Source organism: Leucobacter sp. NPDC077196 (genome assembly GCF_040687075.1).
Classification (GTDB): domain Bacteria; phylum Actinomycetota; class Actinomycetes; order Actinomycetales; family Microbacteriaceae; genus Leucobacter.
Window position 1 is genome coordinate 58,575 of sequence record NZ_JBFBML010000010.1, and the last position, 41,702, is coordinate 100,276.

The 41,702-nt window shown below is 64.6% G+C and carries 39 protein-coding genes and 1 other RNA gene; 17 read left to right on the plus strand and 23 right to left on the minus strand.

Translation table 11 applies throughout. The features are described 5' to 3' along the window. Positions 1–33: 33 nt before the first annotated feature. Complete coding sequence (locus tag AB0O71_RS10930; protein WP_363745164.1) at positions 34–324, minus strand: DUF4193 domain-containing protein; 291 nt, start codon at positions 322–324, stop codon at positions 34–36. 212 nt (positions 325–536) lie between these two features. Between AB0O71_RS10930 and sepH the strand changes: the two genes are divergently transcribed. Further along, positions 537–1,790 carry a septation protein SepH gene (gene sepH, locus AB0O71_RS10935; RefSeq protein WP_363745166.1) on the plus strand — a complete coding sequence of 418 codons (1,254 nt, stop codon included), beginning with the start codon at positions 537–539 and terminating at the stop codon, positions 1,788–1,790. Between the two features lie 56 nt (positions 1,791–1,846). Here the strand turns inward: sepH and AB0O71_RS10940 are convergent, their stop codons facing one another. Continuing rightward, positions 1,847–3,046 (minus strand): nucleotide pyrophosphatase/phosphodiesterase family protein, encoded by a 1,200-nt coding sequence (locus AB0O71_RS10940; RefSeq protein WP_363745168.1) that lies wholly within the window; start codon positions 3,044–3,046, stop codon positions 1,847–1,849. 10 nt (positions 3,047–3,056) lie between these two features. Here AB0O71_RS10940 and AB0O71_RS10945 point away from each other — a divergent pair, with 10 nt between their 5' ends. Then, a complete protein-coding gene (locus AB0O71_RS10945) occupies positions 3,057–5,528 on the plus strand; it encodes a DNA topoisomerase IV subunit A (protein ID WP_363745170.1) in 2,472 nt (823 codons plus the stop codon). A gap of 100 nt (positions 5,529–5,628) precedes the next feature. On the opposite strand, the gene AB0O71_RS10950 is transcribed toward AB0O71_RS10945, so the two are convergent. Beyond that, positions 5,629–7,722, minus strand: coding sequence for a DNA topoisomerase IV subunit B (locus AB0O71_RS10950; RefSeq protein ID WP_363745172.1), 2,094 nt, complete (start codon positions 7,720–7,722; stop codon positions 5,629–5,631). 195 nt (positions 7,723–7,917) lie between these two features. On the opposite strand from AB0O71_RS10950, the gene AB0O71_RS10955 reads away from it, so the two are divergent. After that, entirely contained in the window at positions 7,918–8,139 is a 222-nt protein-coding gene (locus tag AB0O71_RS10955) for a hypothetical protein (RefSeq protein WP_363745174.1), read from the plus strand. A gap of 69 nt (positions 8,140–8,208) precedes the next feature. Here AB0O71_RS10955 and AB0O71_RS10960 read toward each other — a convergent pair whose 3' ends face one another. Beyond that, positions 8,209–9,510 (minus strand): RNA polymerase sigma factor, encoded by a 1,302-nt coding sequence (locus AB0O71_RS10960; protein ID WP_363745176.1) that lies wholly within the window; start codon positions 9,508–9,510, stop codon positions 8,209–8,211. Positions 9,511–9,721: 211 nt separating this feature from the next. Next, positions 9,722–10,651 (minus strand): PAC2 family protein, encoded by a 930-nt coding sequence (locus AB0O71_RS10965; protein WP_363745178.1) that lies wholly within the window; start codon positions 10,649–10,651, stop codon positions 9,722–9,724. Between the two features lie 163 nt (positions 10,652–10,814). Here AB0O71_RS10965 and lpdA point away from each other — a divergent pair, with 163 nt between their 5' ends. Both lpdA and sucB read left to right on the plus strand, forming a co-directional pair. After that, entirely contained in the window at positions 10,815–12,188 is a 1,374-nt protein-coding gene (gene lpdA, locus AB0O71_RS10970; RefSeq protein WP_363745180.1) for a dihydrolipoyl dehydrogenase, read from the plus strand. Positions 12,189–12,228: 40 nt separating this feature from the next. Beyond that, positions 12,229–14,049: a 2-oxoglutarate dehydrogenase, E2 component, dihydrolipoamide succinyltransferase gene (gene sucB, locus AB0O71_RS10975; protein ID WP_363745182.1), complete on the plus strand. Its 1,821-nt coding sequence runs from the start codon at positions 12,229–12,231 to the stop codon at positions 14,047–14,049. On the opposite strand, the gene AB0O71_RS10980 is transcribed toward sucB, so the two are convergent. After that, on the minus strand, positions 14,046–14,525 hold the full coding sequence (locus AB0O71_RS10980; protein ID WP_363745184.1) for a hypothetical protein: 480 nt from the start codon (positions 14,523–14,525) through the stop codon (positions 14,046–14,048). The two genes, sucB and AB0O71_RS10980, sit on opposite strands and share 4 nt — an antisense overlap. Before the next feature lie 206 nt (positions 14,526–14,731). Between AB0O71_RS10980 and AB0O71_RS10985 the strand changes: the two genes are divergently transcribed. The 3 genes from AB0O71_RS10985 to glnA (AB0O71_RS10995) all read left to right on the plus strand — a co-directional run bounded on the left by AB0O71_RS10985 (position 14,732) and on the right by glnA (AB0O71_RS10995) (position 17,434). Beyond that, complete coding sequence (locus tag AB0O71_RS10985; RefSeq protein WP_363745186.1) at positions 14,732–15,421, plus strand: DUF4191 domain-containing protein; 690 nt, start codon at positions 14,732–14,734, stop codon at positions 15,419–15,421. Positions 15,422–15,424: 3 nt separating this feature from the next. Continuing rightward, positions 15,425–15,853 (plus strand): RDD family protein, encoded by a 429-nt coding sequence (locus AB0O71_RS10990; protein WP_363745188.1) that lies wholly within the window; start codon positions 15,425–15,427, stop codon positions 15,851–15,853. Between the two features lie 156 nt (positions 15,854–16,009). Further along, positions 16,010–17,434 carry a type I glutamate--ammonia ligase gene (gene glnA, locus AB0O71_RS10995; RefSeq protein ID WP_363745190.1) on the plus strand — a complete coding sequence of 475 codons (1,425 nt, stop codon included), beginning with the start codon at positions 16,010–16,012 and terminating at the stop codon, positions 17,432–17,434. Positions 17,435–17,580: 146 nt separating this feature from the next. Here the strand turns inward: glnA (AB0O71_RS10995) and AB0O71_RS11000 are convergent, their stop codons facing one another. Then, positions 17,581–18,312, minus strand: a complete 732-nt coding sequence (locus tag AB0O71_RS11000; protein WP_363745192.1) for an alpha/beta hydrolase — start codon at positions 18,310–18,312, stop codon at positions 17,581–17,583. A 73-nt stretch (positions 18,313–18,385) separates the two neighbouring features. Between AB0O71_RS11000 and AB0O71_RS11005 the strand changes: the two genes are divergently transcribed. Then, entirely contained in the window at positions 18,386–19,084 is a 699-nt protein-coding gene (locus tag AB0O71_RS11005) for a YafY family protein (RefSeq protein ID WP_363745194.1), read from the plus strand. A 443-nt stretch (positions 19,085–19,527) separates the two neighbouring features. On the opposite strand, the gene AB0O71_RS11010 is transcribed toward AB0O71_RS11005, so the two are convergent. The 3 genes from AB0O71_RS11010 to AB0O71_RS11020 all read right to left on the minus strand — a co-directional run bounded on the left by AB0O71_RS11010 (position 19,528) and on the right by AB0O71_RS11020 (position 24,267). Continuing rightward, positions 19,528–22,593, minus strand: a complete 3,066-nt coding sequence (locus AB0O71_RS11010; RefSeq protein ID WP_363745196.1) for a bifunctional [glutamine synthetase] adenylyltransferase/[glutamine synthetase]-adenylyl-L-tyrosine phosphorylase — start codon at positions 22,591–22,593, stop codon at positions 19,528–19,530. 18 nt (positions 22,594–22,611) lie between these two features. After that, positions 22,612–23,949 carry a type I glutamate--ammonia ligase gene (gene glnA / locus AB0O71_RS11015; RefSeq protein ID WP_363745198.1) on the minus strand — a complete coding sequence of 446 codons (1,338 nt, stop codon included), beginning with the start codon at positions 23,947–23,949 and terminating at the stop codon, positions 22,612–22,614. A 114-nt stretch (positions 23,950–24,063) separates the two neighbouring features. Further along, the gene (locus tag AB0O71_RS11020; protein ID WP_363745200.1) at positions 24,064–24,267 is read right to left on the minus strand and encodes a methionine aminopeptidase; all 204 of its coding nucleotides are present in this window, start codon (positions 24,265–24,267) and stop codon (positions 24,064–24,066) included. A gap of 80 nt (positions 24,268–24,347) precedes the next feature. Between AB0O71_RS11020 and map the strand changes: the two genes are divergently transcribed. Next, complete coding sequence (gene map / locus AB0O71_RS11025) at positions 24,348–25,217, plus strand: type I methionyl aminopeptidase (RefSeq protein WP_363745202.1); 870 nt, start codon at positions 24,348–24,350, stop codon at positions 25,215–25,217. Between the two features lie 60 nt (positions 25,218–25,277). Here the strand turns inward: map and rnpB are convergent. From rnpB to AB0O71_RS11055, 6 genes are all read right to left on the minus strand, one after another. Further along, an RNA gene (gene rnpB / locus AB0O71_RS11030) (RNase P RNA component class A) lies at positions 25,278–25,661 on the minus strand. Positions 25,662–25,689: 28 nt separating this feature from the next. Continuing rightward, the gene (locus AB0O71_RS11035; RefSeq protein ID WP_363745204.1) at positions 25,690–26,418 is read right to left on the minus strand and encodes a hypothetical protein; all 729 of its coding nucleotides are present in this window, start codon (positions 26,416–26,418) and stop codon (positions 25,690–25,692) included. Positions 26,419–26,454: 36 nt separating this feature from the next. Further along, complete coding sequence (locus AB0O71_RS11040) at positions 26,455–27,300, minus strand: Nif3-like dinuclear metal center hexameric protein (RefSeq protein ID WP_363745206.1); 846 nt, start codon at positions 27,298–27,300, stop codon at positions 26,455–26,457. 4 nt (positions 27,301–27,304) lie between these two features. Beyond that, on the minus strand, positions 27,305–27,970 hold the full coding sequence (locus tag AB0O71_RS11045; protein ID WP_363745208.1) for an ABC transporter permease subunit: 666 nt from the start codon (positions 27,968–27,970) through the stop codon (positions 27,305–27,307). Then, complete coding sequence (locus tag AB0O71_RS11050) at positions 27,970–28,998, minus strand: methionine ABC transporter ATP-binding protein (RefSeq protein ID WP_363745210.1); 1,029 nt, start codon at positions 28,996–28,998, stop codon at positions 27,970–27,972. Before AB0O71_RS11050 ends, AB0O71_RS11045 begins: the two co-directional genes overlap by 1 nt. Before the next feature lie 81 nt (positions 28,999–29,079). Further along, positions 29,080–29,997 (minus strand): MetQ/NlpA family ABC transporter substrate-binding protein, encoded by a 918-nt coding sequence (locus AB0O71_RS11055; protein WP_363745212.1) that lies wholly within the window; start codon positions 29,995–29,997, stop codon positions 29,080–29,082. 228 nt (positions 29,998–30,225) lie between these two features. On the opposite strand from AB0O71_RS11055, the gene AB0O71_RS11060 reads away from it, so the two are divergent. The 4 genes from AB0O71_RS11060 (at position 30,226) to AB0O71_RS11075 (ending at position 34,567) form a co-directional block, all read left to right on the plus strand. Further along, a complete protein-coding gene (locus AB0O71_RS11060) occupies positions 30,226–31,665 on the plus strand; it encodes a glyceraldehyde-3-phosphate dehydrogenase (RefSeq protein WP_363745214.1) in 1,440 nt (479 codons plus the stop codon). A gap of 51 nt (positions 31,666–31,716) precedes the next feature. Continuing rightward, positions 31,717–32,562 carry a universal stress protein gene (locus AB0O71_RS11065; protein WP_363745216.1) on the plus strand — a complete coding sequence of 282 codons (846 nt, stop codon included), beginning with the start codon at positions 31,717–31,719 and terminating at the stop codon, positions 32,560–32,562. Positions 32,563–32,589: 27 nt separating this feature from the next. Further along, positions 32,590–33,237: an MBL fold metallo-hydrolase gene (locus AB0O71_RS11070; protein WP_363745218.1), complete on the plus strand. Its 648-nt coding sequence runs from the start codon at positions 32,590–32,592 to the stop codon at positions 33,235–33,237. A gap of 94 nt (positions 33,238–33,331) precedes the next feature. Then, the gene (locus tag AB0O71_RS11075; RefSeq protein ID WP_363745220.1) at positions 33,332–34,567 is read left to right on the plus strand and encodes an MFS transporter; all 1,236 of its coding nucleotides are present in this window, start codon (positions 33,332–33,334) and stop codon (positions 34,565–34,567) included. Here the strand turns inward: AB0O71_RS11075 and AB0O71_RS11080 are convergent. After that, on the minus strand, positions 34,564–35,604 hold the full coding sequence (locus tag AB0O71_RS11080; protein WP_363745246.1) for a glutathione S-transferase C-terminal domain-containing protein: 1,041 nt from the start codon (positions 35,602–35,604) through the stop codon (positions 34,564–34,566). The genes AB0O71_RS11075 and AB0O71_RS11080 overlap by 4 nt on opposite strands. Before the next feature lie 61 nt (positions 35,605–35,665). Beyond that, positions 35,666–36,202: a flavin reductase family protein gene (locus AB0O71_RS11085; RefSeq protein ID WP_363745222.1), complete on the minus strand. Its 537-nt coding sequence runs from the start codon at positions 36,200–36,202 to the stop codon at positions 35,666–35,668. 109 nt (positions 36,203–36,311) lie between these two features. Between AB0O71_RS11085 and AB0O71_RS11090 the strand changes: the two genes are divergently transcribed. The 3 genes from AB0O71_RS11090 (at position 36,312) to AB0O71_RS11100 (ending at position 38,415) form a co-directional block, all read left to right on the plus strand. Further along, complete coding sequence (locus AB0O71_RS11090) at positions 36,312–36,797, plus strand: glutathione peroxidase (protein WP_363745224.1); 486 nt, start codon at positions 36,312–36,314, stop codon at positions 36,795–36,797. A gap of 171 nt (positions 36,798–36,968) precedes the next feature. Further along, positions 36,969–37,832, plus strand: coding sequence for a tyrosine-type recombinase/integrase (locus tag AB0O71_RS11095; protein WP_363745226.1), 864 nt, complete (start codon positions 36,969–36,971; stop codon positions 37,830–37,832). A gap of 112 nt (positions 37,833–37,944) precedes the next feature. Continuing rightward, positions 37,945–38,415, plus strand: a complete 471-nt coding sequence (locus AB0O71_RS11100; RefSeq protein ID WP_363745228.1) for a hypothetical protein — start codon at positions 37,945–37,947, stop codon at positions 38,413–38,415. 5 nt (positions 38,416–38,420) lie between these two features. Here AB0O71_RS11100 and AB0O71_RS11105 read toward each other — a convergent pair whose 3' ends face one another. From AB0O71_RS11105 to AB0O71_RS11125, 5 genes are all read right to left on the minus strand, one after another. After that, the gene (locus AB0O71_RS11105; RefSeq protein ID WP_363745230.1) at positions 38,421–38,654 is read right to left on the minus strand and encodes a holin; all 234 of its coding nucleotides are present in this window, start codon (positions 38,652–38,654) and stop codon (positions 38,421–38,423) included. Then, positions 38,644–38,979: a hypothetical protein gene (locus AB0O71_RS11110; RefSeq protein ID WP_363745232.1), complete on the minus strand. Its 336-nt coding sequence runs from the start codon at positions 38,977–38,979 to the stop codon at positions 38,644–38,646. The genes AB0O71_RS11105 and AB0O71_RS11110 overlap by 11 nt, the downstream gene beginning before the upstream one ends. 192 nt (positions 38,980–39,171) lie before the next feature. Further along, positions 39,172–39,501 carry a hypothetical protein gene (locus AB0O71_RS11115; RefSeq protein ID WP_363745234.1) on the minus strand — a complete coding sequence of 110 codons (330 nt, stop codon included), beginning with the start codon at positions 39,499–39,501 and terminating at the stop codon, positions 39,172–39,174. A gap of 106 nt (positions 39,502–39,607) precedes the next feature. Then, on the minus strand, positions 39,608–40,324 hold the full coding sequence (locus AB0O71_RS11120) for a peptidoglycan DD-metalloendopeptidase family protein (protein ID WP_363745236.1): 717 nt from the start codon (positions 40,322–40,324) through the stop codon (positions 39,608–39,610). 330 nt (positions 40,325–40,654) lie between these two features. Then, positions 40,655–41,431, minus strand: a complete 777-nt coding sequence (locus tag AB0O71_RS11125; protein WP_363745238.1) for a hypothetical protein — start codon at positions 41,429–41,431, stop codon at positions 40,655–40,657. Positions 41,432–41,702: the final 271 nt, after the last annotated feature.

Sequence of the window (41,702 nt, forward strand, 5' to 3'; positions counted from 1 at the left end):
CGTCAGCCGCGAATGCCAGAGTCGCGATGCGACTCAGTTTGAGCATTCGCGGCAAATCGGCCCGAGGTCGGTCTCGTGGTCGATCTGCGAGCGGTGGCGGACCAGGAAGCAGCTCACGCACGTGAACTCGTCGTCCTGCTGAGGCAGCACGATGACGTCGAGTTCGACGTCGGAGAGGTCATTTCCGCCGAGGTCGAAACTCGGGTTGTCGGCGTCATCGGAGTCGAGGCCTGACGCGCCCTTTGCCGGTCCACGCTCCTTCAACGCCTCGATCGACTCGGCGTCTTCTTCAGTCTTGCGCGGGGCGTCGTAATCCGTGGCCATTCTCTCCTGCATTCCCGGGCCGGTCTGCCGGCACCTTATCCTTCGAGCGGCCATAGTCTGCCGCACGATGCACTCCCTGCGCAAACCCTTGCTCGGAAAGTTCTCTGAGCGCGAAGTTTTGCGGGTTCGCGTTTCGCCACGCGCCGCATCAATGCTGCGTCACCGGGTCTCCGTGTGACACTCTGGGTCGCGACTCACGAAGGGATGCGCCGATGGACGAACTGCGCTTTGTGCGCCGAGATGACCGGTCGCTGATCGTCGCGAACGATGCAGGTGACGAGTTCCGCTTCGTCGTGGACGACGCTGCGTTGAGCGAGCTCCGACACCTCGGTCGTCGAGAACGACTGCCCGGAAAGGTCGGCCCGCGTGAGATCCAGGCGCTCATCCGAGCAGGCAAGACGCGCGCTCAGGTCGCCTCGGAGACCGGTCTCGACGATGTCGATATCGAGCGCTATGAAGAGCCGGTGCTCGCCGAGCGCCGGTACATTCTTGAGCGCGCGCACGCAGTGCCCGTCCGCACGGAGGCGCAGGATGACGGTAACCAGCAATTCGGCGCAGTGATCTCAGAACGACTTTCCACCCTCGGCTCTGACACCAACGAATGGTCTTCGTGGCGCGACGAAGAGCGCGGTTGGATGGTGAGCCTCGAGTTCATTTCCCGCGACGTCGCCCACCGCGCCGTGTGGACCTTCGATCACCGCAAGGGCGTGCTCTCGCCCATCAATCCCGACGCCGTCAATCTCTCCAAGCAGGGTGACGTGGGCGACCGCTTGATTCCGAAATTGCGAGCGGTCGATACGGCCGAACGGTCGGGGCGGTTCGATTCGGGAGCGTTCGATGCCGACGGATTGCCCAGTGGCGTCTCCGAAGATGAGCGGGCCGACGCGGATCCGGCACTGGAACCCGCAGAAGATCCGAACGCGCCGCTCAGCGACCCCAACGCGGAGTTCGCTCGTCGACGCGAGATCGATCAGCGCGCCATTTCTTCGGATGCGGAGGCCCCTGCAGACCTGAGCCAAACCGCCGACCTGCTCGACGCCCTGCGTAAGCGGCGTGGAGAGCGAGATCAGGGAAAGCGTCACGACGGCGGCACCGGTTCAGAGCTGCAGCCGCAGGAACTCGATCTTGCGGCGCTCGAGATCGACGATGCAGACGATGCCGCGGAATCGGGATCCGCCCGTGAAGCGCCATCGCCCGAACGCGCCGGTCGGGCACCGCAGCCGCAGAACGCGGCACCAGAAGCACCGCCCGCTCCGCGAAGCATCTGGAGTACCGCAGGCGTCTCGGGCGCAGCTCGCGGTTCGGGATCTCCAGCCGCCGAGCGCCAGGAACCGGCGCAGGGCCCGCCCGAGCCGACTGGCGTTGCGCCCGATTCCGAACGCAGCTCGAAGAAGGGTCGCGCCTCGATCCCGAGCTGGGACGACATCTTGTTCGGTACGCGCAGCGACGAGGACCCCTCGAACTGAGCATTCGGCGCGACCCTCGTCGTTTCGACGAGCTCCGGACCTCGTAGGCTTCCTGATCAGTGCGGTGAACGGCTGTTCGCTGTGGCCTGAACGGCCGCCGCGAACCGTGTTCCGACGAGCGCGCCCCCGAGCGCGAGCGGCACGCCGCGCTCCTCATCCGTGAACGACCCGTGCTGGCCGACCATGGTGAGCACTCGGGGATCCTCGGTGCTCGTGTAATAGGCGACCTGCTTGCGCGCAGCGATGAGTACGTCGCCCAGGCGCTCTTCGACGCCGGGGCGAACCGGGCCGAAGCTGCCGTTCGCTATCAGCTCGGCACGCGTGCCCACCCACGCACGGCTTCCCTCTGCCTCCTGCCACGCACGGGAGATCGCCTCCGCGTCGACTCCCTCGTGCAGGTACAGCGATCGGAATCGCGGTTCGCCCCCGATCGCTGCAACCCCGTCGAGCAGGGCGGGATCCGCCTCGAGCATGATCTGCTGATGCGGCGCGACATCCACCATCCCGTGATCAGCGGTGATTGCGATCCCGACGTCTCCCGGCAGTGAGCGCAGGAAGCCCTCGAGCGACGCGTCGAACTGCTCGAGTCGCCGCCCCCACTGCTCCCCCTGCCATCCATGCTCATGTCCGGCTTTGTCGAGCTCGTCGATGTAGAGGTAGACGATCGCGGGGGTCTGTTCACGCAGCACCCGGGAGGCGAGCGCGAATCGATCCTCAATCCGCTGGCCCCCGAGATATTCGGCGCCGGCGAGAATGGCTTCGGTGAGGCCGCCGGTGGCATGCGCGGGGCGCCCGATCGCGACGGCTCGCGCTCCGATCGACGACGCATGCGTGAGCAGCGGAGTGGCGTGCTGCCAGGCTCGCGGATCGCCGATGCCCTGCCAATCGCGAAGCGTGGTGACGAGACCGAGCTCAGGGTGCCTGATGCGATAGCCGATCAGCCCGTGCTCCCCCGGAAGTCGGCCGGTGAGGAGCGTCGTCAACGCAGCCCCCGTGGTTGAAGGAGCAACGGTCTCGATTCGCTTGCGCGGGAGGCGTGCCAGCGCGGGTGCATGGCCGGCTCGCGCTGCCAGATTCGCACTCCCGAGGCCATCGACCACGATCATCACGAATGAGCGGAGGGCGGGAAGCGAGTCGGCATCGGCGTACCGGAGTTCTTCGGGGAGCGTCGTTGCGAGCCCGCGCGCGACCGCGGCGATGCCGCTTGGCAGAATCGCGGCAAGCCTCGCGCCGTTGTCGGCGGTCGTCGGTAGCATGAAATCCATTATGACCGACCCCCGCAGTACGTCCGCCGGTACCCCGGACGCGTCCCACGAACTCGCCGGCGAACGCATCGAAGACATCGACATCCTTCAAGAGATGGAGGGTTCGTTCCTCGAGTACGCCTACTCCGTGATCTACTCGCGCGCGCTTCCCGACGCACGCGATGGTCTCAAGCCGGTGCAGCGACGCATCCTCTACATGATGCAAGACATGGGTCTGCGCCCCGAGAAGGGGCACGTCAAGTCGGCTCGTGTGGTCGGCGAGGTGATGGGCAAGCTGCACCCGCACGGCGACTCGTCGATTTACGATGCACTCGTGCGCCTCGCGCAGAGCTTCGCGATGCGCCTACCGCTCGTCGACGGCCACGGCAACTTCGGGTCGCTCGACGACGGCCCGGCGGCTTCCCGCTACACCGAGGCCCGACTCGCCGGGGCAGCGCTCGCCATGACGGAGTCACTCGACGAGAACGTCGTGGACTTCGTGCCGAACTACGACAGCCAGCTGCTGCAGCCCGAGGTGCTGCCCTCTGCAGTGCCGAACCTGCTCGTCAATGGCGCGAGCGGTATCGCTGTGGGAATGGCCACGAACCTCGCGCCGCACAATCTCATCGAGGTCGTCGACGGAGCGAAGCACCTGCTGCGCAATCCCGACGCGACGGTCGACGAGCTCATGGAGTACATCCCGGGCCCTGACCTGCCCGGAGGCGGCACCATCGTCGGTCTGGAGGGCGTGAAAGACGCGTACCGCACGGGACGCGGCGCTTTCCGCACACGAGCGAAAGTCTCTGTCGAGCAGCTCGCGCCGCGACGCACCGGCCTCGTCGTCACCGAGCTGCCGTATCTCGTCGGTCCCGAGCGCGTGATCGAGAAGATCAAGCAGGGCGTCGAAGCCAAGAAGCTCTCCGGTATATCCGACGTTGCCGACCTGACTGACCGTAAGAACGGGCTCCGCCTCGTCATCACGCTGAAGACCGGCTTCTCGCCCGAGGCCGTGCTCGAACAGCTGTTCCGCTATACGCCGCTCGAAGACTCCTTCAGCATCAACTCGGTCGCACTCGTGCAGGGGCAACCGCAGACGCTGGGGCTGCGCGAGATGCTGCGAGTGTTCCTCGATCACCGCATCTCGGTGGTCACCCGGCGCTCAGAGCACCGGCTGATGAAGCGGCGCGAGCGCTTGCACCTCGTCGAGGGCATGCTCATCGCGATCGTCGACATCGACGAGGTCATCCAGGTCATCCGCACCAGTGACGATGCTGACGCAGCGCGGAGTCGCTTGATGCAGGTCTTCGAGCTCTCCGAGGCACAGGCCGAGTACATCCTCGAACTGCGCCTGCGTCGGCTCACCAAGTTCTCTCGGGTCGAGCTCGAAGCGGAGCGAGACGAACTCCAGGCAGAAATCGATCGACTACTCGCGATTCTCGGTGATGACCACCGCCTGCGCGAAGTGGTCGCGCACGAGATGGACGAAGCCGCCGAGGCGTTCGGTACTCCGCGACGCACGGTACTCACTGGGGCCGTGGTGCGCCCGACGCGTTCTGCATCGTCGGCGACATCGCTCGAGGTCGCCGATACGCCCTGCACCGTGCTGCTCTCCGTGACCGGCCGTGCCCTTCGCATCGATCGCGACCCTGATGCGCCGAGCAACGTGCGCCCTGCCCCCCGGGCAACCAAGCACGGCGCTGTGCTCACCACGATCGACGGCACGGTGCGCGGCGAGCTCGGAGCGATCCTGTCCGACGGCACGCTGCAGCGCTTCACCCCGGTCGATCTCCCGCTCGTACCCGCTGCGAGCATCGCATTCTCAGCGGGCGCAAAGCTGCTCGACTACATCGGTGTCACGCACAAGAGCCTGCGCGTCGTCGGCGTGGTGCCTCTCGACACGGAGACGCCCGTGGGGCTCTTCACGAGGCTGGGCACCGTCAAGCGCGTGCTGCTCACGGATCTGCCCGCGAAACCCGCGTTCGAAGTCATCAGCTTGAAGCCGGGCGACGCCGTGGTGGGAGCGTTCGCCGCTCCCGACGGCACCGAGATCGCCGCGGTCTCCAGCGACGCTCAGCTCCTGCGCTTCCCCGCTGCTGCCGTGCGACCGCAGGGTCGACCTGCCGCGGGCATGACGGGAATGCGCCTCTCCCCCGAGGCGCGCGTCGTTTTCGCGGGCGCCGTTCCCGAGGGAGTAGACGCACGCGTGGTGACCGTCGCCGACAGCTCGATCACGCTCCCAGGAACCGATGTGGCGACCGCGAAGGTCTCGGACTGGAGCGAGTTCCCCCCGAAGGGCCGAGCGACCGGCGGAGTGCGGGCCCAGCGCTTCCTCAAATGGGAGGATCAGATCGCCTGCGCCTGGGTCGGCACGGGCGAGCCTCGCGCGCTCGCATCCGATGGCACGGCCCGCAAGCTTCCGACTGAGCTCGGCAAACGCGACGGATCGGGCCAGCCCATCGACGGATCAGCCGCGTACGTCGGGGTCGCGCCGTAACCTTCGCCTCGGCGGGAGCGCGTTTGGGGCTCCTCGATCTTCGGAAGGGAGCCCCAGACGCACTCTCATCGCAGCGCACCAGGGGTCGATGAAACGGTGCTTATGCGTCGATGCGCTCGCGGTCCAGGTCGTCGGCATTCTCAATGATGAACTCCTTGCGCGGAGCGACATCATTCCCCATGAGCAGCTCGAAGATCTGAGATGCGGCGTGCGCATCTTCGACGCGCACCCGACGGAGCGCACGTTGATCTCGATCCATCGTCGTCTCGGCGAGCTGGTCGGCGTCCATCTCACCGAGTCCCTTGTATCGCTGAATGGGTTCGAGGTATTTCTTTCCCCGCTTCTTCAGGTCGGCGAGCAGCGTATTCAGCTCGCGCTCGCTGTACGTGTAGATGACGTCGTTCGCCTTGCGACCGGCGTTCTGCACGATGACGCGATGCAGTGGCGGCACTGCGGCGTACACGCGTCCAGCTTCGAGCATGGGTCGCATGTAACGGAAGAAGAGCGTCAGCAGAAGCGTGCGAATGTGCGCACCGTCGACGTCGGCATCGCTCATCAGAATGACTTTGCCGTACCTGGCAGACTCGAGTTCGAAATCGCGGCCGGACCCCGCACCGATCACCTTGATGATCGCACCGCACTCGGTGTTGTTGAGCATCTCGGCGACCGAAGCTTTCTGCACGTTGAGGATCTTGCCGCGAATCGGGAGGAGCGCCTGAAACTCGCTATCGCGCGCCGGGCGCGCGGTACCGAGAGCGCTGTCGCCCTCGACGATGAACAGCTCGGTCTCCGCGACCGTTTTCGACCGGCAGTCGATGAGCTTCGCCGGGAGCGACGAGCTCTCGAGCGAGCTCTTCCGACGCGCGGTGTCGCGCTGCGCGCGCAGCGCGATCCGCGCTTTCATCTCCGAGACCATCTTCTCAAGCAGCGCATTCGTCTGCGTCTTGTCCGGCTTCTTCGTCGATTCGTATCGGGCAGTCATGCCCTGCACGATCGCCTTCGAGACGATAGCGCGCACGGCTGCCGTGCCCAGCACTTCCTTGGTCTGCCCCTCAAACTGCGGCTCGGGCACGCGCACGGTTACGACGGCGGTGAGCCCGGTGAGAATGTCGTCCTTGTCCGGCTTATCGCTGCCCGCCTTGAGTTTGCGCGCGTTGATCTCGATCTGCTTGCGGAAGAATCGCGTGAGCCCCTGTTCGAAGCCGGCCAGGTGCGTACCGCCCTTCGGCGTGGCGATGATGTTGACGAAGCTCTGAATCTCGGTGTCGTAGCCGGTACCCCAGCGCAGCGCGATATCTACCTCGCACTCGCGCTCGACTTCGCGCGAGACCAGATGCCCGCTCTGCTCGTCCATTACGGGAACCGTCTCGGTGAACTTACCGGTGTCGGTGACGCGCCACGTGTCGGTCAGCGGAGCATCCACTGCCAAGAACTCGACGAACTCCGAGATGCCACCCTCGTAAGCGAAACGATGCACTGGTGCCGTGCCATCGTCGCCCGCGGACTCGGAGCGCTCATCAGTGATCTCGATGGCCAAACCCGGCACTAGAAAAGCGGTCTGACGCGCGCGTGCAACGAGCGATTCCGGCTCGAATCGCGCTGAGGAGAGAAAGATCTGCGGATCGGCCCAGTACCGCACACGAGTACCCGTCACCCCGCGCTTGACCTTACCGGCGATCCTCAGCTCGGACGAGTCCTCGAACGGGGTGAACGGGCTGTCGGGTCCCTCACCGGCGAACACACCGGGCTCGCCATGGCGGAAGGACATCGCCCATGTCTTCCCATCTCGGTCCACCTCGACATCGAGACGCGACGACAGTGCGTTCACGACGGATGCGCCCACGCCATGCAAGCCACCCGACGATGCATATCCGCCGCCGCCGAACTTGCCGCCGGCGTGCAGCTTCGTGAAGACGAGCTCCACACCGCTCAAGCCGCTCTTCGGCTCGATATCGACCGGCACGCCACGGCCGTCGTCGGTAACGGTCACACTGCCGTCATCGTGCAGGGTGATACCGATCTCGTTCCCGTGACCAGCCAGAGCTTCGTCGACAGAATTGTCGATGATCTCCCACAGGCAGTGCATGAGGCCGCGCGAATCAGTCGTGCCGATGTACATGCCCGGACGCTTGCGCACTGCTTCAAGGCCTTCGAGTACCGTCAGGTGCCGCGCGGAATAATTGGAATCTGCCACTGCTCAGATCTCCTCAGGTTGATGACGGGTCAACACTAGGGCACACCACCCGCACTGACGCGGAAGGACCGCGGCGAGTGCGTTCGCGGCCGACTTCGATACGCGGTCAGCGAACCCGCGCTCTCGAATGGGGGGATTCCGAGCCGAGCGTGCTTGGATGGTGACGAAGTGAACGAAGATGAAGAGGAGGTTGCCATGACGACACTCGAGCAGGAACGCACCGATGAGGTCGAGTCCGCGGATCGTCCCCTGAGCGCACTGGATCGCTGCGACAGCTGCGGTGCGCAGGCATACGTCCGAGTGCTGCTGGGCGGAAGCGAACTGCTGTTCTGTGCGCACCACGCGAACAAGCACGAGCAGAAGCTGCGCCCCATGGCGGAGGTCTGGCACGACGAGACCCATAAGCTCAACGCATAAGCTGCGTGATCAGAAGAAGGCCCCCGGCGATGATTTCCATCGCCGGGGGCCTTCGCCGTTGTGTCCTGCTCAGTCCAGGTAGTCCCGCAGCTGCTGGCTGCGCGATGGGTGTCGCAGCTTCGCCATGGTCTTCGACTCGATCTGACGGATGCGCTCGCGTGTCACGCCGAACGTGTCACCGATCTGATCCAGCGTCTTGGGCATCCCATCGCCCAGACCGAATCGCATGCGGATCACGCCGGCTTCGCGCTCTGAGAGCGAATCGAGGAGCTGCTCGAGCTGCTGCTGCAGCATCGTAAAGCCCACGGCGTCCGCCGGAACCACAGCCTCGGTGTCCTCGATCAGGTCGCCGAACTCGCTGTCGCCATCCTCACCCAAAGGGGTGTGCAACGAAATGGGCTCACGGCCGTACTTCTGCACCTCCACGACCTTCTCAGGGGTCATGTCGAGTTCGCGGCTCAGCTCTTCGGGCGTGGGTTCCCGCCCGAGATCCTGCAGCATTTGACGCTGCACACGAGCCAGCTTGTTGATGACCTCGACCATGTGCACCGGAATACGAATGGTACGTGCCTGATCGGCCATCGCTCGGGTGATGGCCTGGCGGATCCACCAGGTCGCATACGTGGAGAACTTGAAGCCCTTGGTGTAGTCGAACTTCTCGACGGCGCGGATCAGGCCGAGGTTGCCCTCCTGAATGAGGTCGAGAAACTGCATGCCGCGACCGGTGTACCGCTTCGCGAGCGAGACGACGAGACGTAGGTTCGCGCCGAGCAGGTGACTCTTCGCACGCTGCCCGTCTCGGGCAACCCACTTCAATTCACGCTCGAGCTTCTTCGGCAGCCCCTTCTCGGAGGAGAGCTTCTCCTCTGCGAAGAGTCCCGCCTCGATGCGCATCGCCAGTTCGACCTCTTCAGCCGCGTTCAGCAGTGCGACCTTGCCGATCTGCTTGAGGTAATCCTTGACCGGGTCGGCCGTTGCTCCGGGAATCGCCGTCGTGATGGTCGGCACGTCCTCCTCGTCGCGCGCCTTCAACACGATGGCGCCCGTCGGGAGCGGCTCGATTACTGCGGGAGCCGGCTTCTCTTCTTCAGCGGCCTCGGCCTCTTCGTCGACGTCAGGGGCGTCCAAGTCGATCTCGTCTTCAGCGCTCTTCTTCGTGGCGCGCTTCGCCTTGACCGCCCCGGGCTTCTTCGCCGCTGCAGGCTTCTTCGCCGCAACGGTCTTCTTCTCTGCCACTGTCTTCTTCGCAGCTGCCTTCTTGCGCGGAGCCGCCGCGGTCTCGGTCATCTCACCGGCCTCCTCGGTCTCAACAGCCTTCTTCTTGGCGCCCGTAGCGGACGCCCGAGTTGTGGTCGTGGTTGCAGTTGCCACGCAGCCGCCTCTCTCATCTCAGATTTCGGCCTGTGCCGCCGGCGAAAATCACCGACGAGTGCTCACAGCATGAAAACCCATGTCAAGCCCGGTGTATTCCCGCGGAACGGAAAGTGCGACCGGATTGCATGGGCAGCACCTCAATTATTGCACGTCTGCACGAGAGTTCTTGCCAGCCGCGTCATGAAGTGATATTTACCGTGAGTTCGCGTCACTTGGACGACGCATCTTCGTCGCCGCGGCGCCGGTGCTCGGCCAGATAGCGCTCGAGCTCGCTCGCGAGTTGGTCGGCAGTCGGGATCGAGCCGTCTTCGGACACGAGCGGTGAGCGCGGGCTCTGATCCTCCATGTATGCGTCGTACCGCTGCTCGAGCGTGCGCACCATCTCCGTCGACTCCTCATTCTCAGCGATCTGCGTGTCTACCTGAGCGTTGAATTGCCGAGCCAGGCGACGCACATCATCAGTCGGGAGGATCAGCCCGGTCGCTGCCATGATGCCGTCGAGCGCGGCGAAGAGCGCGTCGGGGTACTCCGTGTTGGCGAGATAGTGAGGAATCAAGAGTGCGAATCCCGCTACCTCCTCCCCCAGGCTGTGCAGTCGGTACTCGAGTACGTGAGAGGCCGATGCCGAGAGCTTGGTCGTCGGCTTCCACACCGATCGCCCCTCGATGAGATCGTCGCGGGATCCGCTCACCGTGGTGGAAATGGGTCGCGTATGCGGCACCGGCATGGGAATCGCGTGCGACCAAACGGTGATGGATACCTCGAACTCGTGCACCAGCAGCAAGACCGTGTCGATGAACTGTTCCCAGCGGAAATCGGGCTCGTATCCGCTGAGCAGCAGAAACGGCGCACCGAGCTCGTCGTGCAGCAGTGAGAGCGTCAGCTCTTCGGGGGCGTAGTCGACGAAGTGGTCTTCGTCGAACGTGATCACGGGTCGCCGGGCCCGATAGTCGAGCAGGAGGTCGGCGTTGAAGCGCACCAGTTCCTCGGGCGCTCCGTGTTCCCACAGGTACTCCTCGAGCTGCGCGACGGCGCCTCCGGCGTCGGTGAGGCCCTGCATCGCAACGACGAGCGGGAGCCCGCGCGGCACGCGAGCGCGGCGTTCTGCGTAGTCTGCGGAGAAGATCGAATCGGTCACGGTTCCATCCTACGAACGCTCGGCGTCGAGCCATCCGTTTCCGTCACGCCCACAGCGAAACCCGCCGCATGGCGCCCCGCACTCGCAGGTGTAGTCTGGACGAGGCGTGCCCGGCATCTCATGGCCGCCCATCACATTGCGAGCTTTCCGAGGGAGACCCCACTTGGCCGATCAGCAGTTTGACATCGTAGTTCTCGGCGGCGGCAGCGCCGGTTATGCGGCGGCGATCCGCGCGACGCAGTTGGGATACAGCGCCGCGCTCATCGAAAAGGACAAACTGGGCGGCACCTGTTTGCACCGCGGCTGCGTGCCGACGAAAGCGCTGCTGCATTCCGCTGAAATTGCGGAAGTCGCGCGAGATGGCGAGGCGTACGGGATTAACTCGAGCGTCGCGAGCATCGACATTGCCGGCGTCACACGGTTCCGCGAGAAGCTCGTCGCGAGCAAGTACAAGGGCCTGCAAGGTCTGCTCAAGGCCAACAAGATCACCATCATCGAGGGCGAAGGCAAGCTCGTCGCGGCTGATGCAGTGCAGGTCGGCTCAGAGCGCATCGTCGGCAAGCACGTCGTGCTCGCCACGGGTTCGTTCTCGCGCTCACTCCCCGGCCTCGATATCGAGGGCCGGGTCATCACGAGCGAACAGGCGCTCGAACTCGAGGAGATTCCGAAGCGGGTCGCCATCCTCGGCGGCGGCGTCATCGGCGTCGAGTTCGCAAGCGTGTGGAGGTCTTTCGGCGCGGACGTCACCATCATCGAGGGCCTGCCCCACCTGGTGCCGAACGAGGAAGAGTCGATTTCGAAGCAGCTGGAACGCGCGTTCCGCAAGCGCGGCATCGACTTCAAGCTCGGTGTGAGATTCAAGTCGGTGTCGCAGGACGCGGATAGCGTGACGATCACGCTCGAAGACGGCGCCACGATCGACGCCGACTACCTGCTGGTCGCTGTCGGTCGCGGACCGGTGACGCAGGGACTCGGCTTCGAAGAGGTCGGAGTCGAGATGGACCGCGGCTTCGTGCTTGCGAACGAACGTCTCGAGACGAACGTCTCCGGTGTCTACGCGATCGGCGATATCGTTCCGGGCTTGCAGCTCGCGCATCGCGGTTACCAGCAGGGCGTTTTCGTGGCCGAGCAGATCGCCGGGCTCAACCCCGTGACGGTCGAGGACGCGAACATTCCCAAGATCACCTACTGCGATCCCGAGATCGCCTCGGTCGGGCTGACCGAAGCGAAGGCGAAGGAGCAGTACGGCGAGGATCAGGTCACGAGCTACGAGTACAACCTCGCGGGCAACGCCAAGAGCTCGATCCTGGGCACCGCGGGAAGCGTCAAGGCGGTCCGGGTTAACGACGGTCCCGTCGTGGGCGTACACATGATCGGGGCTCGCGTCGGTGAACTCGTCGGTGAAGCGCAACTCATCGTGAACTGGGAGGCGTACCCCGAAGACGTAGCGCCGTTCGTGCATGCACACCCGACGCAGAATGAAACCATCGGCGAGACCATGCTGAAGCTCGCCGGCAAGCCGCTGCACGCAATCTGAGCGCGGCGAGAAGATTGAACAACGAACGGAGATATGCACGATGAGTGAATCGGTGGTCCTCCCCGCACTTGGCGAGAGTGTGACCGAAGGGACGGTGACGCGCTGGCTCAAGAACGTCGGCGACTCCGTTGAGGTCGATGAGCCCTTGCTCGAGGTCTCGACCGACAAGGTCGACACCGAGATCCCCTCACCTGTCGCAGGTGTGGTTGAAGAGATCCTCGTGCAAGAAGACGAGACGGCAGAGGTCGGTGCAGTGCTCGCCAAGGTCGGCGACGGCAGCGGTTCGGCTGAGTCGGCTCCGGCGAGCGAGCCCGCGGCTGCGGAGGAGCCCGAGCCTGCAGCTGAGCCCGAGCCTGCAGCTGAGCCCGAGTCGGACGCGGCGTCGACGCCAGCTTCGGAGCATGCTCCGGAAGCGAAGCCCGAGGCATCCTCGTCGGAAGCACCGGCAGGCGACTCGCAGAGCATCGTGCTTCCCTCCCTGGGTGAGAGCATCACCGAAGGAACAGTGACCCGCTGGCTGAAGAGTGTCGGTGACTCCGTCGAGGTCGATGAGCCGCTGCTCGAGGTATCGACCGACAAGGTCGATACCGAGGTTCCGTCGCCGATCGCTGGAATTCTGCAGGAGATTCTCGTGCAGGAGGACGACACCGTCGAGGTCGGCGGCGAGCTTGCGCGAGTAGGGAGCGGCACTCCTGCTCCCGCGGAGCAGCCCTCGACGGAGAAGGAGCCGGAGTCGACCCCTGAACCGGAAGCGCAACCGGCGCAGTCGGCACCGGCCAAGGAAGCGTCGGCCGAGCAGGCTCCTGCGTCGCCTGCCTCGAGTGGCGCAGCGGGCTACGAGAAGCCGGCACCGACTGATGAGCAGGCAGGAGCGGCTGCTGCGGAACCAGCAGCGTCGTCACCTTCCGCGAAGACCCCCGTCGCAACGTCAGCAGATGCTTCGGATTCGAATGCCGGCTACGTGACGCCGATCGTGCGCAAGCTCGCGCATGAGCGCGGTGTCGATCTTTCGTCGTTGAGCGGATCGGGCGTCGGTGGACGCATCCGCAAGGAAGACGTACTCGCCGCAGCGGATCGCGCGTCGTCCGCCCAGCCTGCCTCCGCAGCAGCTCCGGCTTCGGCAGCCCCTGCTCCGAAGGTCTCGGAGCTGCGCGGTACCTCGCAGAAGATGAGTCGTCTGCGCAAGGTCATCGCGGAGCGTGCTGTGGCCTCGTTGCAGGGCACCGCTCAGCTGACCACCGTTGTCGAGGTCGATGTCACGCGAATCGCTCAGTTGCGCCAAGCGAAGAAGGACGAGTTCCTCGAGAAGACCGGGTCGAAGCTGTCGTTCCTCCCGTTCTTCGCTCTGGCTGCGGCAGAAGCACTGCGCACCTACCCGATCATCAATGCGACGGTCGACGGCGATTCGATCACCTACCCCTCCACCGAGAACATCAGCATCGCGGTCGACACCGAACGCGGCCTGCTGACCCCGGTGCTGCGGGACGCCGGATCGAAGGATCTCAGCGAGATCTCCGGCGAGATCGCCGATCTCGCGGCTCGCACGCGTGACAACAAGCTGACGCCCGATGAGCTCAGCGGTGGCACGTTCACGCTGACGAACACCGGTTCGCGCGGAGCCCTCTTCGATACGCCGCTCGTCTTCCTCCCGCAGGTCGCCATTATGGGCACCGGCGCTGTGGTGAAGAAGCCGGTGGTCATCTCGGGGCCGGAGGGCGACTCCATCGCGGTTCGTTCGACCGTCTACCTCGCACTGTCGTACGATCATCGGATCGTCGACGGCGCGGATGCCGCACGATTCCTGACCCAGGTGCGCGAGCGTCTGGAAGCTGGGCAGTTCGAGGCCAATCTCGGCATCTAGCCATGGCGTGCCCGAGGAGCCGCGGTCATCACTCGTGATGGCCGCGGCTTCTCGCTGTTGGTCGGCTCGCTCGTTCGGGCGCCTGTTGCATCTCCCGAGCGCGCGAGAGCGGGCGCCGGAGTGATCCTGCGTTCCAGTGCCTCGCCGATCACCTCGTGCGCATCGAGGATGCTCCAGGCACTCCCGCGCCGCGCAAGTTCACCAATCGCTTCATCCAGAGCGTCAGTGATCAGGCCTGCTGCACCGGCGGCGTCGGCTCGGCCGATCATGCGGACGAGTTCGTGGCGTGGCATCCCGATCGCCGCGCACCCGATGTCGTGGCCCCGTGAGCGGTGCCGCGCTTCTGCTCCCGTCGGCGCGCCGCAGCGGCCTTGTGCGCGACGTTCGAGACCGGCGGTGCTCCAATCGAGCGCATCGCGAGCGAGACGTGCAGCAGCGCCGGAACGCCGCGCCGGCGCTTTCGCCCTCGGATTCATCTCAGCCTCCTCTTCTGGTCGAGCCGCGAACGCGGTATGTGCGATGCTCAGATCCTTCCGCGAGGAAGACCACGCATTGGCGCTTCACATGCAACTGTGGAATTCGCGCGCTCAGAACGCGATCTCTCATCGCTGTGAGCGGACGCACGTGCGCGAAGCCTCTACAGCGGGTCATTTCACGGCCCAGGACGCGATATCCTGGAAACATGGCAGCAGAAAAGGCGAAGCGCAGCGGACGTATTCGGCAGATGTTCGAGATCTACCGCACCACAAAGGTGCACGACACGAACCTCCCGTGGATCCTGTTGCTGTGCTTTGTGGCTCCGATCGTCGTTGCCGTGCTGCTCGCATGGTTGCTTCCGGGCAGCTGGTTCTCGTGGATTCTGTGGCCGATCACGGGCATCCTCGTCGGCATCCTGCTCGTCATGATCGTGCTGGGTCGACGCGCCGAGCGCACCGCATACGATCAGATCGAGGGCCGTCCCGGCGCCGTCGGTGCGGTCGTGCAGAGTGCTCTGCGCCGCTCGTGGCGCGGGTCTGAGACACCGATCGCCATCAACCGCAGCCAGGATGCGGTCTACCGAGTGGTCGGGCGCGGCGGTGTCGTCCTGATCTCGGAGGGTTCGCGCCAACGCACACAACGGATGGCTGCCGACGAAGAGCGCAAGGTCAAGCGAGCGCTGCGCAACGTCGCGGTCGTGCACCTCTACGTCGGCCCTGACGGCGACGGTATTCCACTTTCCAAACTCTCGCGCACGCTCGTGAAGCTCAAGCCGGTGATGAGCCGGAACGAGGTCGGCGCGGTCTACACGCGCCTCTCGTCCCTGCAGAGCGCGCCGGTGGGCATTCCCAAGGGAATGGACCCGAACCGCGTTCGCTCGCAACGTCCGCGCTAACGCATGCCCACTTCAGCCCCGCAGCGGTTTGGTGAACTCGAACCGAGTCAATGGCCGGGTGAGCGACTCGGACTGCCTGACGAGGGCCCGCGCTCGGTGGCGCGGGTCGGCCGACGCGTCGTGGCGATACTCATCGACTGGGGTCTCGCCGCGCTGCCCGCGTACTTCCTCGTCGGTGGTCCGCACCCAGAGCTGTGGAACGTGCTGTTCTTCGCGCTGCTCCAGATCATCTTCATCCCGACGATCGGCGGCTCTCTGGGGCATCGCATCGTCGGCCTCAGAGTCGTGCCGCTCACCGGAGGCTGGGTCGGCGTGTGGCGACCGATCGTGCGAACCGTACTGCTCTGCCTCGTGATCCCGGTGCTCGTGTGGGATTCGGATCAGCGAGCCTTTCACGACAAGATCGCCGGAACCGTGCTGATCCGCGCCTGACGTGCGCAGCCGGGAAAGAAGCGTCGAATGAGCGCCGCGTAACACTCGCGAAACACTCGACTCATGGTTTTGAAATCATGCTCGCGTAAGGTGGAGGCACACGATCGGCGCGGTGAAGATCCGATATCCGCGGCCGAAATGAACCCGAGGAGCAGAATGTTCACCACCCCGCAGGAAGTCATCGACTTCATCAAGGACACCGATGTGAAGTTCGTCGACATCCGCTTCACCGATCTGCCCGGGGTGCAGCAGCACTTCAACATCCCTGCGGCAACGGTCGACGAGGAGTTCTTCGAGATCGGTCAGATGTTCGATGGCTCCTCGATTCGCGGGTTCGCCGGTATCGCCGAGTCCGATATGCAGCTTATTCCCGACGTCTCGACGGCGTACCTCGATCAGTTCCGCGCAGAGCGCACGCTGATCGTCATCTGCGACATCTTCAACCCGCGTACCGGCGAGATCTATTCGAAGGATCCTCGTCAGGTCGCCAAGAAGGCGGAGCAGTACCTCGCCTCGACGGGGGTCGCCGATACCGCGTTCTTCGCACCGGAGGCTGAGTTCTACATTTTGGATTCGGTGCGGTACGAAACGACACCGCGCCGCACGATGTACGAGATCGACTCCGAGGAAGCAAGCTGGAACTCGGCTCGTGAGATCGAGGGCGGCAACCTCGGCAACACGACGCACGAGAAGGGCGGCTACTTCCCCGTCTCCCCCGTCGACAAGCAGGCGGATCTGCGCGATGACATTTCGCTGCGACTCATCGAGGCAGGCCTGAAGCTCGAGCGTTCCCACCACGAGGTCGGCGCTCCCGGCCAGGCCGAGATCAACTACCGCTTCGACACGCTCGTCAAGGCGGCGGATGACGTGCTCAAGTTCAAGTACGTGGTGAAGAACACCGCCGAGCTCTGGGGCAAGACGGCCACGTTCATGCCGAAGCCCGTATTCGGCGACAACGGCTCAGGAATGCACACCCATATGTCGCTCTGGAAGGGTGGCGAGCCCCTCTTCTACGATGAGAACGGCTACGCGCAGCTCTCCGACATCGCCCGCTGGTACATCGGTGGCATCCTGCACCACGCGCCGGCGCTGCTCGCGTTCACGAACCCGACGATCAACAGCTACCGCCGCCTGGTCAAGGGCTACGAAGCTCCAGTGAACCTCGCGTACTCGGCCGGCAACCGCTCGGCCGCGGTGCGCATCCCGCTCACCGGTTCGAACCCGAAGGCAAAGCGCATCGAGTTCCGGGCGCCCGATGCTTCGGGTAACCCGTACCTCGCCTTCGCCGCGCAGATGATGGCGGGGCTCGACGGGATTCGCAACCGCATCGAACCCATGGATCCGATCGACAAGGATCTCTACGAGCTCCCCCCGGAGGAGGCCAAGAACATTCCTCAGGTGCCGGGCTCCCTCGAAGAGGCGCTCGCGGCTCTCGAGGCTGATCACCAGTTCCTGCTCGAAGGTGACGTCTTCACGGAAGAACTCGTTGAGACCTGGATCGCGTTCAAGCGAGACGCTGAGATCGCCCCGATGGCGCTGCGCCCGCACCCGTTCGAGTTCGAGCTCTACTACGGCGTGTAACGTTCGGGATCTGGGGAGTGTGACGCTCTACGCACAACATTCCCACCCGCAACGCTCCTCACGGCTGGCTGTCGTGAGGGGCGTTGCGCTGTTTCTGCCGCAGCAAGCGCGAGGTCGAGGTCGCCTTACGACATCGCGGGGTCGCTTCAGATTGTGTCAGAAACCGCCGACGAGATGACCTCGGCGAGGTCGCGCGGTCGGCTCCACATTGGCCAGTGCCCCGTGGGGAGGTCGACGAAGTCGACGTGCGAGTAGTTCGCGACCTCAGCGAACATGGGTTGACCTGCCTGCACCAGCTCCTGTACCTGCTCACCCGAGATCGAGCAGCACACCAAAGTCGTTGGAACACCGTGGCGGGCAGCGTTCACGAGCTCGACGGGTTGACGAAGCACCGGGGCAGGCTCCGGTACGGCCAGCGCTCGGAAGCGTTCGAGCGCCTCGGCGCTCAATCCGTCAAGGCTTGCCTGTTGTCCGAGGTCGTCGAACGACGGCAACGGCATGTCTTCCAGTTCTGCCGGAAAATCAGGGGCGAACACGCTGCCGTCTGCCACGGGGCCAGAATCGACCCAGATCACTCGGGCAACGAGCTCTGGATAGCGGTCGAGGATCATGCTCACGGGAGCGTTGGCTCCACTATGAGCAACGAGGACTACCGGCTGATCACCGTGCTGAGCGATAATGTCGCGGATCGCTGAGGCCTGGTCGTCGAGCGTCTTTGCGGCGCGACCACTGTCGTTCCCGTCCAGGCCGGGCAGAGTGATCGCTGATGCACGAGTGCGGTCGGTATCGAGGTGTTCCAGGACCTCGTCCCAGGCCCAGGCCCCCAGCCAATGGCCGGCGATAAGTACGATGGTCGGATTGCTTGGAGTAGTTGTCATGCGACCAGCCTCTCAGGCGCATGCGACAAGGGTGTGTCACTATTTCTGACATGAACTTGATGGGCTCTGAAGGATGAGACGAAGCGAACGACTGCATGCCATCTCTGAGACGTTACGCCGCGCCGGCGCGCGGGGCATCTCCGCTGAGCGTTTGGCGCGGGAATTCGAGGTGTCGGTGCGAACGGTCAAGCGCGACCTCGATGCACTCGAGAGCAGCGGCGCGGCCATCTGGTCTCGCCCCGGACCGGGTGGCGGGTACGGACTCACCAACAGCGGGTCACTGCCGCCCGTCACCCTGTCCCCAGCGCAGGCCGTGGCGCTCATGGCTGCCGTATCTGCGGCCCCCGATGCTCCCTACGCTGATCGTGCTGCAGCTGGCGTTCGCAAGATTCTCGACGTCCTCGACCCCCGGACCCGCGGGCAAGCTGACGAGCTCGCCGATCGCATTTGGGTCAACGCGCGGCCGTCGTCTTCACGCGTCATCAAGTCGGCTCTGGAGGAGGCAATGGCTGAGCAGCGCGTGATTCGTATCCGATACACGTCGCGAGACGGCGCCACGACCACTCGCGACGTCGAGCCGGTGCTGTTCGCTTCCACAAACGGCAAATGGTACCTCGTCGGGTGGTGCCATCTGCGCGACGCAATGCGTTGGTTCGCCATATCGCGCATCGAGCGCGCCAGCGTCACCCAGGCGAGCTGCAGTGGTCATATGGTCGACGAGGTCGGCGAACCTCCGGAGAACGCCCGGCCCGTGCACGGCAGGGGTGAATAGTCGCTTCGATCAAACTCCCGGGCCAAGCGCTACCGAGGAAACGACATCTCGGTTTGTGAGCGGCCCGACTCGACTGCAGAGGAGCAGAGAGTCTTCGGCTTTTATCCGAGCTTCGTCTCGAAGCGCATCCAGCGAAATTCATCCCTCACGCACGAGTCTTCCTTCATCTCCAACACGCAGAAGCGCCCCTCTCGCGATCAACGAGCGGGGCGCGCTCCTCCGGCGCGACGGCTTCGTCGCGCCGGTTCGAAGGGACTAGGACTCGAGTTCGTCCTCGAACTCAGCGCCGTCTTCAGCGAGAAGCGCCTCGAGGAACCTTTGCAAATACTGCATAACGATCAGGTTACGCTTTACGGAGCGTTTGCGCGAGAGTTTTCGGTGAACGGTGTCCGAACTCCGTGTGACCCGACGTGGTTCAGCGCTCTGTAACGACGTTCATCCCGTTATGTCACGGTGAACCGAGGCGCGTCCTCGTACCCGAAGAACTCCCGTTCGAAGACGGCGCGCGCGCGCCGCGATACGGCGAACCAGCGTTCCTCGAGCTCAGACGTGTGCGCGCGTGACACACCGAGTACGCCGGCGATGCCAGCGAGATCGCTCCACCCGGTCGGGAGTGAATCAGAAGAACGCCCGGTCCAAAGTTTTAGCGCGGTGCGCGCCCGACTCGCGAATCGCCACGAATCGAGTAGGTGTTCAATGTCTTCGATCTGAAGGAGGCCGACTTCGCCTGCTGCATGCAGCGCGGCAACGGTCGAGACCGTGCGCAGCTCGTGGTGCTCAGCCCCGGCGCGCAACTGCAGCAACTGCACGAGCCACTCAACGTCGCTGATGCCGCCCGGCCCGAGTTTCAGGTGCCGCTTCGGTTCAGCACCCCGAGGCAGGCGCTCAGCCTCGACGCGAGCTTTGATTCGCCGCACCTCCCGCACCTGCTCCTCACCGAAGTGCTCCGGGTACCTGATCTCATCGGCGAGCGAGACAAAGTCGGCACCCAGGCGCGCGTCGCCGGCAACGGGCCGGGCACGGAGCAGTGCTTGGGCCTCCCACGTCACCGACCAGCGTGCGTAATAGGCGCGATAGGCATCGAGACTCCTGACGAGCGGCCCGTTCTTCCCCTCGGGCCGCAGGTCGAAATCGAGATCCACCGGAAAACGCGGATCCGAGACTGCGCGACGCAGCTCCGAGATCAATCGGGTCGCCTCTCGAGCAGCACGGTCGCTCGCGACGCCCGGCGGCGCACGGAATACCGCGATCAAGTCGATGTCTGAAGCGAAGCCCAGCTCCCGGCCGCCGTACCGACCCATGCCGATGAGTGCCAGCTCGATGGCGGGGGGCACCTCATCGCCGACTTCCGCATTCGACGGCGCCTTGCCATACGGAACGGTTCCCCCGCGCACCGAGAGCAGCAGCGCATCGAGGAGGGCCGTGTGCGCCGCATCGAGACCAGCGGCGACCGCGACATCGTCGATCACCCCGACGATGCGCCCCATGGCGAGCCGCAGCACCTCCCGGCGATGTACCGCTCGAAGCGCGACCGCAGCGGAGTCGATACCGGTTCGCCGCGAAGCGATGGCTCGCATCTCGTCGAAGAGCGTCTGCAACTGCATCGGCTGCAGTGATTCGTCACGCTCGAGCCAGGCGACGGCTTCGGGAATCGACTCGAGCAGCTCCGCGGCGTAGCGGGAATTCGACAGCACCCTGGTCAGCCGCTCAGCGGCCTCGGTTCCGTCTCGAAGCAGGCGCAGATACCAGGGGGTCTCACGATTGGCCTCGCTCACCCGGCGAAACGCAAGCAGGCCGAAATCGGGATCCGTGCCGTCCGAGAGCCATTGCAGCAGCACCGGCATCAGATTGCGTTGAATCATCGCGCGCCGCGAGGTGCCCCGAGTGAGTGCAGCCATGTGGCGCATTGCGCCGTCAGGATCACGGAAGCCCACGCTCGACAGCCGCGCTCTCGCGTCGTCGCTGCCGAGCACCAGCTCCTCCTCGGGCAGAGACGCAACTGCGCTGAGGAGCGGTGCGTAGAAGATCTTCAGATGCAGCTGACGCACCTCGCGCTTTCTCGCCCTCCACTGAGAGAGAAGCTCCGCTGCCGAGCTCGCGAGGCCAGTCGCGCGTGCAAGCACGCGCAGCTCGTGCTCGTCGGTCGGCATCAGCGCGGTGCGACGCAGATCCCGCAGCTGCAACCGGTGCTCGAGTACGCGGAGAAAGCGATAGTCCGCTGCCAGGCAGTCACCATCGCTGCGGGCGATGTACCCCCCGTCGACGAGTGCACGGAGAGCCGGCAGCGTGCCGGCAACGTGCAAGCGCTCGTCGTACTGCCCGTGGACGAGCTGCAAGAGCTGCACGCTGAATTCGATGTCGCGCAGCCCGCCGGGACCGAGCTTGAGCTGCACCTCGAGTTCGTCGTCAGAGATGTGCTCGGTGACGCGTTCACGCATGCGCTGCACGGATCCCACGAAGTCTTCGCGCGACGAGGACGCCCATACGAGCGCACGAGTGTCTTCGACAAATGCCGCGGCGAGCTCGAGGTCGCCAGCCAGCGGACGCGCTTTGAGCAGTGCTTGGAACTCCCAAGCCTTCGCCCACCGGTCGTAATAATTCCGCATGGATCCGAGTGTGCGTACGAGCGGACCGTGCCTGCCCTCCGGTCGCAGGTTGGCATCGAGCTGCCACAGCGGCGGTTCGAGCGCGGGGTCGTGGATGCCGCGCATGACCTCGCTCGCGAGTCGTGTGCCGAGTCGGATCAGTGCATCGTCATCGAGCACCTCGCTGTCCGCGCTCTCCACCACGAAAATCACATCGACATCGGAGACGACATTGAGCTCTTCGGCGCCGCACTTGCCCATCGCGATGACACCGAGTCGAACAGCGTCCAAGCGCTCGGGTGCCACATGCGGGCCCGAATCGCCGGCGATGAAGGTCGCACGAGCCACGTGGAGCGAGGCCTCGATCGCGGCAGCGGCGAGACCCGACAGGGATTCGGCGACCTCCTCGAAGACGCGTTCCGCGTGACCGGCGCGTCCCGCGTAGAGGTCGAACAGCATGAGCTGCGCGAGCATCTCCCGGTAGCGCGTACGCAGCGCGATCCACCCGGCCTCAGCGACGAGAGGCTCGCCCGTCTCTCCGTGGAGCACTGCTTGAAGCATCTGCGCGCGCGCCTGGGAGGCCGGAATGACGGCTCCACCCTCGCGCAGGATCTCAGGTAACCGCGACGGCTGCCTGGTGAAGAAGTCTCCGAGTGCCGGTGACGCCCCCACGAGCACGCACAAGCGCCCGAAGTCGTCGAAGTCGATCGCCGTGAGCACGTCCCGATGCTGCTCGGCGAGTTGGCGCACGCGATTCAGCGCGGCGTCGGGATCTGCGGCAGCCGCAAGACCGCTGAGCAGCGGAGAGATCGGTTGCGCCAATCGCTCCGCAAGCTCCGTCACCGCCTCACGCGCGTCTGCGAGATCCTGGAACCCGGCTCGGGCTATCTCCGAAAGGGTGACGGTGAAGTGCTCGCGTGCCATTCGTCCAGGGTAGACCGATCAGATCGTATCGAGCATCGAAGAGAGCTCGTAGGGCGTTACCTGGCTGTGGTACTCAGCGACTTCACGGCGCTTATCACGGATGAAGTACGCGAACACCTGCTCCCCCAGCGTCTCGGCGACCAGCTCGGAACGCTCCATCACAGCAAGAGCGTGGTCGAGGCTCGCGGGCAACGGGTCGAAGCCCATCGCGCGCCGCTCTCCGTCGCTGAGCGCCCACACGTTGTTCTCCGCCTCCGGGGGAAGCTCGTATTCCTCACGAATGCCCTTCAGGCCTGCGGCGAGGAGCATCGAGAAGCCGAGGTACGGGTTCACGGCGCTGTCCATTCCGCGGTACTCGACGCGGGCCGCGTCGCCCTTGCCCGGCTTGTACATCGGCACGCGCACGAGGGCGGAACGGTTGTTGTGACCCCAGCTCACGAAGGACGGGGCCTCGTCGCCGCCCCACAGCCGCTTGTAGGAGTTGATGTACTGATTCGTCACCGCGGTGATCTCGGGCGCGTGCCGCAAGAGACCCGCGATGAAGCGCCGCCCCGTCTGCGAGATCTGATACCGAGCGCCCGGATCGTAGAACGCGTTCGTGTCTCCCTCGAGGAGGGAGAGGTGGGTGTGCATGCCCGATCCCGGTTGCCCTGCGAGTGGCTTCGGCATGAACGTCGCATGCACTCCCTGCGCGATCGCGACCTCCTTGACGACCGTGCGGAAGGTCATGATGTTGTCGGCGGTGGTGAGCGCATCGGCGTACCGAAGGTCGATCTCGTTCTGCCCCGGGCCGGCCTCGTGATGGCTGAACTCGACCGAGATCCCGAGTTCCTCGAGCATGTTCACGCTCTCGCGCCGGAAGTCGTGCGCCGTGCCACCGGGAACGTTGTCGAAATATCCGGCGCGATCGACGGGCACCGGCCCGCGGGCGTCGAACTCCTTCGACTTCAGCAGATAGAACTCGATCTCGGGGTGCGTGTAGAAGCTGAATCCCTGCTCGGCCGCAGTCGCGAGTGTGCGCTTGAGCACGTTTCGCGGATCCGCCACGGCCGGCTCGCCGTTCGGGGTGCTGATGTCGCAGAACATGCGCGCGGTCGGAGACGTCTGGCTGCGCCATGGCAGCAGCTGGAAGGTCGACGGATCCGGCACCGCGAGCAGGTCCGACTCGTACGCGCGCGTGAGTCCCTCGATCGCGGAACCGTCGAATCCGATGCCTTCACTGAACGCACCTTCGACCTCGGCGGGGGCGAGAGCGACCGACTTCAGCGTTCCAGAGACGTCGCTAAACCAGAGTCGTACGAACCTGACGCCGCGCTCCTCGATGGTGCGCAGAACAAAATCGCGCTGCTTGCTCACGCTTACTCCGTTCATCGTTCCTGCGTGCGGGCACGGCACGCGCGATGCGCACGAACCGCCTCCGCCGGTGGGCTCAGACTATCTCCTGACCGTGACAATCGTGTTACGACGAGGTCAGTCCTCAGCGGCTTCCTCCTCGCGCCATTTCCGGGCGCGTTCGGCGACGATCTCCTCGGCGCGCGCGGCCTCTTCGCGTGTCGCGAAGGGGCCGATGCGGTCCACCGAAAGTGACTGCGGACCCTCCTCGACCTGATTGGTTCGGGAATTGAACCAGAAGGTTTCGGCGGGATCCTCGATTCCCCACTCCTGCTTGCTCATATCGACCTCCACTCAGCGCTCGCGCGCACTCCATGACGTCTGCGTTCGGCTCACCCGAGCGCACTTCCTAGACTAGGGGTATGCCCTTCGACGCACACGGACACCTGATTCCCGGAACCCGGCCTGCGCCTCGCGCGGTTCCGAGCGCAATTGCTCGACCGCCCTACGTCGGGCTCGCGGCACCTCCGGCGTACCACGGCGATAACACGTACACGAGCGCCGAGGTCGACCGTATACGCGCCGCCGGTCGCATCGCTTCGGGCGCGCTCGATGCGGTGGCTGAGGCGGTGCGACCAGGTGTGACGACGGCCGAGCTGGATCGCGTCGCCCATGAGTACGTGATCGCCCAAGGCGCGTATCCGTCGACCCTCGGTTATCGGGGCTACCCCGCCTCGTCGTGCACCTCGGTGAACGAGGTGATCTGCCACGGTATCCCCGATGACACCGTGCTGCGCGAGGGTGACCTGGTGAACGTCGATGTCACCGCGTACCTCGACGGATTCCACGGCGACACCAACCGCACCTACCGGGTCGGTGAGGTCTCTGCGGAAATCGATCAGCTCATCGAACGGACTTACGAGGCGATGATGCGAGGCATCCGCGCTGCGAAGCCGGGACGAGCGGTGAACGTCATCGGTCGCGTCATTGAGACGTACGCGAAGCGCTTCGGATACGGGGTGGTGCGCGATTTCACCGGGCACGGCGTCGGTTCATCGTTCCACACCGGGCTCATCATCCCCCACTACGACTCGGCGCCCGCATACGGCGACATCATCAAGCCGGGCATGGTGTTCACTGTCGAGCCGATGCTCACCCTCGGAACGCACGAGTGGGAGCAGTGGGACGACGGTTGGACTGTGACGACGCGGGATCGCAGCATCACCGCTCAGTTCGAGCACACGGTGTTGATTCGCGACGACGGTTTCGAACTGCTCACCGCATCCGAGTAGGCGCACTCCGCGGGTTCGGCGCGCGGCTCGCACGCGCGGCTCGCTCCCCGGCATTGAAGTGGAATGGGCCGGATCATACGCCGGGTTCTGTTCCGGTCGGCGAACCGACCGGCGACGACCATCTCTCTCGGAATACCGTTGCCGGCACTCTCTAGCGGCCTACCCGAGGACTCGGCGGGGCGCGTCATCATCCTCTGTCTGGCCTTGCTCCGAACGAGGTTTACCTGGCCGCTCGTGTCACCACGAACGCCGGTGGTCTCTTACACCACCCTTTCAGCCTCACCGAGCGCGGCGAACCACGCCAGGCGGTCTACTCTCTGTTGCACTTTCTCGCGGGTTGCCCCGGGTGGGCGTTACCCACCGTTCTCCCCTGCGGAGCCCGGACGTTCCTCGGCGATCCCGCTGCCGAGGCAACGGAACCGACGCGATCGTCTCACCGACCCATTCCGGAGATCAGCTTACTCGACGCGGCCTACTCCTCGTCGACGCGCACCAGGATCGCCCCGGTGCCCGGGCAGAACACGATCTCATCGGGGGCTGCAGACTTGATGCCGCTGAGCTCAGCGGGCGCCAGCGCCATGTTGCTCGCCTCGGACACGTTGCCGCGCAGCCGCGCCGCGCCGATGCCGACCCGCTTGCGAATCTCCTCGTACAGGCCCAGCACGTCGCGCTGCAACTCAGCTGCGACTCCGGCACGCTCCTCGGCGTTCGACGCAAGCTCGCGGTCGATACGCTGCTCGGCCTCGGCGATCCGAGCCTCGATGGCGACACGACGGGCATCGACACCGGCGAAGAGCTCCTCGGCGACTGAAAACGCCTGCCGGGCCCGCTCCTGCGCCTCCATCAGCTCGAGTTCGCGATCCTCGAGTTCGAGTTGCCGGCGAGTGAGCGTCTCGAGCTCCGCCTGCAGCGCCTGCGCCTCCTTGCTCGACGTGCTCGCGGAGAGCAGCTGCTCGTCACGGTCGCGGCGCTGCTGCACCAGTGCGACGTCGGCCTCGATCCGCTCGAGATCGGCGTTCTGCGTGTCGAGCTCGCGCTGTGCAGCCATGAACTTCGTTCTCGCGTCAGCGGCATCGCCGCTCAAACCGGTGAGTTCTGCCCGCTCGGGCAGCGTCGCTCGCTTGCGGCGAAGTCGAGCGAGCATGTTGTCGAGGTCTTGGAGATCGAGCAGGAGTCGCTGCTGCCGCGGGCTGGCCTTCATGCGTGCCAGCCTACCGGCACCCACAGCGCGGGAGCCTCACGCCGAGTGAGCGCCGACGGAGAACGACCACGGATCGGTGCGGATCCCGCTTACGCGGAACTCGACACCGGGCAGTACCGCAGCAAGGCGCTCGGCGGCGCCCTCGAGCCAGAGCGACTCGCTCGCCCAGTGTGCGACGTCGACGAGCGCCGGGCCACCCGCGACGGCTGAGAGCTCACTGGCCTCTTGAGCCGGGTGATGGCGAAGATCCGAGGTCAGATAGACGTCGGCGCCGCGCACCACAGGGTGATCGAGCAGACTATCGCCCGCGCCGCCGAGGAGGGCAACGCGCTGCACGCGCCGATCCGGATCGCCGGAGACCCGCGCTCCCGAGACCGTTTCGGGCATTGCAGCGGCGACCCGGGTCGCGAATGCCCGCAGCGACTCGGCGGCGGGCAGGTCGCCCACCCGCCCGATGCCGATCGACGGGTCAGACGCGTGCGGCACGATCGGCTCGCTCCCCCGCAGGCCGAGCCGATCGGCGATGACAGCGGACACCCCGCCGGCCGGCTGATCGGCATTGGTGTGGGCCGCGAGAAGCGCGCACCCGCCACGGATGAGCCGCGCGAGCAGCGCCCCCTTCGCCGTGTCCTCGGCCAACGTGTGCACGCCGCGAAGCAGCAGCGGGTGATGGGTCACCAGCGCATCGGCCTGCCACTCGAGCGCCTCGCTCACCGTTGCATCCACGGCATCGACGGCGAGCAGCACGCGCCGCAGCGGCGCGCTGTCGGACCCCGAGACGAGGCCGACGCGATCCCACGCTTCCGCGATCCCGCTCGGCCACAGCTCTTCCGCACGCGCTCGCAAGTCGGCGAGCACGGCAGGCTTGAGTGTTTCAGACACTCTGTTACCTCCTCAGCAGCTTCCGCGCGATGACATTGCCGAGCAGCTGCACGATCTGCACGATGATGATGATGAGCAGCACGGCGGCCCAGGTCACCCACGGGTTGAACTGCCGGTACCCGTACTGCAGGGCGAGATTTCCGAGGCCGCCGCCGCCGATCACGCCGGCCATCGCCGTCATGTCGACGACCGCGATGAAGGCGAAGGTGTACCCGAGCACCACCGGCCCGAGCCCCTCGGGAATCAGCACCGTCAGTATCGTTCGCCACGGGCCGGCTCCCATGGCGCGCGATGCTTCGATGACGCCCGGAGGAACGGTCAGCAGATTCTGCTCGACGAGCCTGGCAATGCCGAAGGTCGCAGCGAAGGTCAGTACGAAGATGAGTGCGCGATCGCCGATGCCGGTTCCGACGACGACGCGGGCGAGCGGCTGGATCGCGGCGATCAGGATGACGAATGGGATCGGCCGGAAGAAGTTCACGAGGAAGTTCAGCACCACGTAGACGCCGCGGCTCTGCAGCACCCCGCCCTGACGGGTCACCGTGAGCAGCACGCCCAGCACGAGCCCGAGTACGCCGCCGAGGCCCATGGCGATGACGACGTAGGTCAGCGTCTGGATGGTCGCCTCGATGAACTTGCCGTTCGAGATGAGTTCGATGAGATTGTCCATTACGCCAGCACCTCCAGTGCCGTCTCCTGCGCGAGCGCAGCGATCGCGTGCTCGACCTTCAGATCGTCGCCGATGAGTTCCAACGTCAGCTTGCCGAAGCTCCGTCCGCCGACGTCGGTGATGCCGCCGTGCACGATGCTCACGCCGACGCCGCGCTCGGCGAGTGTACGGAACACGACGGGTTGATCCACGTCACCGTCGCGGAACGTGAGGGAGATGAGCCTGCCGCGGTGCCGTTCTCGCAGCTCATCGAGCCGCTCGGCCCGCGGTTCGGTCGGCAGTGCCGTCGCGACGAAGCGCTTCGTGGTCTGCGACTGCGGGTCAGAGAACACGTCGAAGACGTCGCCCTGCTCCACTGCGCTGCCGCCATCCATCACGGTGACGCGGTCGGCGATCTCCCGCACGACCTCCATCTCGTGCGTGATCAGAATGATGGTGATGCCGAACTCGGCGTTCACCCGCTTCAAGAGTGAGAGCACCTCACGCGAGGTCTGCGGGTCGAGGGCGCTGGTGGCTTCGTCGGCGAGCAGCACACCCGGGTTCGTGGCGAGCGCACGCGCGATGCCGACGCGCTGCTTCTGGCCGCCGGAGAGCTGGTCGGTGAAGGCATTGGTCTTCTCCGACAGGCCGACGAACTCGAGCAGTTCCGCGACTCTGCGCTTGCGCTCCGCAGCGGGCACGCCGGCCACGACCAGCGGATACTCGACGTTCTTCGCGACGCGCTTCGAATGGAACAGGTTGAACTGCTGGAAAATCATGCCGATGCGACCGCGCACTTCGCGCAGTTTGGACTCGCGAAGCGAGGTGATCTCGTCGTCGCCGACGAGGATCCGCCCGTCGCTCGCGTGCTCCAGCCCGTTCACGAGGCGGAGCAGCGTGCTCTTGCCCGCACCGGAGTACCCGATGATGGCGTGAATCTCACCTGACGCGACGTCGATCGTCACATCGTCGACGGCGACTACGGGCGCGGCGTTGGCGCCCCGCCCCGGGTAGCGCTTGGACACGCCGATCATCTGGACGCGGGTCATCGCGTCTCCTTTCGGGTCTCACAGCAACGGGGCGCTCGGAAAACCGAACGCCCCGATCCTATGCGGAAACAGCGAGCTGATTCAGCCCTTGCTCTCGGCGATCTGCGCCTCGGCGTCGTCCTGGATCTCCTGCAGCTCAGCAGCCGGGGTGTCGAGCAGGATCGCGGAGTCGCCCGAGTTCTCGAAGACTCCCGCCTGCACCTCTTCATTGGTCTGGTAGATCTCGATCAGCTTCGCGAACGTCTCGTTGTCCGCGTCGTCGGCTCGTGCGGCGAAGATGTTGATGAAGTACTTCGCGCCCTCGTCGCTCGGATCATCCTGATAGAGCGCCTCGGAGAACTCGAGCCCTGCATCGGTGACGAAATCGTTGTTGACGACAGCGGCATCGACGTCGGCGAGCGAGGTCGCCGTGAATGACGCGTCCATCTCAGTGACCTCGACCTTGGATTTCGCGGCGTCCACGTCGTCGGGCGTCGAGAACAGGGTGCCGCCATCGGAGAGCTCGATGAGCTCGGCCGACTGCAGCACGTTCAGCGCGCGGGCGCGGTTGCTGGGGTCCGACGGGATCGCGACGGTGCCGCCATCGGGAATGTCGGCGAGGTCGGCGTGCTTGGTCGAGAACACTCCCAGCGGGTAAATCGCGGTCGCACCGACCGTGACGAGGTCATCATCGTTCGAGACGTTGTAATCGGCGAGGTACTGAATGTGCTGGAACTGGTTCAGATCGAGCTCATCCTCCGCCAACGCCGGATTGGGCTGGTTGTAATCGGTGAAATCAACGAGCTCGACCGTGATGCCCTCATCGGCGGCGGCGTCGGTGAACGTCTGCCAGTACGCGTCACTCGCGCCGACGACGCCGATGCGGACGGTCTCCGAACCACCGTCGGAGCTCTCGGCATCGTCGGCGGCGCCGGTCGAGCAGCCCGCCAAGACGGTGGCTGCAGCAAGGGCACAAGCGGTGAGCGAGGCGGCGAGCGTGCCGCGCTTCGTGAAAATCATGGTGGTCCTCAATGTCAAGGGATTGGGGATGCGGGCGATCGGCCCGCGGGGTCGCAGTCCTGGATGTGCGACGCACGTCCCCGCCCGAAATCCGTCTGTCACACGACGTCATGAGCGCGGCGGGCGCGTTCGCATTACGCCCGTGGGATACTGGAGGAGAGACCTCGAACGTCTCCGGCGGGCAGGCCGATCCCTCGTGTACACCTCAGGAAGGAACCCTCCGTTCACATGAACCAGCGTGCTGACGATCATCTCGAAGCTTGGAAGGCGAAGCAGCAGCTCGCCGAGCGCATGATCCCGCTCATCGGCCAGCTGTACCGCGACCACGATGTCGTCATGTCGGTGCACGGTCGCAGCCTCGTCGGCCGATCGCCCATCGACATCATTCGAGCGCACAGCTTCGCTCGAAAGATCGACGAAGTCGAGCTGCCACTCGTCGAGACATCCGCCATCGTCACGGCTCTCGCGCGCATTCAGCCGGGTCCCGCGTCGGTCGACCTCGCCCTTCTGGCGAACGCATTCCGCGAATCCGGCAGCGATGACCTCGACGCGTACCTGCGCGAGACGCTTCCTGCCTCGGATGCGGCCACGACGGGGAGCGGCACCGACGTCGTACTCTACGGCTTCGGTCGCATCGGCCGGCTGCTTGCCCGCATCGTCATCGAGCACACCGGCAGCGGCAACGGTCTGAACCTTCGTGCGATCGTCGTGCGCCGCGGCGCTGAGAACGATCTCGAGAAGCGCGCGAACCTGCTCAAGCGCGACTCGGTGCACGGTCCCTTCAACGGCACCATCAAGGTGCTCGAAGACGAGAACGTCATCCTGGCGAACGGCGTGCGCATTCAGGTGATCTACTCGGACGACCCGGCGAGCGTCGACTACGGCCACTACGGCATCGAGAACGCGATCCTCGTCGACAACACGGGCCGCTGGCGCGATGCCGAGGGCCTCGCGCAGCACCTGCAGAACCCTGGCATCGCCCGAGTACTGCTCACTGCGCCTGGTAAGGGCGAGCTGCTCAACGTGGTCTACGGCGTCAATCACGGAGCCATCACCGACGACCAGCGGATCCTCAGCGCTGCTTCGTGCACGACAAATGCGATCACCCCCGTGCTCAAAGTGCTCAATGATCGCTTCGGGGTCACGCGAGGGCACGTCGAGACCGTGCATTCGTACACGAACGATCAGAACCTCACCGACAACTTCCACAAGGGCGCTCGCCGCGGTCGTTCTGCAGCGCTCAACATGGTGCTCGCCGAGACGGGGGCCGCGAAAGCCGTCGCCAAGGCACTCCCCGAGTTCGCCGGCAAGCTGACCGGCAACGCGATCCGCGTGCCGACGCCCGACGTGTCGATGGCCGTACTCAATCTGCAGCTCGAACGCGAGACCACCCGCGAGGAGATCAATGCCGCTCTCGAGGAGGTCTCGCTGACCGGAGCGCTGCGTACGCAGATCGACTACGTCGAGTCCGACGAGATCGTCTCCACCGACTTCGTCGGCTCCAACCGAGCCGGCATCGTCGACGGCCTCGCGACCATCGCTACCGGGGACAGCGCCGTCGTCTACGTTTGGTACGACAACGAGTACGGGTACAGCTGCCAGGTCGTCCGCATCATCGAGCACCTCGCGGGGGGCCATCCGGTCCACCTTCCGGTACTCGAGAGCTGAGCTGCTCGCGGCCCTGCTCACTCGAACATCAACGGACAGAAAGGACAGATCATGTCTGAGAAGTACCTCATCGGAGTCGATGGATCCGAGCAGAGCAGGGTCGCGCTCGCCTGGGGCCTCGCGCGAGCCACCGAGCGCGGTGCGGCCGTCGAACTCATCCACGTGGCCGACGATTCGTTCCTCTCCGAGAGTGTGGCGTTTCTCTCGGAGGCGCAGCTCGCATCGGAGCAGATGCTGCAGGCTGAGACGGTGTACGCGCGCGAGCTCGGGTTTGCCGGTACGATCACCGGCACCGCCGTCGTCGGACACCCGATCGCTGAGATCGAGGCAGCATCGAAACGAGCAGACCTCGTGGTGCTCGGCGCGCACCAGGGGGGCCGATTCTCGGGATCGTTCTTCGGAACGCGCGCAGTGAAGGTTGCTGCGACATCGCACTGCCCCGTCGCCGTCGTTCCCCAGGCTGACGTGCGTCCGAATGCCCCGGTCGTCGTCGGCGTCGATGGTTCGGATGCGTCGAAGCGAGCCATCGCATTCGCCGCGGAGCAGGCTTCATTGCGCGAGGTACCGCTCGTCGCCGTCTATGCCTGGATGCCCCCGCTGACCCCCGGTCTCGAATACCTGTGGAGCGAAGAACTCGTGGAATCGCAGCGGGCCGCCGCAGAGGAGGCGATCGCGATCGGCGTCGCGGGCATTGCGCACCGTTATCCCGATCTCGAGGTGCGCCGCGAGATCATGCAGTCCTCCCCCGTCGCAGCCCTCGTCCAGGCGGCCGAGCACGCGGAGCTCCTCGTGGTCGGCAGCCGCGGGCGCGGCGGCATCTCACGCCTGCTGCTGGGTTCGGTGAGCCATGGCGTGCTGCAAGCGCTCCCCTGCCCCGTCGTCGTCACTCGCGGATAACCCGCACCACGAACAGGAGCCGCCCGTATGAGCGAAGCCCGCATCGAACGCCTCGTCACGCAGGGCACGATTCTCGTCGACCGCGGTGGTGCCGAACCCGAGGCGTTTCCGATCGAGAATAATGTCTGGATCGTCGGCGATGATGAACAAGTCGTGGTGATCGACGCGAGTCATGACGCCGGCGCGATCGTGGCCGCAGTCGGCGATCGCGAAACGCTCGGAATTCTGCTCACGCATGGCCACAACGATCACGTGAACGCCGCGGTCGAACTCGCCGGCGAACTCGACGCCCTGATCCATCTTCACCCCGACGATCTGTTCATCTGGCGCGACACACACGGGGATCAGCTTCCCGACATCGAACTCGCGCATGCCGCATCTTTCATGGTCGCCGGGGTGGAGTTGACGACCTTGCACACTCCGGGGCACACGCCGGGATCGGTCTGCTTCGCGGTGCCCGCGCTCGACACGGTCTTCACCGGGGACACCTTGTTCCAGGGTGGGCCCGGAGCGACGCGCTGGGACTATTCGAGTTTTCCGCAGATCATCGATTCGATCCGCACGCGGCTGTTCCCGCTTCCGGGTGAAACCACCGCACTGACCGGGCACGGCGAAAGCACGACGATCGCCGCCGAGCACCCGGCACTGGAGAGCTGGCTCGAGCGCGGATGGTAACCCGCAACCGCTAGTCTTGCTGGGTCGCTCTGACGCGGCTCCACCTCGGCGTCGTGCACGTCGCAACGTCCACTCCCTGGGAAGGCGTCTCTCGATGACCCACCTCACGCCGCTTCGGCGCGGCTTCGCGCTCTTCGCACTCGCACTCGGCGGTTTCGGCATCGGCGTCACAGAGTTCGCTACCATGGGGTTTCTCCCCGAAATCGCTCACGACCTACTCCCCGGCTTCGCCGACTCACCCGACACGGTGATCGCACAGGCCGGATGGCTCATCACTGCCTACGCATTGGGAGTCGTCGTCGGCGCACCGACCTTCGCTGTACTCGCTGCCCGAATGTCTCAGACGAAGCTCGCCTTCCTGCTGCTGGGGCTCTTCATTCTCGGAACGATCGCGTCCGTCTTCATGCCGACCTTCGGATCCCTCGCGGTCGCCCGCTTCATCGCCGCGCTGCCGCACGGCGCGTACTTCGGTGTCGCATCACTGCTCGCCGCGCGCATTATGGGCCCGGGAATGCAGGGGCGCGGCATTGCACTCGCGCTGTCGGGCCTGACCGTCGCAAATGTCGTCGGCGTGCCGATCGCGACCTGGATCGGGCAAGTCGCCGGCTGGCGCTGGGCCTACGTGCTTGTCACCGTGATCTTCACCGCGACACTGCTGCTGTGCCTCGCATTTCTTCCGCGGTTCCCCGGCAATCCGACGCGAAGCGCCATGCGCGAGCTCTCGGCGCTCCGCAATTACCGGCTCTGGATCATGATCGGCGTCGGTGCAATCGGATTCGGCGGCTTCTTCGCGGTGTACTCGTACATCGCAGAGGTGACCACGCGATTGACGGGGCTGTCAGAATCGAGCGTGCCGTGGATTCTCGCCGGGCTCGGGCTCGGCATGACCATTGGCAACCTCGCGGGCGGCTGGGCGAGTGATAAGGACCTCACCCGCACGATCAGCTTCGGTTTCAGTTCGTTCATCGCGGTGCTGATCGCGTACGCGCTGCTCGCGTGGCACCCGGTGGGGCTCATCGTCACCACGTTCCTGCTCGGCGTGACCTCATCGATTCTGATGCCGTCGATTCAGTCACGGCTGATCCGCGTCTCCGATGAAGCAGCGCTCTTCGGAGCCGCCATCAACCACGCGGCATTCAACGTCGGCAACAGCCTGGGCGCGTGGCTCGGAGGCCTCGTCATCGCAGGCGGCCTCGGGTATCTCGCCCCGGGATGGGTCGGAGTAGCACTCGGAATCATCGGCATGGCACTCGCGCTGACCGGTATTGCGGTGGAGCGCCGGGACAAGGCGCGCAACCGCAATACCGTCGGGATCGCGATTCCTCGCTAGTGCTGCGGTGCGGGCGGAGTCCCGTCGCCGAACGGTTCGCCGCCCAGACGTTCACGCCCGTGCGCGCTGGTCCAATTCGCGAGATCAGGGCCGATCGGCACGATTCGAGTCGGATTGATGTCTGAGTGCGTCGCGTAGTAGTGCTGCTTGATCTGCGTGAAGTCAATCGTGTCGCCGAACCCCGGAGTCTGGTACAGATCGCGCGCGTATCCCCACAGATGTTCCATCTCGCTGAGCTTGTTGCGGTTCGCCTTGAAGTGACCGTGGTAGACGGGGTCGAAGCGGGCAAGCGTGGTGAAGAGTCGCACGTCGGCCTCCGTGATGGTGTCGCCCATCACGAACCGGCGCGTCGAAAGACGCTCCTCGAGCCAGTCCATGGCGGTCCACAGACGCTCGTAAGCGGTCTCGTACGCCTCCTGACTGCCCGCGAAGCCGCAGCGGTACACGCCGTTGTTCACCTCGGTGAAGATGCGCTCGATCACTGGCCACATCTCGTCCACCTGGTCGGCCGGCAACAGGTCGGGAGCGCCCGAGCGATGAAACTCCCGCCATTCGGTCGAGAAGTCGAGTGTGATCTGCGGGTAGTTGTTCGTCACCACGCCACCGCTCGGCACGTCAACGATCGCGGGAACAGTGATGCCGCGCGGATACCCGGGGAACCGCTTGAAGTAGTGCTCCTGCAGCCGTTCGCTGCCGAGCACGGGGTCGCGGCCGTCGGGATCCAGATCGAAGGTCCAGGATCGCGCATCGTGTACCGGCCCGGGCTGACCCAGCGAGATGACGTCTTCGAGGCCGAGCAGTCGCCGTACGATGAGCGTGCGATTCGCCCACGGGCATGCGGCGGCGGCGACGAGTCGGTATCGCCCGGGTTCGACCGGCCATGCTTCGGCGCCCTCGGTGAGTCCGAAACCGAGAGACCCGATCTTCGACTCCGGCGGGGCTGGCAGCGCCAACACGGCTTCGGGGTCGGAGACGATGCGATCCTCGATGTACTGCGTGTCGCGTTCGAAGGCGCCCCCGGTGACATAGCTTCCCATGGACGGCTCGGTGGATTCGGTTGCTTTGCTCAACGGGTCTCCTCTGGTCGTGTGTTCGATGCTAGGCGCGTTCGGCTGGGGGCAGCGTGTGGAATCGACGATCCACGTAGACCATGGGAGCGGCGGAGTCGCCGAAGACGGCTCCCAGCACCTCAGCGACGACTACTACCGACGAGCCGACGCCGAGAGTATGGAGGGGGCGGCAGCGCAGCGCTACGCGCGAGGCGGGCAGATACGGTTCACCGGTTTCGAGGAACGCCCAGCCCTGTTCGGCTGTGAAGCGCTCGGCTCCCGAGACCGCGAATGACTGTGCAACTTCCGCGTGCCGTGAGTCGAGCAGGTGCACGAGATGCGTATCAGCGTTCAGCACTCCGCCCGCACTCCCCGTCGCGCGTGTTACGGAGAAGGCGATTGCCGGAGGATCGATACCGACCGATGCCACGCTCGAGGCCGTGAGACCGACGGGTCCCTCTTCAGTCATCGCCGTGATGAGCGCGACGCCTGCGGGGTGCTCCCTGAACGCCTGCTTCAAGGCGTCCGCACCGGTCACCCCGCTCGCATCGAATCCCACCGCTGCGTTCTCCGGAGCCGAACTCATGCGCACCGTGCCTTTCTCAGACTCAACGGGATGCAGACGCACCCCGACACGCATTCCAACGTATCGTGCTGCCAGTTCATTCCGCGCCGCCCGGGCATAGGCTGTGGGCATGCAGCTACGCGACGTCTCCTTCACCACCATCGATGGCGAGCCGGCCTCGCTCGCCGACTACGCCGACCGGGCGGTGCTCGTCGTCAACGTCGCATCGAAGTGCGGGCTGACGCCGCAGTACGAGAAGCTCGAGGCCCTGCAGCGGGAGTACGGCGATCGCGGGTTCACCGTGCTCGGTTTCCCGTGCAATCAGTTCATGGGCCAGGAACCCGGCGATGGGGAGGAGATCAAGACCTTCTGCTCGACGTCGTACGGTGTGACCTTCCCCCTCATGGAAAAAGTCAAGGTGAACGGGCGGCGCAAGCACCCTCTGTACGAGCAGCTCCGCGAGATCCCCGACGCAGACGGCAAGGCCGGGCGCGTGAAGTGGAACTTCGAGAAGTTCTTGGTCGCACCAGACGGGTCAGTCGCGCGCTTCCGCCCGACGGTGGAGCCCGACGACCCGGCGATCGTGGCTGCGATCGAAGCGGCACTGCCGAAGTAAATGATGGTGGGCCCGGAGGGACTCGAACCCCCGACCCTCTCGGTGAAAGATCAAGACTTGGCACCAGTGGTCGAAATGTTTCCCCGGCGTGTCGCGTAGCTTCGGGTGAAAATGCAGGCGAATAATCTGACCGCATCCCAGAAGGCCCGCTTTCGCTGGCACGATCAGGGAATGAACAGTGAAGTCATCGTCGCCTTCAACCAGTATCAGCAGGCACAGTCCCTTTCCATCCGAACGATCAAGAACCGTGAGTTCATTCTGCGCCCCCTCGCAAGATTCACGGAGAAGCTGTTCACGGAGATGACGACCGCCGATCTGCGCTCCTACCTTGCTCGCGGTGAAGTGAAGGCGTCCACGTTGCGTATTGAGCGGGCGGCGATGGTTGCACTGTTCGCGTTTCTCGAGGCTGACGGGTATCGGGATGACAACCCGGCGCTCCGTCTCGCGCCCGTCAAAGTTCCCCGCCGCGAACCGCGCCCGTTCAGTAACGATCAGATCGAAGCGATGCTCAGCAGTGGCGCATACAAGCGCACACGGGCGATGATCATGCTCGGCTACTACCAGGGCTTCCGTGTCTCCCAGATCGCGAACATGCGCGGCGACATGATCGACTACTCCGGTGACACACTGCGCACCGTCGCGAAGGGCGCGAAGGAACGGCACCTCCCCCTGCACCCCGCAATTCGTGATCTCGCCCAGACCATGCCGGACACGTGGTGGTTCCCTTCCCCGCACCGAGACGGCCCCATCCGGTCCACGTCCGTGACGGACGCAATCACCGAAGCGAAACGGCGCGCCGGGATCACTGACCCCCGCCTCACCCCACACTCGCTCCGACACTCATTCGGGACCGCACTCGTTGACCAAGGCGTAGATATCCGTGTCGTGCAGGAGCTCATGCTGCACGAGGACATCTCCACGACGCAGATCTATACGTCCGTCTCAGACGCCCGCAAGCGTGAGGGCATCGTCACCCTCGACTCGGTGTCAGCACCGCTCATATCGGGCCGTGGGCAGCTACGCAAGGCCGCATAGCGCCCGCCGCGGTATCACCCTCCCTCAAATGATAAACGCACTCGCGGCCGTTATCACTTGGGTTTCCGAACGTGCACGGAACTGTGATGGCGCGCATAGGTGGCACGAGCCGATGCCGCGTGCCGCTTCTCGTGGCACGAACGCTTCGCCGCGCCGCTTATCATCGGTTACGCTATTCGAACATATTTTCGAATGGCGGTGGATGGTGGTGCGGTCGAATCTGATTCAGGTGGCGTCGGATGAGTGGATCGTGATGCGCGAGTTCGCCCAGTATCCGAAGGCTGTGATTCGCGGGATGCGCGACAGCGACGGGCAGGCACGGTTCATTCTGAGCTCGTGGAATCCGGTCAGGCATAAACAGCGCATGATCGGCCTCTACCCCACCAAAGAAGAAGCCGAACAAGCAGTACCGTGGCCCACCCGAACCCCGGACCTGCCAGCACGCGCCGAAATCGCGAAAGTCCGACAACGCGGACCCGACACGGTCGACGCGAACGGATACCCACCCGGTTCCCCGGACTGGAAACGCGTAAACAAGAAAAGCGCCCCCACCCAACCCGAAGGTCAGATGGGGGCAAAGTAGAACGGTCAGGCGGCGTGGTCGCCGCGCACCACCGAAGGGGTGTCCGGCTCACCAATAGGCCCGGACGCGACAGAAGTTAGCAGCGACACCAACGCGGCAACACCAGACACGGAAGCGATGTTCGCCCAGTCCACGTCGATGATGCCCACAGCGCCAGTGCCAATCAGTGCGACAGCGGTCTGTGCGGCGGTCTTCACGGCACGCTCGAGAGCGTCTTTCCAGAACGGCTTACTCAGCATGTTCATCCTTCTTTCGAGGTTCAATCTTGATGGGCGTCTTGTGCCACGACCGCCAGAGGGTCACGACCAGACGCCAAACAGTCGTGGCAATGAGGGCGTACACGACGATGCGCGTCCACGGCCTACCCGGGTAGTCGGAGTCGATACGTGCATAGAACGACTGCAACGCCCAACCAACGAGCGCCAGTACGAAGTACATGAGGGAACGGCCGGCCGGGGTGCCCCGCCAGTTGAAGAACACCCCGTACGAGATCGCGAACACAATCGTCCCGATGATCGCGACGAGCATGATCGCGTCACCGATAGCGAACAGAACATCGGTCATGTGTGTCTCCCCCTGGGCCTGAACGACACCGTTATTTCTTCCCCGAAGTGGTTCAGTTCGCGGCGGCGATGAAGGCGGTCTGTGATCGACACAACCTCATAGGATTGGCGGTGCAACCGCTTCAGTTCCTCGTTCGCTTCCTGCCGCATGATCTGCGCTTCCCCAGTGTCGTCCGGTACTACGATCTTCTTCTTACGTCCCCACACGTTGATCACCCGCTTTCGGCGGTGTCATGGCGGTGTAAAACTTGTCGGAGATGCGTTGCGCCTCGAGTAGCATCGTGTTCTGGGCGCGGATCTCCTGGTTGACGGCACGTTCACCTATTGCGGTGTCGCGCCATTCGTCGCCGCGTTTGTTCGCTTGCCCCATCTCTCGCTCGTGGGAGGAGCGAGGAATGATCCAGCCGCGTGCGAGCGCAATGAACAAGAACACGAGCAACCCAATGAGCGCCGGAAGTGGGGCGAGTGACCAGATCCCCGGCAGCATGAGTTCATCCGCTGCTGCTCTGATGATTCCGATCATCTCGCCCCCTTAGAAAGCCACACCCCGATCGCGAGGACCCCGCATGCGAGCAGTAAAGCCACACCCGCGGCGCACCCCACGAACAGGAACGCGTCAAACCCCCACATCAGCCCTTACGAGCGTCAAGACGCTTACGCGTCGCCGCGAGCTCGCCCTGGATCTTCGAATAGTGACTCGCCGTCACGATCGATGTCGGCCCGCACTGGTAGGTCTTCGCGATGTTGTCCACATACGCCTTCGTGGACTCGAACTCGTGCACCTCACCATTGCCGAGGCAAAACACCATCGCAACGAACGTGCCCTTGCTCTTCTCGCGCGTCACACATGCATAATCCATCTTGTTTCTCCTTCGCTTCTTCGTCGCGGGTGCCGCGGCTTGAGGTTTCGCGGGCGGTGCTGTCTGCCCGAACGTCTTGATAGTGAGGTTGCGGGGGTCGTACCACCCCGTAGCTCCCCAGCCGGTGTTGTTACGGATCTCCCAATGCAGGTGAGGCCCGGTCGACATGCCGGCACCCGCCGTACCGCCAGCGCCGCCCGTGTTCCCGATGTAGTCGCCAACGTTCACCCACTCACCATCAGCGACCGCCATATAGGACAGGTGCCCATTCCTGACCACCGTGCCGTCCGGCGCAATGATGTCGATCACCCACGCCCCAAGACCGTCCGTCCAATGAATATCGACCGTGCCCGCCATCGTGGCTTTCAGGGGTGTGCCCTGCGGGATCGCGAAATCAGTACCAACATGATCAGCCCAACCAGACCCGCGAGTGCCAGGCCATTCGCTGACCGTTGACGTGGCGAACGGCCAATAAATCTCAGCCATTGCTCCCCCTTTCCGTGGGAATAAGAAAGCCCCGCTACTCGGCGGGGCTCGTGTCGGTCTCGGGCGGACTATGCAGCGATTGCACAGCTTCCAGAATCATCCGGTCCGTGATCGCTGATTCATCCGCGCCCGAAGTAGCGTGGTCGGCGTCCTTGAACGCTTTCACCCACCCGGGGAAAGCAGAAAACTGCCACAGCCGTGACTGCACCCACGCGCTCGGATCCTCACCAGCAGAGAGAACCGTCGCCGCGCATGCAGTGATACGCAAACGAACATCGTTATCGGCCGCCAGTGCGGCTTGAACTAAGTAAGACAACAGCGCCTCCTGGGCTAAATCGGGTACGTGAAATCGACCGGGATACCCTGCCCCGACGATGCTGATGTGCGGATAGAGATCTCTCCGGACCTTGTCAACTGCGTATTTCGCAGCGGGCCACCCACGCCCTGGTACGAACCCAGGAATGTTGCGGGTGGGCCAGGTATCCCGGACGGAAGCAAGGCTGCGATCTGAAACGATGCGTTCGAAAACGACGCGTTCGTGAGGTTCCCCTTGATCGACACTATGCCGGCCTTCACTTTGACCTGCACCGTCGAAGACCATCCAGCCTCCGGGGAAACGTTCAACCAGCCGGTATCACCCTGGAACGTGACCGGGCTCAGCATCTCGATCTTGTTGTCACCGCTCGCATAGATCTGAACCGGCGAATTAGCTTCAACCGATTCGTGCCCGAGCACAACAGGCGTCCCAGCGCCGGTCTTACGGATTCCCTCTACGTCATAGACGGCGACCTCACCGGAGTTGCCCTTGCTTTGAACAATGAGCCCGCCACCCTGCAACTGTGCGATATGCGTCGCATCGGAAGACTCAACATACGCGACCCCGTTAGCGTGACGGCCGATCTTTACACCCGACGTGGACGATACGACTTGCCGTGAGATCTTTACATCATCGATGTAGAAACTGAAGTTGTCCCCCGGCAGCAAGGTAGACGGGTCAATCCAGATTGACAGCGGCCCCCGTGTTGCCGTGGCCGAGCTCTCCTTCTGCGCGTCGTAGACGATCTCGGTCCACTCTTCGGCTGGAACCGGGAAAGATGCCAATGCCATTGCCGGAGTAACGCCAGACAACACAACCGTAAGGTTTGTTGCTCTTTCCGAGTAAGCCCAAAAGGAAATCTTGTTTACTGACGCCCGTACTGCGTTGCCCAATTGCAAGACAGAACCGCAATGGTTCTTTACGGATCGAGCCCCCTGCTTGAATATCTGAGTACTGAGGGTAGGCGTGGCGAGTAGTCGTTTAAGGTACTCCTCGTCCACCTAGTTGGTACTCGGTTCCGGGAAGAGGGTACTGGCCCGCAGCATTACCCGCCTTGGGCCA

Bases quoted from the DNA above. Each gene is read 5' to 3' on its own strand.
- AB0O71_RS11065 (WP_363745216.1), top strand. From the start codon at position 31,717: ATGTCTGAGAAGTACCTCATCGGAGTCGATGGATCCGAGCAGAGCAGG.
- AB0O71_RS11070 (WP_363745218.1), top strand. From the start codon at position 32,590: ATGAGCGAAGCCCGCATCGAACGCCTCGTCACGCAGGGCACGATTCTC.
- AB0O71_RS10945 (WP_363745170.1), top strand. From the start codon at position 3,057: ATGACCGACCCCCGCAGTACGTCCGCCGGTACCCCGGACGCGTCCCAC.
- AB0O71_RS11000 (WP_363745192.1), bottom strand. From the start codon at position 18,312: ATGACAACTACTCCAAGCAATCCGACCATCGTACTTATCGCCGGCCAT.
- AB0O71_RS10930 (WP_363745164.1), bottom strand. From the start codon at position 324: ATGGCCACGGATTACGACGCCCCGCGCAAGACTGAAGAAGACGCCGAG.
- AB0O71_RS11005 (WP_363745194.1), top strand. From the start codon at position 18,386: ATGAGACGAAGCGAACGACTGCATGCCATCTCTGAGACGTTACGCCGC.
- AB0O71_RS11100 (WP_363745228.1), top strand. From the start codon at position 37,945: ATGCCGCGTGCCGCTTCTCGTGGCACGAACGCTTCGCCGCGCCGCTTA.
- glnA (WP_363745190.1), top strand. From the start codon at position 16,010: ATGTTCACCACCCCGCAGGAAGTCATCGACTTCATCAAGGACACCGAT.
- AB0O71_RS11020 (WP_363745200.1), bottom strand. From the start codon at position 24,267: ATGAGCAAGCAGGAGTGGGGAATCGAGGATCCCGCCGAAACCTTCTGG.
- AB0O71_RS10955 (WP_363745174.1), top strand. From the start codon at position 7,918: ATGACGACACTCGAGCAGGAACGCACCGATGAGGTCGAGTCCGCGGAT.
- AB0O71_RS11010 (WP_363745196.1), bottom strand. From the start codon at position 22,593: ATGGCACGCGAGCACTTCACCGTCACCCTTTCGGAGATAGCCCGAGCC.
- AB0O71_RS11110 (WP_363745232.1), bottom strand. From the start codon at position 38,979: ATGACCGATGTTCTGTTCGCTATCGGTGACGCGATCATGCTCGTCGCG.
- AB0O71_RS11035 (WP_363745204.1), bottom strand. From the start codon at position 26,418: ATGAAGGCCAGCCCGCGGCAGCAGCGACTCCTGCTCGATCTCCAAGAC.
- AB0O71_RS11050 (WP_363745210.1), bottom strand. From the start codon at position 28,998: ATGACCCGCGTCCAGATGATCGGCGTGTCCAAGCGCTACCCGGGGCGG.
- sepH (WP_363745166.1), top strand. From the start codon at position 537: ATGGACGAACTGCGCTTTGTGCGCCGAGATGACCGGTCGCTGATCGTC.
- map (WP_363745202.1), top strand. From the start codon at position 24,348: ATGCCCTTCGACGCACACGGACACCTGATTCCCGGAACCCGGCCTGCG.
- AB0O71_RS11060 (WP_363745214.1), top strand. From the start codon at position 30,226: ATGAACCAGCGTGCTGACGATCATCTCGAAGCTTGGAAGGCGAAGCAG.
- AB0O71_RS10985 (WP_363745186.1), top strand. From the start codon at position 14,732: ATGGCAGCAGAAAAGGCGAAGCGCAGCGGACGTATTCGGCAGATGTTC.
- AB0O71_RS11075 (WP_363745220.1), top strand. From the start codon at position 33,332: ATGACCCACCTCACGCCGCTTCGGCGCGGCTTCGCGCTCTTCGCACTC.
- AB0O71_RS11115 (WP_363745234.1), bottom strand. From the start codon at position 39,501: ATGATCGGAATCATCAGAGCAGCAGCGGATGAACTCATGCTGCCGGGG.
- AB0O71_RS11105 (WP_363745230.1), bottom strand. From the start codon at position 38,654: ATGCTGAGTAAGCCGTTCTGGAAAGACGCTCTCGAGCGTGCCGTGAAG.
- sucB (WP_363745182.1), top strand. From the start codon at position 12,229: ATGAGTGAATCGGTGGTCCTCCCCGCACTTGGCGAGAGTGTGACCGAA.
- AB0O71_RS11080 (WP_363745246.1), bottom strand. From the start codon at position 35,604: ATGGGAAGCTATGTCACCGGGGGCGCCTTCGAACGCGACACGCAGTAC.
- AB0O71_RS11095 (WP_363745226.1), top strand. From the start codon at position 36,969: ATGAACAGTGAAGTCATCGTCGCCTTCAACCAGTATCAGCAGGCACAG.
- AB0O71_RS11120 (WP_363745236.1), bottom strand. From the start codon at position 40,324: ATGGCTGAGATTTATTGGCCGTTCGCCACGTCAACGGTCAGCGAATGG.
- AB0O71_RS10990 (WP_363745188.1), top strand. From the start codon at position 15,425: ATGCCCACTTCAGCCCCGCAGCGGTTTGGTGAACTCGAACCGAGTCAA.
- AB0O71_RS11045 (WP_363745208.1), bottom strand. From the start codon at position 27,970: ATGGACAATCTCATCGAACTCATCTCGAACGGCAAGTTCATCGAGGCG.
- AB0O71_RS11055 (WP_363745212.1), bottom strand. From the start codon at position 29,997: ATGATTTTCACGAAGCGCGGCACGCTCGCCGCCTCGCTCACCGCTTGT.
- AB0O71_RS10940 (WP_363745168.1), bottom strand. From the start codon at position 3,046: ATGCTACCGACGACCGCCGACAACGGCGCGAGGCTTGCCGCGATTCTG.
- AB0O71_RS11090 (WP_363745224.1), top strand. From the start codon at position 36,312: ATGCAGCTACGCGACGTCTCCTTCACCACCATCGATGGCGAGCCGGCC.
- AB0O71_RS10980 (WP_363745184.1), bottom strand. From the start codon at position 14,525: ATGAATCCGAGGGCGAAAGCGCCGGCGCGGCGTTCCGGCGCTGCTGCA.
- AB0O71_RS11085 (WP_363745222.1), bottom strand. From the start codon at position 36,202: ATGAGTTCGGCTCCGGAGAACGCAGCGGTGGGATTCGATGCGAGCGGG.
- AB0O71_RS11125 (WP_363745238.1), bottom strand. From the start codon at position 41,431: ATGGCATTGGCATCTTTCCCGGTTCCAGCCGAAGAGTGGACCGAGATC.